This window comes from Gemmata algarum, assembly GCF_034097035.1.
Taxonomy (GTDB): domain Bacteria; phylum Planctomycetota; class Planctomycetia; order Gemmatales; family Gemmataceae; genus Gemmata; species Gemmata algarum.
On sequence record NZ_JAXBLV010000175.1, the window covers coordinates 1 to 57464 of the forward strand.

At 68.7% G+C, this 57464-nt stretch carries 51 protein-coding genes and 2 pseudogenes (1 of these 53 running past the window's edge); 30 read left to right on the forward strand and 23 right to left on the reverse strand.

What is annotated here, in order from left to right; all coding sequences use genetic code 11:
- Positions 1 to 134: 134 nt before the first annotated feature.
- The 5 genes from R5W23_RS13400 (at position 135) to R5W23_RS13420 (ending at position 5198) form a co-directional block, all read left to right on the forward strand.
- On the forward strand, positions 135 to 2357 hold the full coding sequence (locus tag R5W23_RS13400) for an alpha/beta hydrolase family protein (protein ID WP_320686744.1): 2223 nt from the start codon (positions 135 to 137) through the stop codon (positions 2355 to 2357).
- A gap of 145 nt (positions 2358 to 2502) precedes the next feature.
- Entirely contained in the window at positions 2503 to 3810 is a 1308-nt protein-coding gene (locus R5W23_RS13405) for a 3-isopropylmalate dehydratase large subunit (RefSeq protein WP_320686745.1), read from the forward strand.
- Positions 3811 to 3841: 31 nt separating this feature from the next.
- Positions 3842 to 4093, forward strand: coding sequence for a hypothetical protein (locus tag R5W23_RS13410; RefSeq protein ID WP_261185327.1), 252 nt, complete (start codon positions 3842 to 3844; stop codon positions 4091 to 4093).
- On the forward strand, positions 4090 to 4347 hold the full coding sequence (locus R5W23_RS13415; RefSeq protein ID WP_261185328.1) for a hypothetical protein: 258 nt from the start codon (positions 4090 to 4092) through the stop codon (positions 4345 to 4347). Before R5W23_RS13410 ends, R5W23_RS13415 begins: the two co-directional genes overlap by 4 nt.
- Positions 4348 to 4364: 17 nt before the next feature.
- Positions 4365 to 5198, forward strand: coding sequence for an N-formylglutamate amidohydrolase (locus R5W23_RS13420; protein ID WP_320686746.1), 834 nt, complete (start codon positions 4365 to 4367; stop codon positions 5196 to 5198).
- A gap of 30 nt (positions 5199 to 5228) precedes the next feature.
- On the opposite strand, the gene R5W23_RS13425 is transcribed toward R5W23_RS13420, so the two are convergent.
- The 3 genes from R5W23_RS13425 to R5W23_RS13435 form a co-directional block, all read right to left on the reverse strand.
- The gene (locus tag R5W23_RS13425) at positions 5229 to 6491 is read right to left on the reverse strand and encodes a tetratricopeptide repeat protein (protein WP_320686747.1); all 1263 of its coding nucleotides are present in this window, start codon (positions 6489 to 6491) and stop codon (positions 5229 to 5231) included.
- A 71-nt stretch (positions 6492 to 6562) separates the two neighbouring features.
- Entirely contained in the window at positions 6563 to 7576 is a 1014-nt protein-coding gene (locus R5W23_RS13430; RefSeq protein WP_320686748.1) for a DUF1559 domain-containing protein, read from the reverse strand.
- A 119-nt stretch (positions 7577 to 7695) separates the two neighbouring features.
- Positions 7696 to 8565 carry a helix-turn-helix transcriptional regulator gene (locus tag R5W23_RS13435; RefSeq protein WP_320686749.1) on the reverse strand — a complete coding sequence of 290 codons (870 nt, stop codon included), beginning with the start codon at positions 8563 to 8565 and terminating at the stop codon, positions 7696 to 7698.
- 103 nt (positions 8566 to 8668) lie between these two features.
- Here R5W23_RS13435 and R5W23_RS13440 point away from each other — a divergent pair, with 103 nt between their 5' ends.
- The 10 genes from R5W23_RS13440 (at position 8669) to R5W23_RS13485 (ending at position 17313) form a co-directional block, all read left to right on the forward strand.
- A complete protein-coding gene (locus R5W23_RS13440) occupies positions 8669 to 9889 on the forward strand; it encodes a CaiB/BaiF CoA transferase family protein (RefSeq protein WP_320686750.1) in 1221 nt (406 codons plus the stop codon).
- A 106-nt stretch (positions 9890 to 9995) separates the two neighbouring features.
- Entirely contained in the window at positions 9996 to 10931 is a 936-nt protein-coding gene (locus R5W23_RS13445; RefSeq protein ID WP_320686751.1) for a sugar phosphate isomerase/epimerase family protein, read from the forward strand.
- Positions 10932 to 11020: 89 nt separating this feature from the next.
- Positions 11021 to 11755, forward strand: coding sequence for a Uma2 family endonuclease (locus tag R5W23_RS13450; RefSeq protein WP_320686752.1), 735 nt, complete (start codon positions 11021 to 11023; stop codon positions 11753 to 11755).
- Positions 11745 to 12365, forward strand: coding sequence for a hypothetical protein (locus R5W23_RS13455; protein ID WP_320686753.1), 621 nt, complete (start codon positions 11745 to 11747; stop codon positions 12363 to 12365). Before R5W23_RS13450 ends, R5W23_RS13455 begins: the two co-directional genes overlap by 11 nt.
- A gap of 10 nt (positions 12366 to 12375) precedes the next feature.
- Entirely contained in the window at positions 12376 to 12708 is a 333-nt protein-coding gene (locus R5W23_RS13460) for a hypothetical protein (RefSeq protein ID WP_320686754.1), read from the forward strand.
- Between the two features lie 397 nt (positions 12709 to 13105).
- Positions 13106 to 13330, forward strand: coding sequence for a hypothetical protein (locus R5W23_RS13465; protein ID WP_320686755.1), 225 nt, complete (start codon positions 13106 to 13108; stop codon positions 13328 to 13330).
- A gap of 274 nt (positions 13331 to 13604) precedes the next feature.
- On the forward strand, positions 13605 to 14564 hold the full coding sequence (locus R5W23_RS13470) for a DUF1559 domain-containing protein (RefSeq protein WP_320686756.1): 960 nt from the start codon (positions 13605 to 13607) through the stop codon (positions 14562 to 14564).
- A 30-nt stretch (positions 14565 to 14594) separates the two neighbouring features.
- Positions 14595 to 15029 carry a peptidase associated/transthyretin-like domain-containing protein gene (locus R5W23_RS13475; protein ID WP_320686757.1) on the forward strand — a complete coding sequence of 145 codons (435 nt, stop codon included), beginning with the start codon at positions 14595 to 14597 and terminating at the stop codon, positions 15027 to 15029.
- 268 nt (positions 15030 to 15297) lie between these two features.
- Entirely contained in the window at positions 15298 to 16449 is a 1152-nt protein-coding gene (locus tag R5W23_RS13480) for a Gfo/Idh/MocA family protein (protein ID WP_407936124.1), read from the forward strand.
- Positions 16450 to 16467: 18 nt separating this feature from the next.
- Entirely contained in the window at positions 16468 to 17313 is an 846-nt protein-coding gene (locus R5W23_RS13485; protein WP_320686759.1) for a DUF1559 family PulG-like putative transporter, read from the forward strand.
- A 44-nt stretch (positions 17314 to 17357) separates the two neighbouring features.
- Here the strand turns inward: R5W23_RS13485 and R5W23_RS13490 are convergent, their stop codons facing one another.
- From R5W23_RS13490 to R5W23_RS32640, 7 genes are all read right to left on the reverse strand, one after another.
- Positions 17358 to 17738: a response regulator gene (locus R5W23_RS13490; RefSeq protein ID WP_261185342.1), complete on the reverse strand. Its 381-nt coding sequence runs from the start codon at positions 17736 to 17738 to the stop codon at positions 17358 to 17360.
- A gap of 49 nt (positions 17739 to 17787) precedes the next feature.
- Positions 17788 to 21324: a PAS domain S-box protein gene (locus R5W23_RS13495; protein ID WP_320686760.1), complete on the reverse strand. Its 3537-nt coding sequence runs from the start codon at positions 21322 to 21324 to the stop codon at positions 17788 to 17790.
- Positions 21325 to 21492: 168 nt separating this feature from the next.
- Positions 21493 to 23472 carry a helix-hairpin-helix domain-containing protein gene (locus tag R5W23_RS13500; protein WP_320686761.1) on the reverse strand — a complete coding sequence of 660 codons (1980 nt, stop codon included), beginning with the start codon at positions 23470 to 23472 and terminating at the stop codon, positions 21493 to 21495.
- On the reverse strand, positions 23469 to 24221 hold the full coding sequence (locus tag R5W23_RS13505) for a PP2C family serine/threonine-protein phosphatase (protein ID WP_320686762.1): 753 nt from the start codon (positions 24219 to 24221) through the stop codon (positions 23469 to 23471). The genes R5W23_RS13500 and R5W23_RS13505 overlap by 4 nt, the downstream gene beginning before the upstream one ends.
- On the reverse strand, positions 24218 to 24967 hold the full coding sequence (locus R5W23_RS13510; RefSeq protein WP_320686763.1) for a vWA domain-containing protein: 750 nt from the start codon (positions 24965 to 24967) through the stop codon (positions 24218 to 24220). Before R5W23_RS13510 ends, R5W23_RS13505 begins: the two co-directional genes overlap by 4 nt.
- A 112-nt stretch (positions 24968 to 25079) precedes the next feature.
- Complete coding sequence (locus tag R5W23_RS13515) at positions 25080 to 25568, reverse strand: hypothetical protein (RefSeq protein WP_320686764.1); 489 nt, start codon at positions 25566 to 25568, stop codon at positions 25080 to 25082.
- A 343-nt stretch (positions 25569 to 25911) separates the two neighbouring features.
- The gene (locus R5W23_RS32640) at positions 25912 to 26097 is read right to left on the reverse strand and encodes a hypothetical protein (protein WP_407936125.1); all 186 of its coding nucleotides are present in this window, start codon (positions 26095 to 26097) and stop codon (positions 25912 to 25914) included.
- Positions 26098 to 27140: 1043 nt separating this feature from the next.
- On the opposite strand from R5W23_RS32640, the gene R5W23_RS13520 reads away from it, so the two are divergent.
- Together R5W23_RS13520 and R5W23_RS13525 are read left to right on the forward strand one after the other, a co-directional pair.
- The gene (locus tag R5W23_RS13520; RefSeq protein ID WP_320686765.1) at positions 27141 to 27620 is read left to right on the forward strand and encodes a PDDEXK family nuclease; all 480 of its coding nucleotides are present in this window, start codon (positions 27141 to 27143) and stop codon (positions 27618 to 27620) included.
- A gap of 144 nt (positions 27621 to 27764) precedes the next feature.
- Positions 27765 to 28217: a hypothetical protein gene (locus R5W23_RS13525; RefSeq protein WP_320686766.1), complete on the forward strand. Its 453-nt coding sequence runs from the start codon at positions 27765 to 27767 to the stop codon at positions 28215 to 28217.
- Positions 28218 to 28232: 15 nt separating this feature from the next.
- Here R5W23_RS13525 and R5W23_RS13530 read toward each other — a convergent pair whose 3' ends face one another.
- The 3 genes from R5W23_RS13530 to R5W23_RS13540 all read right to left on the reverse strand — a co-directional run bounded on the left by R5W23_RS13530 (position 28233) and on the right by R5W23_RS13540 (position 30986).
- A complete protein-coding gene (locus R5W23_RS13530; RefSeq protein WP_320686767.1) occupies positions 28233 to 28358 on the reverse strand; it encodes a hypothetical protein in 126 nt (41 codons plus the stop codon).
- A 235-nt stretch (positions 28359 to 28593) separates the two neighbouring features.
- Positions 28594 to 29796 (reverse strand): outer membrane protein assembly factor BamB family protein, encoded by a 1203-nt coding sequence (locus R5W23_RS13535; RefSeq protein WP_320686768.1) that lies wholly within the window; start codon positions 29794 to 29796, stop codon positions 28594 to 28596.
- A complete protein-coding gene (locus R5W23_RS13540; protein WP_320686769.1) occupies positions 29793 to 30986 on the reverse strand; it encodes a hypothetical protein in 1194 nt (397 codons plus the stop codon). Before R5W23_RS13540 ends, R5W23_RS13535 begins: the two co-directional genes overlap by 4 nt.
- Before the next feature lie 331 nt (positions 30987 to 31317).
- Here R5W23_RS13540 and R5W23_RS13545 point away from each other — a divergent pair, with 331 nt between their 5' ends.
- Complete coding sequence (locus tag R5W23_RS13545) at positions 31318 to 31608, forward strand: hypothetical protein (protein WP_320686770.1); 291 nt, start codon at positions 31318 to 31320, stop codon at positions 31606 to 31608.
- 438 nt (positions 31609 to 32046) lie between these two features.
- On the opposite strand, the gene R5W23_RS13550 is transcribed toward R5W23_RS13545, so the two are convergent.
- Positions 32047 to 33279, reverse strand: a complete 1233-nt coding sequence (locus R5W23_RS13550; RefSeq protein ID WP_320686771.1) for a PQQ-binding-like beta-propeller repeat protein — start codon at positions 33277 to 33279, stop codon at positions 32047 to 32049.
- A 135-nt stretch (positions 33280 to 33414) separates the two neighbouring features.
- On the opposite strand from R5W23_RS13550, the gene R5W23_RS13555 reads away from it, so the two are divergent.
- Positions 33415 to 34380: a GNAT family N-acetyltransferase gene (locus tag R5W23_RS13555; RefSeq protein ID WP_320686772.1), complete on the forward strand. Its 966-nt coding sequence runs from the start codon at positions 33415 to 33417 to the stop codon at positions 34378 to 34380.
- A 26-nt stretch (positions 34381 to 34406) separates the two neighbouring features.
- A complete protein-coding gene (locus tag R5W23_RS13560; protein ID WP_320686773.1) occupies positions 34407 to 35036 on the forward strand; it encodes a redoxin family protein in 630 nt (209 codons plus the stop codon).
- A 31-nt stretch (positions 35037 to 35067) separates the two neighbouring features.
- Here the strand turns inward: R5W23_RS13560 and R5W23_RS13565 are convergent, their stop codons facing one another.
- Positions 35068 to 35382, reverse strand: coding sequence for a hypothetical protein (locus R5W23_RS13565; RefSeq protein WP_320686774.1), 315 nt, complete (start codon positions 35380 to 35382; stop codon positions 35068 to 35070).
- 116 nt (positions 35383 to 35498) lie between these two features.
- On the reverse strand, positions 35499 to 36017 hold the full coding sequence (locus tag R5W23_RS13570; RefSeq protein WP_407936126.1) for a tRNA (cytidine(34)-2'-O)-methyltransferase: 519 nt from the start codon (positions 36015 to 36017) through the stop codon (positions 35499 to 35501).
- A gap of 201 nt (positions 36018 to 36218) precedes the next feature.
- Here R5W23_RS13570 and R5W23_RS13575 point away from each other — a divergent pair, with 201 nt between their 5' ends.
- Together R5W23_RS13575 and R5W23_RS13580 are read left to right on the forward strand one after the other, a co-directional pair.
- Entirely contained in the window at positions 36219 to 38651 is a 2433-nt protein-coding gene (locus R5W23_RS13575; RefSeq protein ID WP_320686775.1) for a DNA translocase FtsK, read from the forward strand.
- A gap of 195 nt (positions 38652 to 38846) precedes the next feature.
- Positions 38847 to 39314, forward strand: coding sequence for a VOC family protein (locus tag R5W23_RS13580; protein WP_320686776.1), 468 nt, complete (start codon positions 38847 to 38849; stop codon positions 39312 to 39314).
- A gap of 184 nt (positions 39315 to 39498) precedes the next feature.
- On the opposite strand, the gene R5W23_RS13585 is transcribed toward R5W23_RS13580, so the two are convergent.
- From R5W23_RS13585 to R5W23_RS13610, 6 genes are all read right to left on the reverse strand, one after another.
- Entirely contained in the window at positions 39499 to 39966 is a 468-nt protein-coding gene (locus R5W23_RS13585; protein ID WP_261185358.1) for a VanZ family protein, read from the reverse strand.
- Positions 39963 to 41030 carry a protein arginine kinase gene (locus R5W23_RS13590; RefSeq protein WP_261185359.1) on the reverse strand — a complete coding sequence of 356 codons (1068 nt, stop codon included), beginning with the start codon at positions 41028 to 41030 and terminating at the stop codon, positions 39963 to 39965. The genes R5W23_RS13585 and R5W23_RS13590 overlap by 4 nt, the downstream gene beginning before the upstream one ends.
- Before the next feature lie 95 nt (positions 41031 to 41125).
- The gene (locus tag R5W23_RS13595) at positions 41126 to 41602 is read right to left on the reverse strand and encodes a UvrB/UvrC motif-containing protein (RefSeq protein ID WP_261185360.1); all 477 of its coding nucleotides are present in this window, start codon (positions 41600 to 41602) and stop codon (positions 41126 to 41128) included.
- A gap of 55 nt (positions 41603 to 41657) precedes the next feature.
- Positions 41658 to 42131, reverse strand: a complete 474-nt coding sequence (locus R5W23_RS13600) for a UvrB/UvrC motif-containing protein (RefSeq protein ID WP_261185361.1) — start codon at positions 42129 to 42131, stop codon at positions 41658 to 41660.
- A gap of 428 nt (positions 42132 to 42559) precedes the next feature.
- Positions 42560 to 43792, reverse strand: a complete 1233-nt coding sequence (locus tag R5W23_RS13605) for an LptF/LptG family permease (protein ID WP_261185362.1) — start codon at positions 43790 to 43792, stop codon at positions 42560 to 42562.
- A 93-nt stretch (positions 43793 to 43885) separates the two neighbouring features.
- Positions 43886 to 47275, reverse strand: a complete 3390-nt coding sequence (locus R5W23_RS13610) for an AsmA family protein (RefSeq protein ID WP_320686777.1) — start codon at positions 47273 to 47275, stop codon at positions 43886 to 43888.
- 649 nt (positions 47276 to 47924) lie between these two features.
- Here R5W23_RS13610 and R5W23_RS13615 point away from each other — a divergent pair.
- From R5W23_RS13615 to R5W23_RS13630, 4 genes and pseudogenes are all read left to right on the forward strand, one after another.
- Complete coding sequence (locus R5W23_RS13615) at positions 47925 to 51512, forward strand: VPS10 domain-containing protein (RefSeq protein WP_320686778.1); 3588 nt, start codon at positions 47925 to 47927, stop codon at positions 51510 to 51512.
- 336 nt (positions 51513 to 51848) lie between these two features.
- Entirely contained in the window at positions 51849 to 52049 is a 201-nt protein-coding gene (locus R5W23_RS13620) for a hypothetical protein (RefSeq protein WP_320686779.1), read from the forward strand.
- A 558-nt stretch (positions 52050 to 52607) separates the two neighbouring features.
- Positions 52608 to 53816: pseudogene (locus tag R5W23_RS13625) on the forward strand (cation:proton antiporter domain-containing protein); the annotation flags it as partial.
- A 29-nt stretch (positions 53817 to 53845) separates the two neighbouring features.
- Complete coding sequence (locus tag R5W23_RS13630) at positions 53846 to 54334, forward strand: gluconokinase (RefSeq protein ID WP_320686781.1); 489 nt, start codon at positions 53846 to 53848, stop codon at positions 54332 to 54334.
- Between the two features lie 4 nt (positions 54335 to 54338).
- Here the strand turns inward: R5W23_RS13630 and R5W23_RS32645 are convergent.
- Positions 54339 to 54485, reverse strand: a pseudogene (locus R5W23_RS32645) (glycoside hydrolase family 15 protein); the annotation flags it as partial.
- 108 nt (positions 54486 to 54593) lie between these two features.
- Here R5W23_RS32645 and R5W23_RS13635 point away from each other — a divergent pair.
- The 4 genes from R5W23_RS13635 to R5W23_RS13650 all read left to right on the forward strand — a co-directional run.
- Entirely contained in the window at positions 54594 to 55046 is a 453-nt protein-coding gene (locus R5W23_RS13635; RefSeq protein WP_261185369.1) for a DUF6428 family protein, read from the forward strand.
- Between the two features lie 576 nt (positions 55047 to 55622).
- On the forward strand, positions 55623 to 56069 hold the full coding sequence (locus tag R5W23_RS13640) for a DUF1810 domain-containing protein (protein WP_320686782.1): 447 nt from the start codon (positions 55623 to 55625) through the stop codon (positions 56067 to 56069).
- 120 nt (positions 56070 to 56189) lie between these two features.
- Positions 56190 to 56765, forward strand: coding sequence for a fused DSP-PTPase phosphatase/NAD kinase-like protein (locus tag R5W23_RS13645; RefSeq protein ID WP_261185371.1), 576 nt, complete (start codon positions 56190 to 56192; stop codon positions 56763 to 56765).
- A gap of 197 nt (positions 56766 to 56962) precedes the next feature.
- Positions 56963 to 57464, forward strand: partial view of an RNA polymerase sigma factor gene (locus tag R5W23_RS13650; protein ID WP_320686783.1) — the start only. 1091 nt of this gene lie beyond the right edge of the window; the window shows 502 of its 1593 coding nt (coding positions 1-502); it begins with the start codon at positions 56963 to 56965; its stop codon lies off the right edge, out of view.

The window sequence follows — 57464 nt, forward strand, 5'->3', positions numbered from 1 at the left end:
CATGGGCGGGAGCCCTGTGCGCCGAGCACCAGCGGCCAACCGCGTCGCTCCTCTCTGGCACACAAAAGCAGGACGTAGCTGTGTTTAAGAAACGCCCTCTTCGTGTGCCTCTGTGTCTCCTTTGTGCCTTTGTGGTGAACGCTTCGTCTCGCGGCGCGGAACCGCTACCAAACACGAAGCCCCTCACCGAAGCCGGCAACCTCGCAGAGAAGCAGGTTGCCGGGATGCACAAGTACCTCGACCGTGCCCTCGCCGCGGTGCGGAAGGAGCGCGACGCGGTATGGAAGGACGCGCTCGCGTCGGAAAAGGCGCTTGCGAAGGCGCTGCCCGCCAAGCGGGAACGCCTCAAGAAACTGCTCGGCGTTGTTGATCCGCGTTCCGAGCCGAACCTCGAATACGTGAGCGGCCCGGGGCGGCCGTCACTGCTCGCCGAAATCGGCGGGTGCAAGGTTCATGCGGTGCGGTGGGCGGTGCTACCGGGAATCGACGCCGAAGGGCTGCTCATTGAGCCGAAGGGCGCCCCGAAAGCGTGTGCCATCGCCGTTTCGCACTCCGACCAGACGCCCGAGCAAATCGCAGGGTTCGCGAAAGGCGATGCGTTCGCGCTCCAACTCGCACAACATGGCTGTCGCGTGTTGGTTCCCGTCCTCATCGACCGCAAAGACGATCTGTCGGGCAACCCGAAGCTGAACCGACAGACGAACCTCCCGCACCGCGAGTTCGTGTACCGAATGGCCTACGAGATGGGGCGCACGCTCACCGGGTACGAAGTGCAGAAGGTGTTCGCGGCGGTCGACTGGTTCAAATCGCAGGACGCTAAACTTCCGGTCGGCGTCATCGGCTATGGCGACGGCGGGATGATCGCGCTGTACGCCGGCGCGATCGACGAGCGTCTCGCGTCCGTTCAACTCGCCGGCTACTTCAACGAGCGCGAGAAGCTACACCAAGAGCCGATCGACCGCAACGTGTGGGGGCTGCTCACCGAGTTCGGCGATGCGGAACTTGGTGCGATGATTCACCCGCGATGGTTCAATCCCGGGCTCCATGACGAGCCCCCCAAGTGGACCGGTCCTGTTTCGTCGAAACCCGGACGCGCGGGCGCTGCCCCCGGAACGCTGGGCGAGATGAGGAAAGATTTCGTCGAGGGGCACCGCTACCGCAGCTTCTTCGATCCGAAGCTCAGGAATGATGTGATCATTGAAGGCGGCGGGTTAATCGAGCACGGGGTTGGCACGGAGAGCTTCCTGAGCGGGTTGGGGATCAAACAACCGGACCGAGCGCCGTTTCGAACTCCCGAGGTGAAACTCCCGGCTCCCGAACACCGCCACAAGCGCCAGTTCGACCAACTCGTTTCGTACACGCAAAAGCTCTGGCGCGACTCCGACGCCACACGCAAAGCGTACTGGGCGAAGGCCGACGCCCGTTCGCCCGCGGCGTGGGAGAAGTCCTGCGACACGTACCGCGACTACTTCCACACGGAGGTGATCGGAAAGCTGCCCGAACCGACGATGCCGCTGAACCCGCGCACGCGACAGGTGTACGACGAGAAAACCTGGACCGGTTACGAGGTTGTGCTTGATTGCTACGAGGATGTGTTCGCGACCGGCGTTCTCTTGTTGCCGAAGGATCTGAAGCCCGGCGAGAAGCGGCCGGTGGTGGTGTGCCAGCACGGGCTGGAGGGCACGCCGCGCGACACGATCGAGGTGGAGAAGCGGCTCGTCTACAACCACTTCTCGCGGCGGCTCGTGGAACTGGGCTACATCGTGTACGCCCCGCAGAACCCGTATTACGGCAAGAACACCTTCCGACAGCTCCAGCGCAAAGCGAACCCGCTAAAGCTCTCGCTCTTCAGCTTCATCATTCGGCAGCACCAGCGATCGCTCGACTGGCTCGAAACGCTGCCCAACGTGGACCCGAAACGCATCGCCCTTTACGGGCTGAGCTACGGCGGCAAGACCGCCATGCGCGTCCCGGCGGTCGAGAAGCGGTACTGCCTCTCGATCTGCTCCGGCGACTTCAACGAATGGATCGGGAAGACCGTGTCCGTCGACCTGGACCGCAGCTACATGTGGACCGGCGAGTACGAGATGTACGAGTTCGACCTCGGGAACACGTTCAACTACGCCGAGATGACGTACCTCATCGCTCCGCGGCCGTTCATGGTGGAGCGCGGGCACGACGACGGCGTGGGCACCGACGAGATGGTGGCCTATGAGTACGCAAAGGTGCGCCACCTCTATGCCAACCGGCTCAAGATTCCCGATCGCACCGCCATCGAGTTCTTCCCGGGCGGGCACCAGATCAACGCGAAGGACACGTTCGCGTTCCTGACGAAGCACCTCGATTACCCGAAGTAGTCTCCGGCGTTAAACTTACGGGCACGGCGAGTGGGGAGCGTGTCTGAACGGGCTTTCCGTGACGGGGCGGGCGAACGGGCCGCCCCGTTTTGTGCCCATCCGTTACAATGGAAAGAAGACCTCTTCCGATTCGGAGCCTGCCGCGATGTCCGCGATGACGATGACCGAGAAGATCCTGGCCCGCGCCAGCGGGAAAGCCCACGCCGCCCCCGGCGAGAACGTGTGGGCCAACGTCGATGTGCTGATGACGCACGACGTGTGCGGCCCCGGCACGTTCGGCGTGTTCAAGAAGGAGTTCGGGGCGGACGCGAAGGTGTGGGACAAGGAGAAGCTGGTCCTCATCCCGGACCACTACATCTTCACCAAGGACGCGATGGCGAACCGCAACGTTGACGTGTTGCGCCAGTTCGCGAAAGAGCAGGACATCAAGTACTTCTACGACGTCGGCACCAAGAACTACAAGGGCGTGTGCCACATCGCGCTGCCCGAAGAGGGGCACACCCGCCCCGGCGAGGTGCTGCTCGGCACCGACAGCCACACCTGCACCGCCGGCGCGTTCGGCGAGTTCGCCACCGGCATCGGCAACACCGACGCCGGGTTCGTCCTCGGCACCGGCAAGCTGTGGCTCAAGGTGCCGCCCACCATGCGGTTCGTGTTCCACGGCAACCTGCCGCCGTACCTCATGGCGAAGGACCTGATCCTCGCCGTGATCGGCGACATCGGCGTGGACGGCGCCACCTACCGCGCGATGGAGTTCGACGGCGACGGCGTGTACGCCCTCAACATCGAGGAGCGGATGACGCTGTGCAACATGGCGATCGAGGCCGGCGGCAAGAACGGCATCATCGCCGCGGATCAGGTGACGCTCGACTACGTCAACAAGCGGAACGCCGGGAACCGGCCGTACACCGTGGTGAAGAGCGACCCGGGCGCGCAGTTCGTGTTCGAGAAGGTGTACGACGTGTCGAAACTGGAGCCGGTGATCGCCAAGCCGCACTCCCCGGACAACAAGGCGTTCGTGAGCCAGGTGAAGGGGACCAAGCTCGACCGCGCGTACATCGGCAGCTGCACCGGCGGCAAGCTCACCGACTTCAAGGCCGCGGCCCAGTTGCTCAACGGCAAGACGGTGAAGATCGACACGTTCGTGGTGCCCGCCACGACCGAGGTGGCCCGCGGCCTGGACACGGAGACGATCGGCGGCAGGTCGCTGCGCGACATCTTCCTCTCCGCCGGCGCCAAGATCGGCGACGCGAGCTGCGCGGCGTGCCTGGGCGGGCCGTCGGACACGTTCGGCCGGCTCAACGCGCCGATCAGTTGCATCAGCACCACCAACCGGAACTTCCCCGGCCGGATGGGGCACAAGGAGGCGCAGGTGTTCCTGGCCAGCCCGCTGACGGTGGCCGCCAGCGCGCTGACCGGCACCATCGCGGACTGCCGCGAGCTCCTGGTATAATCGCGGCACGCCCCGGGCAGGAGAACGAGCCGTGACCACGACGATCATCACCATCACCGACCCCGAGTTGCTCGCGAAACTGGCCGCCGCGGAGGGCCGGATCGTCTTCCGCGGGCCGGCCGGAGAAGCGATCAAAACCGCAGACACGGTCACCCGGGGCGGGCTGCCGCCTGGGGTGAGGTCGCCGATCTCCGACGAGGAAATCGAGGAGGCGCGGAAGCAACCGGACGGTTCACCGCTCGCGGACGTGTGGAAGCGGATTCACGAGAGGCACAAGCCGTGAATTACGCGGTCACCTGGACGCCCCATGCCGAGCAGGAACTGGCAGACGTTTGGGTCGCGGCGGCAGACCGGCAGGCGGTCGCCGCGGCGTCGTACCGACTCGACGGGGAAATCGCGACCGCTCCGTATGGTCGCGGACTGCCGCGCGGTTCGCCGGCGGTTTACACAGCCGTCGAACTGCCGCTCGGCATTGAGTACGAAGTGATCGAAGACGACAAGAAGGTGCGCGTCCTGCGCGTCTGGTCTTTGGTTTGAGTCGCGAGGTTCACCGCATGGGCCGTTCGTTCGGCGCCGCGAGCGCCGCCCTTCTGTTCCCGGTGCTCGCGGCCCTGGCCCCGGCCGCCCCGGACGCGCCCAAGCCCGGCGATTTCGTTACCGTTCAGAAGGGTACGCTCCCGATCATCATTTCCGCCCCGCACGGCGGGCGCAAGCCGGTGCCCGACTTGCCCCTGCGGGTCGGGGCCGGGCTGAACAACTTCCAGACCGTGCGCGACGAAAACACCGCCGAGTTGACCGAGAAGCTCGTTGCGGAGTTGGAAGAAATCCTCGACGGCAAGCCGTGGGTGGTGATCGCCCGGTTCGAGCGCAAGTACCTGGACGCGAACCGGGCGCCCGAGCAGAGCTACGAGAGCGATAAGGCCAAGCCGTACTACGACGCCTACCACGCCCCGCTCGCGGCCGCGTGCAAGGCGGTGCGCGAGAAGCACGGGCGCGGGCTGCTGCTCGACATCCACGGTCAGTCCCTGCACCCGGGCGCGATCTGCCGCGGCACGCAGAATCTGAAAACCGTGAAGCTCCTCCGCGACCGCGACGGGATGGCTGCGCTCCGCGGCAAGTACAGCGTGTTGGGACGGATGGAGAAGCACGGGTACAAGGTGCTGCCGGCCGCCGACGCCGAAGAGGGCACGAAAGAAGAGCCGCAGTTCAACGGGGGGTACATCGTCAACCACTACGGCAGCCACACCGCGTTCGCCATCGACGCGATCCAGCTCGAACTCGGCACCCACCTTCGTGCGAAAGACCGGTCCGCGGACACCGCGAAAGACCTCGCGGACGCGGTCCGCGTGTTTTACGACGCCTACCTGAAAGACGCGACGAAGAAGTGAGTGCAGAGCGAACCGGTGCGGCCCCCGGCGTCACTCGTCGTCGCGGAACGGCTTCTTCGCCTTGAACAGCTCCAGCCGCGCCTCCAGCTTCTTGCGATCGTCCGCGGGGATCGCCTTCGCCTCCAGGGCTTTCTGAAGCTCGGTCACCGCCGCCCCGAAGTCACCCGCTGCGGCGTGCGCCGCGGCGAGCGTGTCGCGGAAGCCCCAGGCTCCGTCCAGCGCGACCGCTTTCGTTGCCAGTTCTACCGCCCGTTTGCCGTCGCGGTGCTTCTCGTCCGGGCAGGTCGCCAAATGCCAGGCGAGCGAGTTGAGCCGCGCCGCCGACGGGTCGAGTTTGACGGCCGCCTCGAACCCGGTGGTGGCCGCGTCGTACTTCTTCAGCTTCGCCAGCGCCCGCGCTCGGTACCCCACCGCCGCCGCGAACTGCGGGTCCAGCTCGATCGCCTTATCACAATCGGCCACGGCCCGCTCGTAGTCCTTTTTGTTCAGCAGCGCGTGCCCCCGGTTGCTGTAAGCGACTGCGTATTTCGGGTCGGTCTTCAGCACCGTGGTGAAGTCCTCGATGGCCTTGTCGTACTCCTTCTTGTTGATCCACACGGTGCCGCGGTTGTTGAGCGCGGCGAGGCTGTTGGGGGCCAGTTTCAGGTACTCGGTGTAGTCCGCGACGGCGTCGTCGTGCTTGCCGTTCTCGTTGTTGCTCGCGGCCCGCATGAACAGCGCCCAACTGTTTTGCGGCTCGGCCTTCAGCAGCGCGTCGAAGTGGGCGACCGCCGCCTCTTTGGGGAGCAAGTCGTCCTTGGCGACCCACCCCTCGCGGTACCGGTCGCGGACCCGCACCCAGCCGTCGCCGTTGTCCCGCACCACAACAAACGAGATGCCGGCGAGCGTGAAGAACGTGGACCGCCCCTTCTCGTCGCGGTCCCCGAACTGCACCTGGTTGGCGCTCTTCTTCGCCAGCACCTTCCCTCCGGCGGCCCACAGTTTCGCGGGATCGACCTTGGGGACCGGGGCGCCCTTGCGGGGCATCTCGCGGCCGGCGAACAACTCCACCTCGTATTTGAACAGGACGCCGGCCTCGTCGGCGAACTCGAGGTACACGCCGTCGTCCGACTTGACGGTGAGCGTTTGGCCCAGCGTCACCTCGGCGCCGTCGCGGAGGATGCCGCCGGCCTGCTTGGTGCCGAGCCGGGTGGTCGCACGCAGCCGGACGGTTTTATCGGTCCAGTTCTGGTCCTGGCCGACCGCCGCAGCGGTCAACATTGCGACGGTCGTGAGAGCGAAAATGCGAGTCATGGGCGCCTCCGAGGTGACCGCACCAGTGTACCGGTACGTCCGCCGACGGTCAAAGCCCTTATCGCGGGCGGTCAGTCGGCCCCGGAGATCACCTCGCCGTCGTTGCGCACCGCGAACCGGCGCAGGTTCGCGGTGTCGATGCTGTTCCGCACGGCGCGGACGCTGCCGTCGCAGAACACGAAGTTGCACACGCCCGTGTGCCAGCTCCCGAACCGGCGGGCGTAGAAGGCGTCCCCGCGGGTGCTCGGGGTCACGTCGGTCGGCCCCTTCGCCAGCGGGTCGTCCGGCCCGGCCACGCGCCCGGAGTACGTGGTCCACACGCCGTTGTAGATCGACCCGTCGCCCACCTTCGCGCGCCCGAACATCCCCTGCGGGATGTGCTTCTCGCCCGCCAGGAACGTGTTGCTCAACCCGTCGCTGATGCTGCCGAAGTGGGTCAGCCCTTTGAAACTGGTCCCGACCGGGGCCTGCCCCTGGATCAGCGCGCCGTTGGCCCGGACGCTGGCCCACGCGATGTCGGCCGTGTTCCCCGGGTAGTTGTCCACGGTGCCCACGCTGCCCGCGTAGTCGCCCAGCGCCCCGGGCGGGTTGTTGGTCCCGGCGAACCGGGCGTCGGTGCCCGGTCCCGGGAAGTTCGGGGGCGGCGACGAGTCGGCCGGAATCACGTCCTCCTGCGTGCTCAGCGTGCCCGGGCTGCGGCGGCTCGGGCAGTAGAAGCTCTTGACGTGGAACTGGCGCCCGTTCGCGTTGGTCGTGGAGGAGTAGTTCGCGGTCGGCGTCCACAGGTTCCGCAGGTTGTCCTGTTCCATGTACGGCATGATGAGCACGAACCACGTGACCGTGTTGTTGGTCACCCGCAGCGGCGGCAGCGTCCCCACAGAGTCGTGGTAGTTGTGAGCGGCCAGCCCGAGCTGCTTGAGGTTGTTCTGGCAGCTCATGCGCGCCGCCGCCTCACGGACCTTCTGCACGGCCGGCAACAGCAGCCCGATCAGGATCGCAATAATCGCGATCACCACCAGCAATTCAATGAGCGTGAACGCACGGGCGCGCGTGCGGCGCCCGAGGCGAAGACCCGGGAGAGACATCAGAGCCTCCGAAATAAGAGCGGACCGAGGTGTTTGCAGATCCGAACGAGATGACACTGCTCTGGGAGCAGTAGCAGTACGTTAATCGATCTCTAACGAATCGGTCTTGGCGGATCGGGTCAATCCGGTTGGCGGATCGGGCCAACTTCGCGCAGCCGCGGCACGGCCGCCCCGGACCCGCGCCACCGGCCCGGGGACTGCCCGGTGTGCCGCTTGAACGCGCGGTAGAACGCGGACAGGTCCTCGTACCCGCACTCGAACGCGATCGAGGTGATGCCGCGGGCGGTGTCCCGGAGCAGCCGGCACGCGTACTCGACGCGGACCCGCTCGACGTACTCGGCGAACGGGCACCCCGCCGCGGCGCGGAACAGGCGGGTGAACGAGCGCCGGCTCAGTCCCAGTTCGGCGGCGGCCCGGTCGAGCCGCGGCGGCTCGTAGAACCGGCGGTCGAGGTCGGCCCGGAACCGCTCGACCGCCTCGCGCCCGGTCTCGGGGCGTGTGGCGCCCGCGGCCGGCCGGGGCGCGGACCGGGCGACCAGCGCCACCAGTTGCAGTGCCAGCCCGACCATCTTCGCGCGCCCGCCGGGCCGCGCGTCGGTCTGCTCGTGGAACATCTGGCGCAGCCCGGCGCGGACCCGGGCGGCCAGCACCCGCGAGCCCGGGACGACGCCGGCCCGCTCGTCCAGTTGCAGCTCGGGGTCGCACGCCAGCAGCTCGGCGGAAACGCCGATGCCGTACAGGGTGAGCGGCGCGTCGCGGTCCGCGATCTGGTGGACCACGCCCGGCGGCACGACGACCACGTCCCCGGGGCCGCACGCGTGCCCGCGCCCGGCGAGGACGAACGTCCCGCGGCCGTCGAGGGCGTAGAACAGTTCGGCGAACGGGTGGCTCTCGGGCTCCATCACGAACCCGTGGTCGTGCTGCGTCTCCCACACGTAGACCCCGTGTGCGGGAAGCACGACCGCGACCGGCTCGCGGCGCGCGTTCATCGAGCGGCCCCCCGGGAGAGTTGAAGGGTGCGTGCAGTCTAACGCGCCGCGCCGGGCGTGTCACGCCGCGACGCGGCATAGAATTTCGGGCACGGAGGTTCTCATGCTGCCATTCCCGACGGACCCGGTGCCGCCGCTGCACGAGGTGCGCGTCCTCGACGCGGCCCGCGTGCTGGCCGGGCCGTTCTGCGGCCAACTGCTCGCCGACCTCGGCGCCGAGGTCATCAAGCTCGAGCGCCCCGGCCAGGGCGACGACACCCGCGGGTGGGGGCCGCCCGACGTGCCCGGGTTCGGCGACCTGTCCGCGTACTTCCTGTCGTGCAACCGCGGGAAGCGGTCGCTCACGCTCGACATCGCGAGCGCCGAGGGCGGCGAACTGTTCCACCGGCTGCTCGCGAAGTGCGACGTGCTGCTGGAGAACTTCCGCACCGACAGCGCGGACAAGCTCGGGCTGGCGCCGGGCGCGCTGCTCGCGAAGCACCCGCGGCTGATCGCGTGCTCGATCTCGGGCTTCGGCCGCACCGGGCCGCTCAAAGACGCCCCGGGGTACGACTTCGCGGTTCAGGCGCGGTCGGGCCTGATGAGCATCACCGGCCCCGCCGAGGGGCCGCCGTACAAGGTCGGGGTCGCGGTCGTGGACGTTCTGACCGGCCTCTACGCCGCGAACGCGGTGCTCGCGGCGCTGCACGCGCGGTCCCGGAGCGGCCACGGGTACGCGATCGACCTCGCGCTCGCCGACTGCGCGCTGGCGGCGCAGGTGAACGTCGCGCAGGCGTACCTGACCGGCGGCGCCGTGCCGTCGCGGCAGGGGAACGCGCACCTTCAGATCGTCCCGTACCAACTGTTCGCCACCGCCGACGGCTGGCTGGTGCTCAACGTCGGCAACGACGCGCAGTGGCGCGCGTTCTGCGCCACCGCGGGCGCGCCGGAACTCGGCGCCGCGCCCGAGTACGCGACCAACCGGCAGCGGGTGGAGCGGCGCGCCGAGGTGGTGCCGAAGGTGGACGCCCTGATGAAGCGGCTGGGCACCGCCGAGTGGGAAACGCGCCTGACGAACGCGAACGTCCCGCACGCGGTGGTGCGCACCTACGCCGACGTGTTCGCCGACCCGCAAACGCTGGCCCGGGGGATGAAGCTGACAGTGCGCGACCCGGCGGGCAACCCGGTGGACCTGATCGGCTCGCCGCTGCACCTCCACGGCGCCGCGGCGCCCGAACCGACGATGCCGCCGCGCCTCGGCGCCCAAACGGACGCGGTACTCGGCGAGCTGCTGGGCCTCGGCGCCGACGCCGTTCGCGCGCTGCGCGACAAGGGCGTGGTGTGATCCCGCCGGCGCCGCGCTGTCGTGCGCGGCCGGATCGCTAATTCAGAGAGCACCTCCGGAGTTCCGACCGCCCGTGCCCCTCACCCCTTTTCACTGGGAGCGAGTGATGCTCACCGACCGCCGTCAGTTCTTCGCCGCGTCCGCCGCGTCCGCCGCCCTTGCCGTGTCCGCGGGGGCTTCGGCCCGCGGGGCGGACGCCCCCAAACCGCGGCCGATCCGGATCGGGGTTTCGACGTACTCGTTCTGGCAGTTCAAGAACAACAAGCTCCGCGACGTCGAGGCGTGCATCGACCTGGCCGGCGAGACGGGGTTCGACGCGGTCGAGGTGCTGCACCGCCAGATGACCGACGAGAGCCCCGCGGCGATGCAGAAGATCAAGCGCCGCGCGTTCCTCAACGGCATGGGCCTGTGCGGGTTCTCCATCCACCAGGGGTTCGTGTTCAAGGACAAGGAGGAGCGGCAGAAGAACGTGGAGCACACCATCAAGTGCCTGGAGATGTGCTACGCGATGGGCATCCCGACCATGCGGGTGAACACCGGCCGCTGGGGCACCATCAAGAGCTTCGACGACCTCATGAAGAACCGGGGCGTCGAGCCGAACTTGCCCGGGGTCGGCGACGACGAGGGGTTCAAGTGGGTGACCGACGCCCTGACCGCGTGCCTGAAGACCGCGGAGAAGTGCGGGGTGGTGATGGGGCTCGAGAACCACTGGGGGCTGGGGCGCACGCCCGAGGGGGTGCTCAAGATCGTGGACGCCGTCGGCTCGCCGTGGCTGCGCGTGACGCTGGACACCGGGAACTTCCTCGAGGACCCGTACGACAAGCTCGAGAAGATGGCCCCGAAGGCGGTGCTGGTGCAGGCCAAGACGTACTTCGGCGGCGGGCTGTGGTACACACTGGAACTGGACAACGACCGGATCGCGCGGATGCTCCGCAAGCACAAGTACACGGGCTTCGTCTCGCTCGAGTTTGAGGGGAAGGAGGACCCGCTCACCGGCGTGCCCAAGAGCCTCGAGGTGCTGCGCAAAGCCTTCGCGGTGTGACGCGCCGTGCGCCCCGGCGGGCGCGGCCGTTCGACCTTCCGCGCCCGAACGCCCGCGGGTACGTTGTCGCCCACCCACAGGAGCAACCCGTGCCTGCTGACGCCACGCAACTCGAACTCGCGTACCGGTACGCCGCCGCCGCGTACCGGTTCGCGGAGCGCCGGTGCCACGACGATGTCGCACCCGCCCGCGTCGCGCAACGCGACATCACCCGCTGGTCGCTGGAAATCGTGCGCGGGGCACGGAGCGCCGTGCAGACCTTCACGAACCTGCTGATTCAGTACCCGCAAAACGGAACGAACGAGCCGGGCCAGATCCGGCCGGATAACACGGTGTTCGTTCACCCGCACCCGCTCGCTCCGGGCGAAAGCTACAACACCCCGCTGCAACCGGTGGGGCTGTTCCTGGTCCTGGAATACGTCTCGAAGGCGAGCGCCCGCAAGGACGAAGAGATGAGCTATGCGAAGTACGAACGGGAGCTGAAGGTCCCGTACTACCTGCTGTTCTACCCGGACGCGGACGAATTCACACTGTTCCGGCAGGGTGAGAAGGGCTACACGTCCGTGGTGCCGAACGCACTCGGCCGGTGCCCGATCCCGGAACTGGAACTCGAAGTCGGGCAACTCGGGCGGTGGGTGCGGTACTGGTTCCGCGGCGAGCTGCTGCCGCTTCCGGGGGATCTGCTAAAGGAGCGCGACGACGCCCGGCGACAACTCGACGCCGAGCGACAGGCGCGGCAGGCGGCCGAGGCGGAACTGGCCAAACTGCGCGAGGAGTGGGCAAAGGTCAAAAGGCAGCAACCGGAGTCAGACGATGCCGTATAACATGTGGTTCGTGACAACGGCTGAGCAATCGCTGCCGGCTAAGGAGTGGATCAAGTACGTGGCCGAGCTCCGTGACGACCTCCGGGCTGAACTGACGGCAGGAGCGCCCGAGAGTTGGGAAGAGATAACCGTCAAAGGTCCGGACGGCTGGTGGTGGTTTAATTTTATGCGCTACTCCGCGGGGGGCGATGGGGGCCGATGGAGCGACGATCTGGAGTTCTTTCAATCGTGGCTCGCTGTTGGTAAGCCCGAGGTGAACGCGCGCTGGGCCGAGGAGTACCTCACGCGAGTGCGGACGGTTTACAAGTTCAAGTGCTCAACCAGTGCGCCTGAAGCAAACATGGATGTGGTCAACGACATCGTTCGGAGGCTCCGGGACGACGATTCAAGTGGACTGCTGTACGCCGAATTGGAGGGGTGGATAAATGACCGCGGCGCGCATATCACCTGGGGATTCTCGGACCAAGTTGCCGGCGGGTGCCTGATGGCGATTCGTCGACCGGGTGAATGGGTCTACTTCCGGATGGAACTCGGTGTCCCCGAACACCGCGAAGCATTTCAAACGGGAGTGGCCCCCATCGGCCTCGAAGCGCTCACAATTCCCGATTGAACCGGAAAATATGCGTCCCTGTCGTCAGTGCCGAGCGCCCATCGAGAACCGCATCGCGGTCTGCCCGCAGTGCGGAACCGCGCAAGGCGGCGCGCCGAAACCGAACACCGACCCGTCCCCGCCGCAAACGCAACGTGCGCTCACGCGGCAGATTTTGGAAGGCGTCTCCGATACCGGCTGGCTGGGGTTAGCCGTCATTCCGTTCGTGTTCGTGTTTCCGTTCGTGCTTGCCTGCGGCGCCGTCGGGTACCTGATTGCCGGACAGACCGGCGCGGCCGTCGGAGCTGTTGGCGCCATCGCTCTGACGCTGGGCGCCGTCATCTGGGCCGAATCGGGGGTCTGACGGCGCCCACGCCGCCCTTGCCATCTCTGGCACGCTACTCCCATCTTCTTAATCCCGGAGTTCCGCATGGAACTCATGATCAATCCGATGCAGGGGGAGCAAACGCTTCGCGCTCTCAACCGAGATGACAAAGTACACTTTCGCAATCCGTTTAGTGACTTATTAGGATTGATTCGCGCCACCTCGCGTTCATAATAACCACACGACAGGCGTCGGAAGACGAGCCCGTCGTACCAGTGAGACGCGACCGGGCGAACACTCACACCGAAGGAGAAGCGGTGTGGGCACGCGCCCGGGCCGGCAACCCACCGGATGACACCCGGGAGCGCCAGTCCGGGAGGCGGGCGCCCCGGGTGGCTATTTTCTTCGCCCGCTGCGGCTGAAAGGGGCGCCTGAGATGTTCCACGTGTACGAAGAGCCCGCCGCCCCGGCCGACCGGTTGGCGGTTCTGTCCGACCGCGATTGGGAGCTGTTGACCGCCCCACAACGTGCCGCCTACCGGCTGCGCGCGGGCGGGTTCGGTACCGGTCTGGAGGCCGTCTCTCGTATGCAACTCGCCGTTATTGCGATCCTGTGTTCAGCAGCCTCATGGTGTCGCAATTTTTCGTTTGAACACAGGTGAAGTGGTGCAACGAAAGCGGGCAGATTAGCCTGACATAAAAGCAGACAGAGACACAAACGGCTCCGGCACTCACAGACATCATGCTATAAGGACTTAACCAGCAATATGTTAAGCACGCCATTATCGCTGCTGGCAGGGCCTTGGCACAACTTGTGCATGAGAAGTTTGTGAATTTGCTACTCGCACTAGTTTTGGACTCGTTGATTCGGCGGACGGTTGGCTTCTCTAGTTTTATCTCATTACCCCTACCGCCTCACGACTCGTGGAGGTCTGCATGTTATTGTTTGCTCGCTCTCGTCGGTTGGCGTTTACGCTCATCGAGTTGCTCGTCGTCATTGCGATTATTGCGATCCTGATTGGGCTGCTGCTGCCGGCCGTGCAGAAGGTGCGGGAGGCGGCCGCGCGCATGAAGTGCCAGAACAACCTCAAGCAGCTCGGGCTGGCGGTGCACGGGTACCACGACTCGAACCAGGTGTTCCCCTCGGGGCGTCCGAAGCACCCGACGTTGAACAACTGGGGCAGCTACACCGTGTACTCGTGGAACATCCTGCCGGCGACCACCGAGAGCACCGGCGGGTGGCTCATGCGGGTGCTGCCGTACATCGAGCAGCAGAACTTGCCCAGTTCGCTGACCGGGCTCACGTCCACGGGCAACATCGCCTCACAGGTGAACACGATCGGGGGCAACCGGGTGTCGATCTTCGAGTGCCCGAGCGATCCGTTGGTGAGCCAACTCGCCACCCAGTACACCCCGGCCCGCGCGCTAACCAGTTACGTGGGCGTGAGCGGGAACGACGAGTGGTCCGAGTCCGGCTACTACGGGAGCAACGCCCGTAACGGCATCTTCGCCGTGTACAGTTGGTCGTCCCAGACTCAAGCGCCGCCCAAAATCGCTTCGGTCACGGACGGCTTGAGCAACACTACTATGGTCGGCGAGCGGCCGCCGATGAGCACCCTGGCCTGGGGTTCGTGGCGCGGGTCCGATTTCAACACCGTGCTGGCGAACCCGAACCGGGAGACGTCTATCGTCTCGGGGTGTCCCGCCCCGGCGTACTTCTCCCCTGATGTGATCACCAACAAGTGCGCCGTGATGCACTTCTGGAGCCTGCACACGGGCGGCGGGAACTGGCTGCTGGGCGACGGGTCGGTGCGGTACTTCGCGTACGCGGCCGGCACCACGGTCCTCCCGCAAATGGCCAGCCGGGACGGCGGCGAGGTCGTCTCCGGGGACTGACCCGACACACGCCACAGCCAGGAGCCACACATGAGCGCACGTTGTTTTTGGGGAGCGGCCTCGCTCGTCGCCTTCTCGCTCGTGCTGAGCGGGTGCTCGCCGGCCAAGGGGGTGGTGAGCGGGAGGGTAACGCACAAAGGGAAGCCCGTCACGTCGGGGAGCGTGACCCTGATCGCGAGCGACGACCTGCCCTACGCGGCCCAGATCGCTTCGGACGGCTCGTACTCGATCCCGGGGGTTCCGGGCGGGTCCGTCAAGATCGGGGTCACCAGCCCCAACCCGTCCGGGGCCGGGCGCGGCGGGCGCGGCGCCGCCGCCGCCCTGAGTGAGGCCCCGCGGGAGGGGCCAGGGACGGCCGGCGCGGGCAGTTGGGTTGAGCTACCGGACAAGTACACGGACCCGCTCAAGTCTGGCCTGTCGGGGGCGGTGAGCGGCGACACGCGCCTCGACATCGATTTGCCCTGACGGGCGCCGTTCAACAGCGCCATCAGAACGGCCGCGGGAGCACTCCCGCGGCCGTTCTGCTACACAGCCGGGGGCGCCGGCGGGGTGTCGCCGATGCGGCCCGCCGGTTCCGCGCGCCAACGGTCCCGCGCGTTCTCCCGCCGTCCGGGCCGAATCGGGGGGCTGACGGCGCGCACGCCGTCCTTACAATCTCCGGCACGCTACTCCCTCCTTCCTCTTCCGGGGTTCACACGTGCCGACCAACGGATCACTCAACCGCAAGCTCCGCATGGGCCTCATCGGCGGCGGGCAGGGCTCCTTCATCGGCCGCGTCCACGCCACCGCGGCCGTGCTCGACAACCGCGCGGCCCTCGTCGCCGGCGCGCTGTCCAGCGACCCGGCCCGCGCGAAGGCGTCCGCGAGCGATTACGACATCCCGGCCGAACGCGCCTACACCTCCTACAAGGAGATGGCCGAGGCCGAGGCCAAGCGGGCCGACAAGGTCGATTTCGTTTCCGTCGCGACGCCGAACCACACGCACTTCGAGATCGCCAAGACGTTCGTCGAGGCCGGGTTCAACGTCGTCTGCGACAAGCCCCTCACCTTCGACCTGGCCCAGGCGGAAGAGCTGCTGAAGGTGGTCGAGAAGTCCGGCGCGGTGTTCGCGGTGACGCACAACTACACCGGCTACCCGCTGGTGCGGCAGGCCCGCGAGATGGTGCTCGGCGGCGAGCTCGGCGAGATCAACGCGATCCGCTCGAACTACATCCAGGGCTGGCTCCGCGACCGGCTGGAGACGGGCGGGCAGAAGCAGGCGGCGTGGCGCACCGACCCCAGCAAGAGCGGGATCGCCGGGTGCTTCGGCGACATCGGCACCCACGCCTACAACCTCGGCCGGTTCATCACCGGGCTGCTGCCGACCGAGATCTCGTGCAGCCTCAAGATCTTCGCCGACGGCCGCGCCCTCGACGACTACGGCGTCGCGCTGGTCCGGTTCGAGAACGGCGCGCTGGCGACCGTCACCGCCAGCCAGATCTCGCACGGCCGCGAGAACGACCTCTTCATCGAGGTGGACGGCACGAAGGGCGCGCTCGAGTGGCACCAGGAGGAGCCGAACAAGCTGCTGGTGCGCAAGAACGGCGAGCCGCACAAGCTGTACACCCGCAACGGCGGCCCGTACCTCGGCGCCGCGCACGGCGCGAGCGTGCGCCTGCCGAGCGGCCACCCCGAGGCGTTCTTCGAGGCGTTCGCGAACGTCTACGGCACCGCCTACGACGCGATGGTGAAGCGTGCCGCGGGCGAGTCGTTCGAGACCGTCAACACGGTTTACCCGAACGTCTACGACGGCGTGGAGGGTATGCTGTTCATCACGAAGTGCGTGGAGAGCAGCAAGCAGAACGGCGGGTGGATCGCGTTCCGCCACCCGAAGAGCCGCAAGTAACCCCGCGAGGGCCGCGACGTGTCACGCCGTCGGGTGTTAGTGGCTGTCGCGGCCCTGTGCGTACTGGCGTGCGCCGGGTTGCTGTTCCCGGCCGTTCAGAAGGTGCGGGAAGCAGCGGCGCGGATGACCTGCCAGAGCCATTTCAAGCAGTTGGCGCTCGCGCTCCACATGTGCGCCGATTCGGCCGGCGGGTCGTTTCCGCAAGGCACGCGTACTGACGCCAGCCTTCCACCCGAACGGCGGTGGAGTTGGTACCTCGCGGTGCTGGCGCAGTGGAGCGACCTCGACGAACCCGGCGTCGTTAGACGAAGCGATCCGACTTGTGGGCCGGGCGATCCGCGAAACGGAGCTGCCGTCAGCGCCCGGTTCCGCCACCTCATTTGCCCATCATCTGGTGAGTACGTGCGTGATGAAAACGGCGAGCACTGGAAGTCGCCGACCCCGCTCACGCACTACGTCGGCGTTGCGGGTGTTGGCGCCGATGCGGCCGAACTGCCTCCGGAGCACCCACGAGCGGGCGTGTTCGGCTACGACCGGCGCACCTCGCTGAAGGACGGTTTCCCCGACGGCACCTCCAACACGCTGCTCCTCATCGAGACCGCGAACGAGCCCGGGCACTGGGCCTTCGGCGGGCGGGCGACCGTGCGCGCGTTCGAGCCCAGAGCGGCGCCATACATCGGCCCCGGGCGGCCGTTCGGCGGGCTGCACAACGGCGGCCCGGTGTTGACCGGCGAGCGGCTGCACACCTGCACCGCGGCGCTGGCCGACGGGTCGGTGCGGTCGCTCACCCGCGCGACGGCGCCCGAGGTGCTGGAGGCGCTCGCCACCGCTGGCGGGAAGGAAGAGCTGCCCGCCGCGTGGTGACGGCGAACGGCCCCGCGTCCCCCACGGACGCACCGTCGTGCGTGTCAGCGTCCGGCGGGGCTGGCGAGCAGCTCCCCGACGAGGCTCAGGAGCGCGGCCGGCTCGAACGGCTTGGACAGCACCGCCGCCGCCCCGGCCGCCCGCGCCGCCGCGGGGAACGCGCTCCCCCCGCGCAGCGACTCGCCTGTCATGGCGACCACCACCGCCGCGGGATCCAGGGCGCGCAACTGCCGGATCGTCTCCAGGCCGTCGAGCACGGGCATGAACTGGTCGCAGATGACCACATCGGTCGCGCCCCGCGTGTACGCCTGGACCCCGGCCCGCCCGTTCGGCGCCTCCGCCACCTGGTGCCCGCTCTCTTCGAGCACCCAGCGCAACAGGAACAGCACCTGCGGGTCGTCGTCGATCAAAAGAACGTGAGCCACCGTCGCGCCTTTCCAAATTGAACGAGCTTGGTCTCCCACCGGCCGTGCGTCACCCGTCGAGCACCGCGCGGACCTTGCGGGCCAGCGCCGCGGCCGTGAACGGCTTCTGGAGGAACGCCACCTCGGCCGACCGCACCCCGTGCCGCACGACCGCGTCGTCGGTGTACCCCGACACGTACAGCACCCGGAGCCCGGGCCGCGACCACTGGAGCGCCTCGGCCAGTTGCCGCCCGCCCATCCCCGGCATCACCACGTCGGTGACCAGCAGCGGGAGCGGCCCGCGGTGGGCCGCGGCCGTCTGGAGGGCTTCGCCCGCGCCGGGCGCTTCGAGCACCGTGTACCCGCGCTCGCGCAGCACCTCGCGGGCCAGCGCCCGCACCTCCGCGTCGTCTTCGACCAGCAGAACCGTTTCCGTGCCGTCCGGGACCGCCGGCAGCGGCGCCGCGACGCCCGAAGACCCCGGGCCGCCGCCGGCGGCCGGGAAGTACACCCGGAACGTGGTTCCGCGGCCGACGGCGGAGTCCACTTCGATGCGCCCGCCCGCCTGCTCGACCACGCCGTGAACCACGGCGAGCCCCAGCCCGGTGCCCCGGCCCGCCCCCTTGGTGGTGAAGAACGGCTCGAACAGCCGCGACTTCACCTCGTCGGACATCCCGCACCCCGTGTCGGTCACGGACAGCAGCACGTGTCGCGCCCCGTCCCGCTCGACGTTGCGGGTCTCGACGGTGAGCCGGCCGCCGGTGGGCATCGCGTCGCGGGCGTTCACCACCAGGTTCATCAGCACCTGTTCCGCCTGCCCGGGGTCGGCCACCACCTGCGCCAGGTCCGGGGCCGCCACCGTCGCCAGCTCGATGTCCTCGCCGATCAGCCGGCGCAGCAGCCGCTCGGCCTCGGCCACCACCACGTTGAGCGACAGCGGGCGCGGCTGGATCACCTCCTGGCGGCTGAACGCGAGCAGCTGCCGGGTGAGCCCGGCGGCCCGCTCGCCGGCCTTAACGATCTCGTTGATCAGGGTCCGGTCCCGCCCGGCCAGCCGGTCGCCGAGCATCCCGCCGAACCCCAGGATCACGGTGAGCAGGTTGTTGAAGTCGTGCGCCACCCCGCCCGCCAGCTGCCCCACCGCCTCCATCTTCTGGGACTGGAGGAGCTGGGCCTCCAACTGCTTGAGCGGGCTCACGTCGGTCTGGATCGCGACGAAGTGGGTCAGGGCGCCCGCCTCGTCGCGGACCGGGGCCACCGTCAGCGCGTTCCAGAACGGCTTGCCGTCCTTGCGGTAGTTGAGCAACTCGACCAGCGCGGGCCGCCCGTCCCGCAGCGCCGCGCGGACGGCCGCCACCGCGCTCGGGTCGGTGCCCTTGCCCTGAAGGAACCGGCAGTTGCGGCCCAGCGCCTCGGCGGCGGGGTAGCCGGTGATCCGCTCGAACCCGGGGTTCACGTACACCAGGGGGTGGTCCGGCCGGGTGGCGTCGGCGATCGCGACGCCCTGGGGGAACGCCGCCAGGGCCCGGTCGCGGAGCCGCATCCCCTCCTCGGCGCGGCGCCGCTCGACGAACTGGGCGATCAGGTCCGCGGCGCCCCCCAGGGCGTCGCGCGCCGGGGCGCCGAGCGGGGCGCGGGTGAACATGGCGAGCACCCCGATCAGCCGCCCCTCGACCAGCAGCGGGTGCCCGGCGAACCCGACCAGCCCGGCGCCCCGCACCCGCTCCGGCTCGCCCGTGAGCGGGTCGTCGGCGACCGCGTTGGTCCAGTACGGCTTCCGCTCCTCCGCGATGCGCCCGACCAGCAACCGGCCGACCGCGATCCGGGAGTACGGGCCGTCGGTGGACGCGGTCAGCCCGGCGCTGGCCCGCAGCTCCAGCACCGCGCCGTCTTCGGGCAGGACCCACACGCGCACCAGCGCCGCGCCGAGCTCGTCGGCCACGGCCGCGCAGCACGCCCGCAGCACCTCCGGCTTGTCGCCCCCGCGGGCCACCGCCGCGGCCACCCCGGCCCGCATCGCCGCGGCCCGCTCGCGCTCGGCCCGGCGGGCCTCGGCCCGGTTCCGCTCGGTCACGTCCCGGTTCACGCTCAGCACGGCCGGGCGGCCGTCGAACTCCACCACCGACGCGTTCACCTCCAGCTCCAGGCGCGCCCCGTCGCGGCGGAACTGGACCGTCTCGAACTGGTACACCTCGCGCCCGTCGGTCGCCGCCGCGACGTGCGCGAGCCCCCCCGCGGGGTCCGCCGACAGGTCGGCCAGCGACCGCCCGACGAACTCCTCGCGGGACAGGCCGTACACCCGGCACGCGGCGGGGTTCACGTCGAGCACCCGCTCGCCGTCCGGGTCGAACACCAGGACCGGGTCGTGCGCGTGCTCGAACAGGGTGCGGTAGTACCGCTCGGACCGGGCCACCGCCTCGGCCGCCCGGCGCGACGCGGTCACGTCCCGGACGATGCTGGTGAAGAACGTCTCCCCGCCCGCCTCCCACGCGGTGACCGTCAGCTCGGCCGGAAACTCGGTCCCGTCCCGGCGGAGCGCGTCCACCGCCACCACCCGCCCGACCACCGACGACGGCTGCCCGGACCGGTACTCGGCGAGCCGCCCGGCGTGCGCCGCCCGGTACCGGGCCGGGATGATCCGGGTGATGTCCGAGCCCGCGGCGGCGTCGGCCGGGCACCCGAACACGCGCTCGGCGCCGCGGTTCCACCCGACCACGAGCCCGTGCCGGTCGGTGGTGATGATCGCGTCCGTCGCGGACTCCACCACCGACCGCAGCCGCTCCTCGCTCGCCCGCAGCTCCAGCTCGGCCTGCTTCCGCGCGGTGATGTCGCGGGACGTGATGACGATCCCGTCCCCGAGCGGCACCACCTGGTGCTGGAGCCACACCGCCGCGCCCTCCGGCGTCTGAAACGGGAACTCCTCTTCGAGCGGCTCCCGGGTGACCACCACCCGGGCGTACCGGTCACAGAACCCGCCGGTGCGGTTGACGGGGAGCATCTCGCACAGCCGCTGCCCGACGGTTTCGGCGCGGGTCCGCGCCACCAGGTGTTCGCCGGCCGGGTTCAGGTCGTCGAACGTGAAGTCCGTAATCAGCCCGTCGGGCCGGCGGACGGCGGTCAGGAAGAACACGGCGTCGAGGCTGCCGTTCATCGCCGCCCGGAACCGCTCCTCGCTGGCCCGCAGCTCGGCCTCGACCCGGCGCCGCTCGGCCACCTCGCGCTCCAGCTCCTCCGGGGAGCGCATCGCGAACGCCTTCGGGATCACCGGCAGCAGCGACAGTACGGTGGTCCACGACACCACGGCGGTGGCGAGCTTGACGAGCCCGGCCAGCCGGTACGCGGGCCACCAGAAGATGATGGCCTCGATCAGGTGCGTGGTGCCGCACAGGAGGATGAACGCGCTGAACAGCCAGAACAGGTTGCGGAACGGGACGTCCTTGCGGCGCCGCGCGAACAGCACCAGGGCGATCGGGATGGCCAGGTACGCGGACCACACGCCCAGGTCGGACAGGATGTGCAGCCAGCCCAGCGGCGCGTCCCAGTTCCCGCACCGCCACCGGGCCGGGAAGTCGGACGTGTCGAACAGGGAGAGCCAAAAGTGTTGCATGCCGTGCGGGTCCCGGTCAGACACAGTTCTGGGTTCCAACTCTATAACATGGCTGCGACAGGCCAAGCCGGTTGGCCGGTTTCCGGGCGCGGCACCTCCGCTGTGGTTGAAATGTTGTTGCGGGGCGACAACGCCCCGGCGCGCGGGGCGCTATTTTGAGGCGGGCCGTCAGCGGGCGCCGACGGCCCGGAAGTTGGCTCGCGCCTGATCGAACGCCGCGACCGCCCGGGCCAGGCCGGGCGCCAACTTCTCGACCGCCTGCCGGCAGGCCGGGGCGAGCGCCCCGAGTTCGCCGAGCCGCCGCTCCAGCTCGGCCAGGGCCTGCTGCTGCCGCGCGCGGTACTTCACGACCAGGGCTTGCTGCTCGGCCGGGGACGTGGCGCCCCGCGGGTCGAACCGGAACGCCCGCAGCACCTCGTTCTTCCAGGCCATAACGTTGTTCGTCAGGGCGTCGCCGAACCCTTTGATCCCGCGCACCCGGTCCCACTCCACGTCGGCCGCCGTCACGATCCCGGCGGCGGCCAGGGTTTGCTTGCGCCCCGCCCCGATCTTCGGGATTTCCGCGTCCGCGAGCGGGTGGAGCTGGAGGTGCCGGCGGAGCGCCGCCGCTTCCGCGTGCGCGGCCAGTTGCCGCACCTCCTCTTGGTACTGCGACGCCAGGGCGCGGCACTCGTCGACGAGGCGCCGGACGCGGCGGTCACTGTCCGCGTGGTCGCGCTGGTACGCGCGGACCCGCCGGCGCCACTTGTCTTCGAGGTCGGCGAGGTCGTCGCTCGCGTGCCGGTACGCCGCGCGGCGGCGGCGGTACTCCTGCCGCCACGGCGACCGCGCGACCAGCACCGCCAGCCACCCGCCGAACGCCAGCGCCCCCAGAAGGGCGATAACGCAGATGAACCCGCGGACCAGCCCCAGCGGCATCGCCAGGGCGCACAGTGCCGCCGCGCCGCCGACGATCCACGTCACGTTCCGGTGCTCGTCGAGCCCCTCCGGTAGCGGGTCCGGCTCGGGCGCGGCCGGCGGGGCGAACCGGGCGCGGTCGCAGCGGAACTCGGCCGGCCGGGTGCGGCCCAGCCGCTCCAGCACGTCCCGCAACTTCTCCTCATCGACCTCGAAGGTGCCCGAAGTGCCGCCGGCGCCGAAGAAGTACTCCGGGCCGCCCCGGGCCGCCAGCCGGCACCACACGCACCCGCCAGCGGCCCCGCGCCAGTACCGGTGCCCCGGGTCGGCCGCGCAGAAGACGGATTCCTGTTCGAGGGCCTGGAGTGCGGGCACCCACTCGGCGGCGCGGGGGCGCCCCCCGGCCTCGCTCCCGCGCTCGAACGCCCGGCAGAACAGGGTCCCGAGGTCGGGCGGGATGTCGGCGAAGGTCGGCGTGTGCGGCGGCGGCGCCATTCCCCAGGTCTGCGCGCGCGGCCCCTGGGCGAACTTGAACCCGGCGATCAGCTCCTCGAACGACGGGTCGCCCGGCCCGGTGTACACCCCGGCGTAGGGGTGCCGGCCGACGAACAGGAGCTGGTAGATCAGCACCGCCAGCCCGAACCGGTCGTGGTTCTCGGTCCGCACCAGCCCGCGCAGGTGCTGCCCCTGCAACTCCGGCGGGGTGTAGTGCGGGGTGCCCACGTCGCACAGGTACGACTTGCCGCCGGCCCGCACCTGGAACGAATCGCAGTCGATCAGCCCGACGCGGGCGTCCGGCAGCACCAGCGCGTTGCTCTGGTTCACGTCGCACACCAGGCACCCGGCCTTGTGCACCTCGTCGAACGCGGCGGCCAGGTTCCGCGCGGCGGCGACCTGAAAGGTCCAGCCGGCGCGCGGGAACGCCTTGAGCCGCATGACCGGGTTGTAGAGCTGCTGGACCGGGTGGCCGTTCGACACGCGCGGCATGACGAACCCGGCCGCGGCGCGGGTCCGGGCGTCGAACAGCACCGCGGTCGGCCACGCGGTCATCTGCTTGAGCGCCGGGCTGACGAGCGCGACCATTGCGGCCAGCTTCTCGCCCCGCTGCGGGTCGCCCGGTTTGAGGTACACTTTCGCGACCTGGGCGGGGTCGTTGGGGAGAGCGAACACGGCCCCCTCGCCGCCCGACGCGAGGTGCGCGGCGAGCGGGAACGGGCGCCCCTGGGCGTCGATCAGTGCGGGTGGGGTCATGGGCGGCGGGCGGCTAGTACGAGCGTCTTGTCGTCGTCGGTACGCTCGTTCACACGGGGGGAGTTGAGGAACTGACGCAACGGCTCGAACAGGGCTTCGGTGTCGGGCTCGGTCCGGAGCCGCCGGAACAGCGGTGTGAAGAATCCGGCGTGCGGGGCGCGGGCGGCGAAATCCAGTGCCAGGCGCTGGAGCCCGTCCGTCAGTGCGGCGAGTTCGGTCACCCGGTCCGCGACCACCTCGGTCCGGATCGCGCCGGCGAACCCGTCGTCGGTCAGGAAGTCGGTGGCGTTGGCGTACTCCGCCGGTTCGGGCCAGAACACGACGCGGTACCCGTCGCCCGCCCCGCACACGATCGCCCCGTCGCCGAGCTGCGCGAACGCCGCGGTCTCCGGGCCGACCAGTGCCAGGAGGGCCGTCGAGGCCAGTTCCCGCGGCGGCACCCCCAGGGCGTCGGCCCGGGCCAGTACGGTTGAGCGGACGGCAGCAAACAGATCGACGAGCGCCGCCGGCGCGCACAGGTCGGCGGGCGCCGCCCGCGTCACGAGGCGCACGAACTCGTCGCACACCAGTTCGGCCCCCACGTCGGACCGGGATGCGCTGCCCGCGCCGTCGGCCACGGCCGCGAGCAGCCAGTCGCCGCCCGGACCGTAGGAGCAGACCCGGAACGCATCCTGACAGGGAACGCTCCGGGCCGTGTGGGAGGTGCCGGGGACGCTTTCGCCGAGGGTCCGCCAAATCGGGTCGGTCACAGGCTGGCCCACCCAGCCGGCGGCGCCAGTTTGACCTGCTCCTCCTGGCCCGGGTTGGAGTGGGACACGCTCCGCTGCGACTGCGACAGCCAGAGGAACATCTCTTTGAAGCTGTACCCCTTGAGGTGCAACGGGTGGCGAACGGAGATCTGCTTCAGCCGGTCCATGTTCGCCCCCTCCACGCCCACGGCGAAGAACGCGAACTGCTTCTTTTCTTCCCCCTCGCGCACGCGGGCCGCCGCGGCCTCCCACGCGTCGGTGGGCTCGCCGTCGGTGATCAAGAAGATCCACGGGCGGTAGAAGTGGAGCCCGTTCTGCCGGTACTCGCGCTTCCGCTCGGTGACCGCGTCGATCGCTTTCAGGATCGCCGCGCCCATCGGCGTTTCGCCGTTCGCGGTCAGAACGGGCGGGGTGAACTGCGATGTCGTTACGAACGGGGTGACGGTCCGGACCGTGTCGCCGAACGTGACGACGGACACCTCGACGCGCTGGGCCGCGAGCGGGTCGTTGGTCACGTCCGTCTGGTACGCGCGCAGGCCCTCGTTGACCAAATCGATGCGGGTCGTGCCGCCGGAAACGACCCGGTACGTCTTCCCGTCAACCTGGGCGGTGCGTCCCAGGTCGCGGCCGGTGCCGCTCACCACTTCCGCCATCGACCCGGAGGTGTCGATGAGCAGCACGCACGGGCACCGTGGCTCCGGGTTGGTCGCCAGGGCGACATCACTGAACGGGATTTGTTCGGCCACGAGCGACCCCCGAACGGCTCTTGAGCGGTGTTTGCCTCGGACGAGTATATTCACACGTCGCCGCGGCGGGCAGTCGCGGGCGGTCGGCGGTCCGTCACGGTTCTGCCGGCCGTCAGGGCCGGACCACCTTGGCCGCGTTCGCCCGGGCGAACGCGGCCGCGAAGTCGGTGTTGGCGAACCAGAACGTGTGTACGCTCCCGTGCCACCCCTCGTACACGACCGCGATGGGCAACCCGCAGCACCGCGCCGAGGCCAGCGCCCGCGCCCGTTTGGTGGCCCGCCGCTGCCGCTGAACCGCGGCCGCGTGAAGGTTCTGGTACCACCGCACCCCGCCGATGAGTAACCCGAGCCCGATGACTAGCATCCCGACGGTCATGACGGCTACGGTCGCGCGGTTGCGGAGCTCGCCCGGTGCGAACACCCCAGGCAAGCCGCACATCATTCCCGAGAGGGTGAGCAGCACCCCGCTACCGACGCCGAGCCCCAACACAAGGTTGGCCGGCCCGGCGTTGACCGCCCGGGCCCGTTCGTGCGCTTCGGCGTGACCGAGGCAGGCGTCGCAGTACGGTACGTCCCACCAGCGCTCGTTGGCCCGGACCACGCGTTGCCCTGTAAAGCGAGTGAAAACGGCTCGGTAGTTTTGGTCCGGGGGGCCGAGGCAGCACGCACACTGCTGGGGCCAGGTTAGAAGCCGCGCCGACACGCTCACCCGCACGCCCATCATCCGCTCCGTATCGCCTCGTGCAACGGTGCGAATTAGACCTCACCAGCCGGGCCGCGCCAAGCGAAATGACGCCCGGCCGGGTGCCAGACCTGGACGGGCCGACGCCGCGCGTTCGATCAGACTCAAAGGGTTTTGACGCCGAGAGGCGGTTGATCGAGTGCGATGGCCCGGCCGACGGGGTGCGATCTCGTCCGAAGGTCCGAACCGGGTCGGCCGCCGGTCACTCTTTCAGTTTCCAGACTTTCGCGGTCTTGTCGGCCGAGCCGGTGACGAGCCGCCGACCGTCCGGGCCGAACGCCAGCGCCCGTTTGGTGGCCCGCCGCCGCTGCTGAATCGCGGCTGCGTGATGGCGACGGAACGAGTGTGTCGCCCCACTCGCCGTCGTTGCCCGATGGTGGCTAGCGATTCAAACGGGAGTTGCAGCCCCAGTCGTCAAACGGGTTCAACAGTCGGCGTATTCCGGCCCGTCCTTGTCCCCGGCGTAGATGCCGCCGTCGTTGAGGTAGACGTACATCCTTCTCCGGTCATCGGTCGATACGAACACGTCACCGCCGGGAATCAGTCGGTAGACGCGACCTTGCGCGCTTCCGAAATACTGGTTCGGCGGCCGACAAGCCGCCTTTTTTCGCGGCCCGCAATGATGAGATATTGACGAGCCGTCTGGGCGCACGGTGGCCGCGCACAATCGCTGTTAGCGTATTCGTTTGCGCGCCGTGCAAACGAATACGGGCGCGCTCGCGAGCTCGGGAGACGTGAAAGTGACGTGCGGGTATTGAGTTCGGCCGGAGGCGCGGGTACAGTGCGACTGGTGTTAGTTTGCGCGGGGCGCAATGAGCAGGTTCTCATCAGCGCAAACCAATCCTCGGTTCGGCAAGGGAAGGTTGAGCCCGGGCGTGGAAGGGCTACGTTCCTCGCACGGACCCGTTACCCTTATTGCGCATCTTGTGAAGGCGGCGGGCGGGCGGTAACGGCATCCCGGCGAACGAGTTCGGTCCCGGCGTGCGTGGCGCGGGGGCGTTTCAGGTCCCGTGTTGGTGTGCGGAGCCTCGCACACTAAACACTGTTCGGCAACCAGAGGGCTTGCGGGTGGCGACTAACGAACCTCCTAACCTGACACAGAGGCCACTCGCAGAGCACGTGAACACAGAATCGCTCCGCGCCTCGGCGCTCAAGGCGGCAACGCTTCTGGCTCATTTGCCCGATCTTCGTGTTTGGATAGTTCACTGCAAAGAGCCTTCGTACAAAGACAACTCTTGGTTCATAGGGTTCGCCGCGAAGACCGAGGATGAGCCACTCATCCTGAACATACGGATTAGACCCTCAAACCTCGTTATCGAATTCCGGTATCCCCAGTACTTGCCCCTTGGTGTTCTGGACACGCTCAAGTGGACAAGTGCAAGCTGAGCATACACGGACTACAATAAACGTGGGGAAGTAGGCGTCGTTGAGATGATTCGGGCTTACTTGGTAGGTCTTCTGCCGGATTATCGGCATGGTAAAGTTAAGGCGGGAGGAAAGTCGGTCGCCGAGAAGCTTGTTCGCCGTCATTTGCAACTGATCTTCCCTGACATCACAATCACGTCCAACCATCGACCGGCACAACTGCGGTCCCGAAAGGGACGGCCGCTGGAATTCGATTTGTGGTTGCCAGACTTCAAACTGGCCATTGAGGTACAAGGGCCACAGCACTTCCGGGAAGTGTACGGCGACAATACCGCGCTGGTGGCCAATGACCAACACAAGCGCGAGTGGTGCGCCGCCAACGAGGTTAAGCTGGTTTGGCTGAATTGGGAGGGTGCCACCGCGAGCCTGTTCCGGCTGCCGGAGGCGCAGCAACGTCAACATTTGGCCGAGTTGCTGGGTGTATTCCTTGCTAGCGGCCATACGTTTTTGAGTTGGGAGAGCGTCAGTTCTCATGAGTTAGCGTGAGGATCAAGAACGGCCCGCCGAACCCGGCGCTGCACCGGACCCGGCCACGTAGTTCGATTCCCGGCGCTCACCGCGCGTCTCTTTCGGTTGCGGGTGTCACGGCCGGGCCGGTGAGCTTGTTGTTCGGCAAGAGAGGCGCAAGCGGTGCGAGACCTCACGGGCCGGAAGTGCGCCGGCCTAGTGGCCCGCGAGTTCTGGCTCGGTGAGCGTTGCGTCAGTCGCGCTTGCTACGTCTTCCTGTCGCTCAGCGATGGCACGTCGGTGGGGTGGTGGTTCAACGACGGCCCCGAGGTGTGGGAGTCGGAGCTCATCGACGTGGTTCCATTGCCGGGCACCGACGAAGAGTTCACCGTCGAGGGCACGCGGTGGCGTTACCCGCACATCGATCTGGCCTCGCAGCTTGGCGTTCGCGGGCGGCCACTGTCGCAGTGGGTCGCCCGGTCCGCGGGGCCGGTGCCGGAGGCCCGGTTGGAGTTCGCCGACGGGTCTGCGGTCGTGTTCGGCTACGACTGTCGCTCGGACTCGGACTGGGTGCAGGTCACGGCGCGGCAAACACCCGAGGCCGAACCCGGCGCTGCACCGGACACCGCCGGCTGATTCGGGACGCATCGCTCATCCGGTGATGGCGGTGCAGGCGAGCTGATTGTTGGTTGGGTCGGTAACGGATGAACCCCGGTGGCTTTCCGCTTCTGGGTCGCGGCGAACCAGCTCGGCGACGGCCTCGTCGAAGGTGAGCACGGCTTCCGCTCCGGAACGCCTCAAGCGATCACACCACCGTCGATTCCGCTGGAGAAGTCGATTTCGGGGAAGTTGATGCGGCCCCGTTCGGACTCCCCTTTGCTGGCTCCGCACTCGTTCCGTGCCTCTCCGAGCCGATCTTCGTCTCGAAAGCCCTGTGTCATGAGGCCGGGCGCGGGTGACCCGCCGGTTGAAACAGGTGTAGCAACCGGCGGGTCACACGCGCTCGCTCACCCTACTTCCCGATGGCGTAGAGCGCCTTGTCGGTGCGGATGAAGATCCGCCCGCCCGCGATCGCCGGCGTGCCCAGCGTCTCGCCCGGCAGGTCGTTGGTCGCCAGCACCTCGAACCCGTCCGCCTTGGCGTCGAGCACCGCGCACGAGCCGGTCTCGTTCAGGACGTACACCTTCCCGTCGGCCGCAACCGGGGACGCCGAGAACGCGCCCTTCAGCCGCTCCTTGTACAGCGTCTTCCCGGTCTTCGTTTCGGCGCACGACACCAGCCCCTGACCGGTCACCGCGTACACCCGCCCCATGTACACCAGCGGCGACGGCATCCCGGACTGAACGTCCTTCGAGGTCCAGGCCGGCTTCTCCGCCACGCCCTGCGCGCCGAGCTTGAACGCGCTCACCCCGCCGGTCGGCAGGTACAGCGTGTCGCCGTCGAGGGTGCCGGTCGGGATCGACCCCTTCGACGCCTTCGACGACCAGCGCTTGTCGCCGCTCGCCGCGTCGTAGGCGGTCAGGCCGCTCGGGCCGTCGAACAGCACCTCGGTGGTGGTCCCGACGGCGCGCGTGATGGGGGTCGTCCAGTTGCTGTCCCGCGGGCGCTCGGCCTTCCAGACGTTCTTGCCGTACTTCGTGTCCACCGCCGCGAGGAACGATTCGCCCGCGTTGTCCATCGGCACGATCAGCTTGTCCCCCACCAGGATCGGCGAGGCCGCCATGCCGATCTGGTTCGTGATCGTCGGGTAGTCGCCGACCAGCGAGCGGTACCAGCGCAGGGTGCCGTCGGCGTCGAACGCGGCCAGGTCGCCGGTGGCGAACAGCGCGTACACGCCGTCCGCGTCGGCCACCGGGGTGTTGGCGGCCATGCACGACTTCGGGTGCGCCGCCGTCCCGCCGGTCGCTTGCAACTGGCGGTGCCAGAGCTGCTTGCCGGTGCCCGCGTCGAAGCACAGGACGTGGAGCCGGTCGTCCCGGACCCCGGAGCTACAGGTGACGTACACCCGCCCCGCAACCACCACGGGCGACGACACCCCGCGGGCCGGGAGCTTCGCCTGCCACGCGACGCCCTTGTCCTTGCCCCACTCCGCCGGGAGCCCCTTCTCGGTCGAAACGCCGGTCGCGTTCGGCCCCTTGAACTGGGACCAGTCGGCCGCCGCCAGCGCGGGCGCGAGGGCGGACGCGAGCGCAAAAGTTAGAAGGTAACGGGTCACTTCTTCTCCTCCTTCTTTTCGCCGCCTTCGGGGACGAAGCCGAGCTTGATCGTCCGCTCCCGGCCGTCGGTGGTCACCTTCTGCTCCAGCGGGAGCGGTCCGCCGGTCGGGTCGCACACGCGCACCTGGAACGCCCAGGTTTGTGCCCACTGCTCCGTCTGGTTGTTCTGGCACACCTTCAGGGTGAGCACGTTCTCGCCCTTCCGCAGCGTCCCCTTGCCGACGTGCGAGTCGAACGGGGCGCCGTGGTGGTACTCCTCGTGCGCGCACAAGAGCTTCCCGTTCAGGAAGATCTGGGTCGCGGTGGCGCAGGTCGCCCGGATCTCGCACGGGGTCTCGGCGCCGGCCACGACGACGGCCTGCGCGTAAGCGACCGCGTCCTTGTGCTTCCCGAGCAGGGTGTTCAGGTCGAACGTGCCGTACTTGTCCCGCGTGTCGGCGGGCTGCCACTTGACCTCCGCGCCGCCCTTGCCGGGGAACTTACCGCTCGCGTCCCGGGCGCCCTCCGGCGGGTACGCGACCGCGAACCCTTTTCCGCCGGTGCTGTCGAACGGGCCGACCAGCGCCACGTGCGTCACGAACCCGAAGTGCTCGGTGACGCTCACCTTGCCGCCCGCGTCCGCGATCTTCTTGGCCAGCAGGTCCACCTGATCCTTGTCGCGCGCGTGGGCGAACAACTTTTCCAGATTGGCCTTGAGGGACGGCTTCGCGGCCTTTTCCAGAATGGCGAGTTCGTTGGCGACGGCGTCGCGCCGGAGGTCGGGCGACTTGTCGTTGAGGAAGCCGGGCAGCAGCCGGGCCTTCACAGTCTCGTCTTGCGCCGCGAGCAACTCGTAGGCCGCGCGCCGGGCGGTCGCGGCGTTCTTGGTGTCCGTGACGAACGCTTCGAGCTTGTCCGCCGGGAGCTTGCGGCCGGCGGCGTGCTCGCCTTCCGCGATGGCGTCCACGGCGGTGCGGAGCCAGTTGGTGACCGCGACGTTGTCGTCGTCGAAGGCGCCGAGTGCGAGGAAGAGCGCCGGGCCGCCCTGGCTCACGAGGGTCTTCCACGCCGGGCCGGCGTCCTCATTCCCTTTCCCTTCCTTCCCGACGGCCCGGAGCGACTTGAGCGCCCGCGCCGTGTCCTCGTCGGCGCGGGCCGCCGCCGGGGCGAGGCCCAGCGCGACGGCCGCGATACAGATCCAGAGTCGCATGAATTCGTCTCCCGAACGGGAACGCAGAACGAGACTACTGTCGCGGGTCCGAAGGGCCGGGTCAAGGCGCTGGGTGCGGACGCGCCCCCGTCAGCAGATCGCGTGCCCCGGCCGGTGTCGCTCCCGGCTCATCGCAGCCCGGGCGCCGTGCCATCAGATAGATGGGGGCGCTGTTGCTGCCGGCCCCTGCCGACCGTTCCGCCGCTCCCGGTCGTCCTCAGTTCGCACCTCGGAACGGTGCGCTGGTTCTGAGTGTGGTCCGCTCACTCCGTGAGCGGTCGCTCGGCGTCTCGGATGCGCGTGGCGCACAACGACGGAGCGGATACGCGCGATGGGGATCGCGAAGGCCGTTTTTGACAGGATCGACAGGATGAACAGGATGAAGACCGACCGATTTCAAATCCTGTTGATCCTGTCGATCCTGTCAAAAACGGCCTTCACACGCGTGCGCCCCCGCCCGGGCCGCAAAAAGCCACCCGCTCTCGTTCACGTGACCGGCGGTCGTGTCGCTGTTCTTGACGAGCCGCAACCGCCAGGGAGCGGGGTACGAACGCGCGAGGGGGCGAAGGCCGTTTTTGACAGGATCAACAGGATGAACAGGATGAAGACAGACCGATTTTAAATCCTGTTGATCCTGTCGATCCTGTCAAAAATGGTCTTGCGAAGCGTGCGGCCCCGCGCGGGCCGCAAAAAGCCGCCCGGTCACGTGGACGAGGGGCCGCGACGGGTGGGGCGCCAACTGGACGCTCGCTGGCGGTTGACTGGTCACGAGGTGGCGATTCGCTGGCGGGTCGCTACCCACGAATCCCGCCCCGGCGCCCGGGTTCGCGGCGGCCGGGCGAACCGCAGGCGACCCCAGCCCGGTCCCACCGACGCGACGCAAGGCCTTGACATGGAGACGATTACGATGAATTCGCCTTTCGCTCGTAACCGCCCCGATCCGGCCGGCGCACCGGTGCCGGCGCGGCCGCAGGGCCGGATTCGGACTTCCGGAAGCGCGGCGCGTGAGAAAAGCGGCGGAGCGATGCCGAATGTGCGGGCGGCCCGGCCGGCGGGGCGCTCACTTCTTCAGGCTCACGCACACGAGCTGCTTGCTGTCGCGGGCGTAGAGCCGGCCGTTCGCCAGGGCCGGGGCTGGGCGGGTTCCCTTCGCGAGCAGTGTTGCGCGGGCGCGCTCCTTGTACCCGTCGGGCGTGGCGTCGAACCGGACCAGTTCGCCGCCCTCGTTCAGCGCGAGCAGCCCGCCGTCCACGGCGATCAGCGACGCGCCGCCGAACTTCGGCTCGCTCCACTTCACCTCACCGGTCTTCCACGCGACGCAGCGCAGGAGCGCCGCGCCCGCGTCCGAGCGGCCGTGCGTACCGTACAAGTAGTTACCGACACGGACCGGCGTGTTGTACTGGCTCGACAGCGTCTTATCGTTCGACCAGACCTCTTCCACCTGGCCGCCCTTCAGTTGGGCCAGCACGCCGCCGGTGTCGTAGGACACGGTCAGGAACACCTCGTCCTTCCACACGACCGGGCTCGCGGCCTGCACGCTGCTGCTGATGCGGGGGCGCCACGGGAAGTCGTACATCGACTTCCCGTTCGCCGGGTCGAGCACCCGCAACCCGGTGCGGGTCAGGAACACCACCGCGGGCTTGCCGTCGAACTCGCCGAGCACCGGGGACGAGTAGCTCGCGCCGTCGTCGGTCGATTTCCACACCTCTTTACCGGTCGTCGCGTCGAAGCACACGACGCCCGCGCCCTTCGCGCCGACGTTCACGTACAGCTTTTTGTCCCGCACCAGCGGCGAGCACGCGACCCCGAAAAACCCCTTCGCCGGCCGGTACTCCGCCATCAGGTTGCGCGCCCAGAGCTTCTTACCGGTGGCGAGTTCGGTCGCGGTGAAGTCGGCGTCGGCCCCGAGCGTGTACACCACCCCGTCGGCGACCGTGGGCGTGGCCCGCGGGCCGTCGTCGAAGCCGAAATCGTCCTTGTACTTCGTCGGGTACTTGGAGGCCCACTTCTCTTTGCCGGTCGCGGCGTCGAGGCACGCGACGACCTCGTCGTCGCCGACGCGGTGGAACAGGATCAGGCTGTCGCCGCTGACCGCGGGGCCGGCCCAGCCGCGGCCGGCGTCGAACGTCCATACCGGTTTCGGCCCGCCCGGCGCCCAGTCCCAGTTGAGCCCGGTTTCCGCGGACCGGCCGTCGCGCGCCGGGCCGTGCAGTTGCGGCCAGTCCGCGCCCCGGGCGGCCGCCGCGAGCGCGAGCACGAGTGCGAACGCGGGGCCGCAGATCGAGCGAAACATGGGGCGCTCCGTTGGCTTCGGGAGGGGCGGCGAAAGGCCCGGTCGCTGGCTTGCGGGGGCGCGACTCCCCCTATAGTATGCCGTAATCTGTTTACCGCCGCCGTTCCTCCCCCTGGCGGCCCGCGAGAGTCGTCTGTGATCGTCTTCCGCCGCTTTCGCAACACCGACCCGCCGGCCCTCGCCGACGTGTGGAACGAGTCGCACACGGCCCGCGGCAGCTTCCCGCTGCGCACGCCGGCGCTGCTCGAGCGGTGGATCTTCTCCAAGCCCCACTTCGACCACGACGGCCTGATCGTGGCCGTCGACGACGAGGCCGACAACAAGATCGTCGGGTACGCCCTGGCGGGGTTCGGCCCGAACGAGGCCCTCACCGCCCTGGACCGCACGCACGGCGTGATCTGCTCGGTCGCGGTCCGGCCCGCGGTGATGCGCAGGGGGATCGGCGCGGCCCTGGTCAAGAAGTGCGAGGAGTACCTCACGGCGCGGGGCGCGACGACGCTCCGGGCCGGCCCGGTGTGGCCGCACTGCCCGTTCGGGTTCGGGCTGTACGGCGGGACCAACTGCCCCGGGTTCCTCGCCTCCGACCCCGCCGCCGACCCGTTCTTCAAGAAGATGGGCTACGAGCCCGGCGAACAAACCCTGGTGTTCCAGAAGAAGCTGGACGCCCCGCTGTCGATCCCGGACGCGCGGTTCAGCATGTTGCGGAAGCGGTACGAGACGCAGGTGATGCGGGCGGCCGGGGTGCCGAGCTGGTGGCACGAGTGCGTGTGGGGCACGCTGGACCCGGTCGAGTTCCGGATGGTGGACAAGCTGGCGAGCGGGTTCATTGCGGCCCGGGCGCTGGTGTGGGAGCTGGAGGGGTACGGCTGGCGCTGGGGGTTCCCGTCGGCCGGCGTGCTCGACATCCAGGTGCGACCGGATCTGCGGCGGCTGGGGCTGGCAAAGCTCCTGCTGTCGCAGATCCTTCGCTTTCTCCAGGACCAGTTCTTCGGCATCTGCGAGGTCCACGCACCGGCCGCCGACCCGGCACTCGTCGGGCTGTGCCGCTCGGTCACGCTCGATCACGTGGACACCGGCACCACGTACCTCAAAAAGGTCTGAGCCGGAACGGCCCGAGAGGGACACCGATGAAGCTCCTTCCCGCCTTGGTCCTCGCCTTCGTTGCCGGCCTGCTGGCACCGGCGCCGGCCGGCGCCGGCAAGTTCAACAAGAAGCTCAACGTCGGCGACGCCGCGCCGACCTGGAAGGACCTCGAAGGGACCGACGGCAAAAAGCACTCCTTCGCCGACTGGAAAGACAAGGACGTGCTGGTGGTGGTGTTCACCTGCAACAGTTGCATCATCGCGGAGGGCTACGAGGAGCGGCTCGTGGAGTTCGCGGCCCGGTGCAACAAGCCCGACAGCAAGGTCGGGTTCGTCGCGATCAACGTGAACACGGGGAAGGTCGATGCGCTGCCCGCGATGAAGGAGCGGGCGGCCAAGAAGAAGTTCGGGTTCACCTACCTCTACGACCCGTCGCAGGCGTCCGCGCAGGCCTACGGCGCGATGTACACGCCCGAGTGCTTCGTTCTGACGAAGGACCGCAAGGTGGCGTACATGGGCGCGTTCGACGACAACTCCGGCGGCGCGCCCAAGGTGAAGTACGTCGAGGAGGCGGTGAAACTGGCGCTCGCGGGCAAGCCCGCAGCGGTCGCGGAGTCGAGCGCCGCCGGCGGGTGCCGGATCGTGTTCAACAAGAAGAAAGACGACGACGACTGAACCGGGCGCGCCGTGCGACGGGTTGCCCGCATCAGCCGCCCCCCGGCCCCTGCGGGCCGGGCTCACTCAAGGCCGGGCTTTCGCTCAGCGTCACGTCCTGAAAGCGCACACCGGACGAATCGTAAAAGATGATGCGCGCGTCGTCGGCGGACCAAACGGCGCTGGTGCGCAAGAGGCGGGGGCCTTCGACGTGGAACACCAGCCCGCACACCCGCGCGCCGCGCTTGAGGGGTGTGCGCACCAGCGGCGACTGGTTGGGGTCCAGCGCGTCCCGGTCGCAGAGCACCGTGTGAACGTACCGGGCCAGTTCTTCCGCGCCCGAAAATGCAACAACCGCACGAGACATCAACACCTCGAACCGTTCGCCCCGACTCGACGAGTATTTATCCAACTGCGTTGCGGCCCGTGTGTCGCGGTCGGTGGCCGCGCAGCGGAGGGCAATTCGGCGAGCCGGGGCTGATTTTACCACCCGTGCAGGCGACGCAGCGCATCGTACAGCACAATACCGACGGCCGTCGCGAGGTTGAGGCTGCGCACCGCCCCGCCCGGCATCGGGATGCCGACCAGCCGGTCCGCATAGCGTTCCCGCACCGACGGGGGAAGCCCGCTCGACTCGCTCCCGAACAGCAGGCAATCCCCGTCGGCGAATGCGGCTTGCGTGTACGGCCGCTCGGCCGGCGTCTCCACGCACCACACGCGCGGAAGGGCGCCCACGGTTCTACCCGCGTCGGTGAGAGTGCCGGGGGAGAGGTCACCGTTCACGTCCCCGGTCAGCGCCCGCTCGAAGTCCGCAAACGTCACATGCCGCACCACATCGACCGCGTGCCAGTAATCGAGCCCGGCGCGTTTCAGGGCACGGTCGTCGAGGCGAAAGCCGAGTTTGCCGATCAGGTGCAGCCGCGTGTTGGTCGCCGCGCACAGGCGCGCGATGTTCCCGGTGTTAGGGGGAATCTCCGGCTCCCACAGCGCGACGTGCAGCATCAACAGTTGCCCCCCGCGGCCTGCCGCAGCGACACGCTGCTTCACAGCCGCTCCAGTTGTTCCGGCCGTTCGTGTTGTACCGACCGCGCGACGGGGTGAACACGAAAACCCGGGCTGTGGCGCGCGATGTCGGGTTCAGCGGTTGCGTCCTACGCGTGACAATGTGGGTTGTGCAACTCGCGCGGATCAAGGGCCGAGCCGATGGCCGAAAAGGACGAACAAACGCTTCAGCCGCCCCGGTCCCCCTGGCGGGTCGATGCCCTGGTGCTCACCCTGCTCGCGGTGGGCGGTTTGCTGGCGACGGCGGTCGGAACGGCCCGCCCACTGAAGGCCGGGCCGAACGCCTTCGGGACCTGGGGCGATGATGCCGCGGCTCTGCTGCTCGAACCGCTCGGGTGGGCGGCGTTCGTGCTGCTCGCCGGCTGGTTCGCGGTGACGGCACTCCTGGTCGCCAACCGCACACCGGTGCGGCTCGTGGTGCGCGTGTTCGGCTGGTGCGCGGTGACGACAGTGGCCGCGATGGGTGTTGATTGGTTCGGGCAGGGGCTCGCTCCGCCCTCGGTCGCGGGGCGGGGCGGGGCGGTCGGCGCGTACCTACGGTTCGGCCTCGAAGACGCCACCGAGCCCGTATGGGCACTCGTCATTTTCAGTTTGTCGGCCGTCGCGAGCGTGCTCCTCGTCGCGGACTGGCTCATGTTGCTCCTCGCGCGGTGGGCGCGGGCCGCCCTGGGCGCCGTGTGGGGCGGCGCGGTGTGGGTCAACGATCGTGTGGCCGACGGGATGGAGATCGTACTCGTCCGCATCGGCGCCGGGCTGAAGGTGGTCGCGCGGGCGGGCGCGAGACTGGCAAAGGCCGCGTACACGGCCATCCCGGCGCGTAAGCCGTCCGCTGCGCCAACTCCTCTCGCGACACCGCCGATCCCGATTACGAAGGGCGGACCGATCCCGAACCTGACGACGACACCGCCCCCGGTGCGGTCGCTCGTTCCGCCCGAACCCGCGCCGGCGGCACAAGGGGAGCCCGTCTCCGAACCGGCCCGCCCCGAGAACATCCCGATTCACGTTCACGCCGACTCGCAGCCGGTGTCGATGTCATTCGCGGTCCCGTCGCTGGAGGAGCAGCCCTCGTGCGTCGATTACGAACTGCCCCCGCTGTCGCTTCTGAACGACCCCGAGCCGTTCCCGGTCGATGACCACGAGCAGAAGCTGCGCGAGATGGCGGTGCTGCTGGAGAAGACGTTCCAGGACTTCGGATTGACGGTGAAGGTGGTCGGCATTCACACCGGGCCGGTCATCACGCAGTACGAGATCAGCCTCGAAACCGGCACCCGGCTGAACAAGATCACCACACTGGCCGACGACCTCGCGCTGAACTTGCGGGTGGCGAGCGTGCGGGTGGTCGCGCCGCTGCCCGGGCGCAACACCGTCGGCATTGAGGTGCCCAACGAGATCCGCCAAACGGTCCAACTGAAAGAGTTGGTCGGGGCGCTCGCCCCGACGCCGAAGGTGAGCAAATTCAAGCTCCCGCTTTTCATCGGCAAGGACGTGGAGGGGTGCCCCCTCGCCTACGACCTCGCGACCATGCCGCACCTGCTGATCGCCGGTAGCACCGGCACCGGTAAGTCCGTGTGCCTGAACACCATCATCGTGTCCCTCTTGCTCACGCGCCGGCCCGACGAGTGCCGGATGATCCTCATCGACCCGAAGAAGGTCGAGTTGAGCGACTACGCGCAGATCCCGCACCTCATGACGCCGGTGGTCAAGGAGGACAAGAAGGCCGACGCGATTCTGGCGTGGGCGGTGGACAAGATGGAAGAGCGGTACGAGTGGCTGCACCGCGCGCGGGTCCGCAACATCGCGAGCTACAACGAGCTGCCGTTCGAGGAGATCGCGCGCCGGGTGAACCCGGACAGCGAGGAGGAGCTGCGCGCGATCCCGCGGAAGATGCCGTACATCGTCATCGTGATCGACGAGGTCGGCGACCTGATGATGAAGATGAAGAAGGAGATCGAAGGGAACATCATCCTGCTGGCGCAGAAATCTCGGGCCGCGGGCATTCACCTGATCCTCGCCACCCAGAAGCCCACGGTCGATGTGGTCACCGGGCTCATCAAATCGAACCTGCCGGCGCGCATCTGCTTCCGCGTGACGAACCGGTCCGACAGCGCGGTGGTGCTCGACGAGAAGGGCGGCGAGCGCCTCCTGGGCAAGGGCGACATGCTGTTCCTGCAAACCGGCGTCCTGACGCGCGCGCAGGGGGCGTACGTCGAAGACTCCGAAATCGAGCGGGTCGTGAGCGCGATCGCCACCGACACCCCGAACTACGACAGCGAGCTTCAGAACCTCAAGACCCGCGACCAGACCGAGTCCGGCGGCGGGGGGGGGGAGATGGGGGAGAAGCTGCGCGAGCGCGACCCGGTGTACGAGCAGGCGGTGGAGATCGTCATCCGCGAGCAGCGCGGCAGCACGTCGCTGCTCCAGCGCGCGCTGGGCATCGGGTACGGAAAGGCGTCGCGCCTCATCGATTACATGGCCGAGGACGGCATCGTCGGCGGGTTCAACGGCAGCAACGCGCGACAGGTGCTCATTTCAACCGACGAGTGGGAGGCGCGGAAACGCGGGGCGGCGGTCTGATCGATCAGCCCGAATCGGCCAACGTTCCGTGGAAAGTATGAGCCATCATCTTCACCGCTCGTCGGGAACTTCACACCTGCGGCGGACGTGTAATTGTCCGCCGCAGGTGGGGACGAATTGCTCGTACTGACCTTGCGTACACATTGGCGTGTGATTACCTTCGCGGCGGCTACTCACCCGAAGGAGGTTCGCGCGATGCCCACCAGTTACAGGCCAGCCGGGTACCACACCGTCACCCCGTCGATTACGGTTCGCCACGGGGCGAACGCGCTCGCCTTCTACAAGAACGCGCTCGGCGCCACGGAAGTGATGCGGTTCGAACTGCCCGGCGGGGTGATCGCACACGCCGAGATCGAAATCGGCGGGGCGCGGGTCATGCTCGCCGACGAGATGCCGGAGTGGGGGAACCGCGGCCCCGAGTCGCTGGGCGGAACGAGCGGCGGACTGTGCGTGTTCGTGCCGGACGTGGACGCCGCCTTCGCGACCGCCGTGGCCGCCGGCGCAACGGTTGTGCGTCCGGTACAGGACCAGTTCTACGGCGACCGCTCAGGCACCCTCCTCGACCCGTTCGGGCACCAGTGGACGCTGGCCACACACGTTGAGGATGTCACACCGGAAGAGATGCAGCGCCGGTTCGCAGCGATGATGGGACAGAGCGCCTGAGCGAAAAAGGGACCGCTCGCATGTTCGTAAGGAGGTCCCGCGGCTCATGCACGAACCGGCCGTGGGTGGCCGTTTTGTTTTTTGTCTTTGTGGCACAGACACTACTGTCTGTGTGGCGCGATAAGGCCGCACAGACAGGAATGCCTGTGCCACAAGAAACAGACACTACCGCCGGTCCCGTGGCTCAGGCGAGCGGCTTACGCCCCGCGCTCACCAGCCGACGCGCCCAGTAGCAAATCAGCACACCGAATGCCACGCCGATCCAGTCGATGATCACGTCGCGCAGGGTGCCCGTTCGGTTCGGCACGAACGTTTGGCCGATTTCGGTCGCGACGCCGTGGAGCGCGAGCAGCCCCACCAGAAACCAGTGCCAGTACCGCGTCACCGGGAGCGCGAACACCAGAACCGTGAGGAAGGCGTACGCGCCCCCGTGCAGCGATTTCGCGAGGAAGAACCGCCAGTCGCCGTCGAGTTCGGCGGCCAAAGCTTCTGGCACCGGGCTGGGCTCGAGCAGCTTCCACGTCCAGAGGGCCAGGAACCCGCCCAAGACTACGAACCGGAACAGCTCGAACCGGCCGGCCGGTAGCCCCTCGGGCGCGGCCGCGCCCGGCGGCGGGTCGTTCGGTGTTGGTGGCGTGTGTGCGCTCATCATTTGTGCGAATCGAGGTCGCGGAGCCGCGTCTTGAGGTACTTCGCACGCGCCGTGTTCCGCTCCTCGCCGCCGAGCGCGTGCCCGGCGAGCTTCTGGAGGTGCGCGGACTGCGTGTGGATGAACAGCTGGTTCACCGCGGTCACCGGGATGCCGTCGAGCAGGTGCAGGTGGATCCCCAGCCGCACCGCGGAGAGCAGTTCCATCGTCTCCTCGGCGGTGATCATGGTGGCGCTGCCGAGCGTGCCGATGGCCCGCGCGACGCGGTCGTGCTCGGCCTGCCGGCGCTCCTTCATCAGCGCGGTCCGGGCCTGGCGCTCGTACTGCATGATCGTCACGATCACCTCGCGGATCTCGTCGAGGATCTTGGCCTCGCTCTTCCCGAGGGTGACGTGGTTCGAGATCTGGTACAGGTCGCCGAACGCGCGCGACCCCTCGCCGTGCAGCCCGCGCACCGCCAGGTTGATCTTCTGGAGGGCGCGGAACACTTTGTCGATCTGCTTGGTGAGCCCCAGCGCCGGCAGGTGCAGCATCACGCTGGCCCGCATCCCGGTGCCGACGTTCGTGGGGCACGCGGTCAGGTACCCGAACTGCGTGTGGAACGCGTAGGTGAGGCGCTGCTCCAGGGCGTCGTCGAGGCGGTCGATGTCCCGCCACGCCTCGTCGAGCGCGAACCCGCTGCGGAGCACCTGGAGCCGCAGGTGGTCCTCCTCGTTCACCATCACGCTGACGGTCTCGGTCGGGTCGAACGCGACCCCGCGGGGTCCCTCCAGCCCGCTCGCGAGTTCGCGGCTGATGAGCTGGCGCTCGACTAGGAACTGCCGGTCGAGCGGCGACATCGTCTGGACGTCCACGTACTCGAGCGGGTGCGCGGCGCTCGACCGGGTGACGGCCTCCTTCGCCAGGCGGATGACGTCCGCCTTGTGGGTCGCGGTCGCGCGGGTCGCGAACGGCAGGTCGGCGAGGTTCCGGGCCAGCCGGATGCGAGTGGACACCACCACGTCCGACTCCGGGCCGGTGCCGCGGAGCCATTCGCCGAGGTTCGGGAGCAGGCTGTCAAGGTTCATCGGTAAGTTCCAAGCTCCAAGCTCCGGGCTCCAGGTGTGAGGCACGAAGACAGGGGCCTGGCTTCAGCGCGGCACGTGGAACGTGAGCCGTGGAACTACTCGTGGGCGCGAATCAGGTCGCGGAGCCGGGCGGCCTCTTCGTAATTCTCCGCGGCGACCGCGTCGCTCAGCCGCTGCTTCCATTCGCCCACCCGGACGGCCCGGGGGGCCTTGCCCGCGTGGGCCAGCGCGCGGTGGATCCGCTCCAGCAGCGGCTCGAGGGCGGGGCGCAGCGCCTCGTAGTCGTGCGGGCACCCGAGGCGGCCGGTGGCCTTGAACTCGGGCACCGCCATCCCGCACCGCGCACACACGGGCGGCGCGGCCTCGGGCTCCGGCGCGAGCGCGGGGGGCGCGTGGAACGGGTTCGTGAGCAGCCCCATCAGCGCCTTCAGATCGATCTGCGGGCCGGGCGGCTCGGGGATCAGGTTGCGTTCGCGCGCGCACCGCTCGCACAGGTGCAGCTCGCGCCGCTTCTTGTTCACCACGTCCGTCAGGTGGAACGTGGCCGGGGCGTCACAGATCTGGCACTTCACCCCACCCCTCCCCTCGGGAAGCCCGAACCCGGCCGCGGGCGGCGCGGCTCCCGGCTTAACCGTTTTCGAGCTCCCGGATGCGGTCGCGCACGCGGGCCGCTTCTTCGTAATTCTCTTCGGTCACCAGTTGCTGAAGGCGGCGCCGCAGCGCGGTCAGTTCCACCTGGTCGCTCTGGGTGCGAGGTAAGCGGTGCGGGGTCTTGCCGACGTGCCGCACCTCGCCGTGGATGCTCTCCAGCAGCGGAAGGAGTTCGCCCTTGAACGCGTCGTAGTCGTGCGCGCAGCCGAACCGCCCGTGGTTGCGGAACTCGAGGTAGGACAGCCCGCACGTGCCACAGACCGGCCCGGCGAGCACCTCCTCGGCGGGCTCGCGCACGTCGACGGGCTTGGCGGGCGGGGCCTTCTTGTGCGGCTGCGCCAGGTACTTCTTGGCACAGTCCTCGCAGAGGTGGACCTCCTCGAACCGCTCCTCGGGCAGCACTTCGGTAATGTGGTAGGTGGCTTGTTTCGCGCACCGCATGCACTTCATTCGCCCGCCCCCCGCCTCGTGTAGTGCATTCTACCACCGCGGCCACGCGTTGTCAGTGGCGCCGCCGGTGCCGAGGGGACGGATGGCGGCGTCCGGTGTCGGTGCGGCGAGCGTTCGGAGCCGCAGCCGGCTTCCGCGGAGGGGGCGAGTGGTGGACGGCTGTGGACTTTCGGAGCCGAACGCCCGCGGCTTCGGTGGTGCGCCCGGCGTGGGTGCGTCACTCAACGGGTCGTCAGGTTCGAGGCCCCCGTTGACTGAACTCACGGTGGCGGATCGAAACGTGCCAAGCGGCTCGGGCGCAACCGCTCGCCGCGGCACGGACTCACTGAAGCGCGATGAGAGGCACTTCGGGCCGGCGTGGCCGACGCCCGGCGTAACGCCGCGGTCGCGCCTCGGCCCGAGCCGGCGCCGTGGGGCCGCGCCCGCGGTCAGCGCCGCAGCAGCCGCCACGTCAGCAGCATACCGACGGCGCCCATGACGATGTCCGCGGCCCAGCACCCGAGGACCATCGGGAGCCGGCCGCTTTTTCCCATGTCGGTGCCGGCCAGCAGCAGCGGGTAGTACACCAGCAGCGTCGGCAGGAAGCACATCATGAACGTGCTCAGGTAGTCGGACCGGTTCAGGTACACCCCGACCGGGCACCCGACCAGCGCGAACACCAGGCAGCTCACGGCCAGCGCGGGGCGGGCGTGCACCTCCGCTTGCAGGTTCCGCAGCTGCTTCGTCGTGCCGGCGATCTCGAAGTTGTACCCCTCGATCGTGGCCTGGGCGTTGGCCCGCAGGTTCGGATCCATCTGGTTGATTTCGGCCTGGCGCGCGGCCCTCTCGGCCGTGATCCGGTCCAGCTTAGCCGCCACGCCCGCGGCCTTCTCCGGCAGCTCGTCCCAGGTCAGCGTGCTGGTCTTGAGGCGGGCCTCTTTGCCGGTCACCGAGTCCGGCAGGTCCATCACGAACGCCCCGCTACTGGCCGCCGACCCGGACGCGTTCTTCCCGTCGATCACCAGCCGGTCCGGCTCGATCGACAGGGTGCCGGCGGCCACGTCCACCCGCAACTGGGCCTCGTGCATCCGGGCCACCAGGTCGTACCCCATGACGACCTCGGCCCCGGTCCGGGGGTCCTTCTCCTTGATCCGGCGCTTGATGACCACGTCGATGAGCCGCTTGCCCTCCACGTCGCGCACGTACAGAACGTTGGGCAGGCTGGGGTGCCGCAGGCACCGGTCCCGGCGGATCATGTTGTACAGCACCTCCTCCGGGTCCGACAGGATCTCGTCCCAGAACATCTGCTGCGTGCGCGGGATCGTGCTGTGCGCCAGGGCCGCGGTGGTGCCGGTGGTCAGCACCCCCAGCAGCAGGGTCGGCTTCACGATCCCGAACAGGTGCACCCCGGCCGCCTTCAGCGCGATCACCTCGTTGTCGTGGGCCAGCCGGCCGTACACGACGCACGCGGCGAACAGCGTGGTGGCCGGGATCGCGATCGGCAGGATGCTCGGGACCAGCAGCGGGACCGCGCGCACGAGCTGCGCCAGCGACAGCCCGAGCTGCGACGCCTGCTGCACGGACATCACCACCAGCACTAGGCCGGTGAGCGCGCCGAGCGAGAGCAGGAACACCCGCACCAGCTCCCAGAAAATCATCCGGTTCAGGGTCGTTCCGAACACGCCTTCTCCTCGCGACGCGCGCGACGACACAGGGGACAACCGGGCCGCCCGGGGTCGGGCGCGCGGCCCGATCCCATCTCCGTCCCTCGCTCTTCACTTTCCGGTGAACCGCGCGGTCCCGCGCTTGAGCCGCTCCAGCACCGCCCGGGCCGGGTCGGTGATCGCCGGGACCGGCTGCTGGCGGTACTTCAGCTCCCCGTTTTCCCGGGTCAGCTTGATGGTGTACAGGTTGCGGCTCAGGAACGCGGTCAGGTCGCCGACCAGCGTGTCCGACATTTTGAGCACCTGCGACAGCACCGTGTAGAACTCGAACTTCACGTACTCGCCGCTCGTGTCCAGCTCGCCCGACCCGCCCAGGCAGATCGCCTTGCCGAGCAGGTCGAGCTGCTCCACCTTGATCCGGTCGCCGAGCAGCCGGAACACCACGTGCGCCTGCTCGAACGCGGTCTTGTCCGGGGCGTTGAGCTTGAGCACCTTCACCAGCTCCAGCAGCACCGGCAGGTTGTACATGCGGCCGGTCGGCACGTCGATCTTGCCGGTCCCCTCGATCGTGAGCCGGCCGGTCTTCGGGTCCGGGCGGTTGAAGACGAGCAGTTGCGCCTGCGCGACGCCCTTCAGGTCCGAGTCGGACCCCGGCTTGGTGAGGTTGTAGTGCCGCGCGAGCTCCTCGAGCTGCACGTTGGCGGCGGTGAGCCACACCTCGTACCGGGTGCCCTCGGCGAGCACGACCCAGGCCTGACCGCCGAGCTCGCCGTGGAACAGGTCCCCGGCGACGTGGGTGAGCTGGAGCAGGGGCGGCAGGAACCGGCCCGGGCGGGCCGGGTCGGGCTGCTGGGGGTCGGCCCGGAGCTGGCACCGGGCCACCGTGACCGGCACCCGCGACACCACCGCGCGGTCGAGCCACACGGTGCCGCGGACCGGCCCGAGGTGCGTCCCCTCGTACCGCCCGCGGCACGCGACCGACCCGTGCGCGTCTTCCCACGCGATGCCCGTGTCCAGCGCCGCGCCGAACAGCTTCAGCTCCGCGTCCCAGTACACGACGGGGTCCGGCTCCGGGCGGACGGAGGGCGTGAGCCCCCCGAGCGCCCCGGGGGCCGCGCCGGACGCGCCGGCGGCGACGACCAAATTCGGCTCCGCCCTCGCGCCCGGCGGCGCGCTGATCACCAGGTGCTTCACCAGGAGCTCGGCGCCGCCCCGCAGCTGCAACTCGTCCAGGGCGGCCCCGAGCTTGCCGGGCAGCGCCTTCTTGAACTCGGCGTCGGCGACGCACGGCTTCACCTCGATCCCGCCCAGGTTGGCCCACACCGCGCCGTCCGAGTAGAACCGCACCTCGCCGGCGGCGAGCTTCACCCGGCTCGGCCCGTGCCGCGCGGAGAGGTGCGCGACGTCGAGCCGGTCCTGCTTGTACTCCAGCCAGCCCGAGAACTCGGTCAGCTCGTAGGCGAAGAACCGCGGGGTGACGGTCGGGCCGGAGAACCCGAACGTCACCTTCACGTCGGTCGCCGGGTTCAGCGGCGGGTCGAGGTCCGGGCGGTCCGGGGGCGGTGCGCGGTCGATCACCTCCACGTCCGCCGTAAAGGTGAGCGCCCCCCGGGGCTGGAACTCCGCCCACAGGTTCTCGGCCTTCACCGCCCCCAGGGCCGTTTTCAGGGCCGCGTTCAGGGGGACCGATGTCCCGCCCACGTGAACGACCAGCTTGCGGTCGCGGCTGTCGGGGATCGGGCGCTTCGAGCCGTTCATCCACACCGCGGCCCCCGCGTGGACCGCGGTGAACCCGTCGAAGATGATCTCGTCCCGGTCCGGCAGGGGGCCGCGCGCCCCCCCCGGCCCCGGCCGCACCGGCCGATCGGGGTCGGTCGAGTTGGTGCGGAGCACCAGCCGCCCCTTCACCTTCTCCAGCGGGTACGGGAAGGCGGTGTAGTTCAGCTTCCCGTCCTTCACGTCGATGCGGAACTCGTTGTCGGTCAGGTTCACCCCGGCCTGCTGGGTGACCTCGACCACGAAGTCGCCGCGCCCGCTGGCGCGGAACTCGCGCACCAGCGCCGCGGACTTCGGCGGCAGCGCCTTGCACAGGGTCTCGTCGAGCGGGACGTTCGTCCCGGTGACGCGGAGGCTGATCGCCGGGTCCTCGCCCTCGCCGTCCAGCCGCCCCTTGATGGTAATCAGTTGCCCCGCGGCGTCGCCGAGCAGGTCGATCGTGGTGCTCGCCCCGCCGGCGTGGGTGACCGTGTGCCGGACCAGCCCGCGCACGTCCGCGACCGGGTACCGGAACTTCTCGTACGTCAGCCCGCCGTTGCGGGGCCGGGCCTCCAGCTCGCGGCGCCACCCGCCCGCCTCGCGCGTCAGCTTGTACCCCACGTCGACGAGCCCGGTGGGCGCGAACATCCGCCGCGCCTTCTTCATCTTGTCGGGCAGCCGGTCGAACAGCGTGTCGTCCAGCGGCACCCCCGTGACCGCCAGATCGAGCCGCAGGAGCCGGTCCTCGAACCGCTTGAGCGGGTCGTCGCCGGGGGCGGCCGGCGGCGCCTCCGGCCGCGTCTCGAGCGTCACCTTGAGCTTCGCGTCGCCGAGCGTGGCGGTCGCCTCGTCGACCTTCACCCGGCCGTCGGTGCTGCGCACGGTCGCGGTGATGTTCTCGAGCGCCTTCGGCAGGTCCGGGTGCTCGAACTTGGCCCCTTTCACGTCGAACCGCACGTCGTGGCGCCAGTGGGGGGCGGCCTCCGGCGCGTAGGTGACCTCGGCCTTCACGTTCGCCACGGCGGTGAGCTTGGCGAGGTGCGGGGCCAGCTCCGGGGCGAACCGCCGGGCGGCCGAGACGGACGCCGGTCCCACCGGGAACTCGGCCAGCTCGAGCGACAGCGCCAGGTGGCTGTTGATCCGGTTGAACCGCCCCCGGACGCTCACCGGGCCGAACGGGCGGGCGGTCCCGCTGCCCTGGACCGTCAGGGCCGGGAGCGGGTCGTTGAGCAGCGTCCCCTCCACGCCGGTGAACGTCGTGGCCGGCAGCCCGTCCGGCGCGTGGTCGGTCACGACGACGGTGGCGCCCTTCACCTCGAACGTGGGCACCGGCTTGTCGGCCGGGCCGGACCGGATCACCTCCGCGATGTTCCAGCTCCCGTCCGCCGCGCGCTCGATGCGGATGGTCGGGTTCTCGAGCCGCACCTTCTTGATGACCAGCCGGCCGCGGTTGAGCTGCTCCTTGTCGTGGAACAGAACCGCACTGGGGACCGCGAGGAACGGCTGGTCCGGCGGGTCGCCCCGGCGGCTCAGGCGCAGGTCGCTGACCGCGATGCCGCCCAGGATGCGGAGCCGCGCGGACCCGACCTGAACGTCCACGTTGTCGAGCTGGTCGGCCAGCGTGGCGATCACCTTCTCGCGCACGCGGTCCGGACTGATCCATGAGTTCGCGACCCAGCCGAGCGCGACAAGGGCCGCGACTCCGGCAAGGATGAGCCCGCGGATTAGCCAACTGCGAACGCGCATCCGTGCCCGCCCTGGTGTTCTTCACGGTGCGCCGCCGGGGGGCCGGGGCGCGAAGCGGCGAGACAATACGCCGAGCCCGCGGTCCGGTCAATTGCGAGTGCCCGGCCCCAAAACGCCGCCCCTCATGTTCCGGATGGCACGCCGCATGCTTGGGAAAACTGTGGGCCGGCAATCGCGATCCCAACACGCCAACTTCCCGTAGCCCGCACAGCCGGGGTTCCGACAACAGAACCGACGCAGGTCGTCCACGACCGTTCCCAACACGCGGGCCAGAAAAGCACTACCGAACGGCGCAACCACTTGCCACGCATCAGTCGCCACAGGCAAGACAAATAGGACCGGGCGCCACCCGGTTCGGCACGCCGGCTACCTCCGTGCACGTCTGCCAGCTACGGCAAACCGGCACATGCGTGCGGCCGCAAGAGCTTCCTCAGTTCGCCTGCCGCTGCGTGTTGCGCCCGGTCACGTGGGTGACGCCGGGAACGGCTGAGCTACCGGGCAACCGCTTTCACCCGCGTCACGGGTACAGATTTCGCCTATTCGCAACTGCCCCCAGCTTGCCCAACTAGCGACGGCGCCGCGAGCGCGGGTAGAATTACGTACTTTAGATAAGCTCTCCCGCGTTCAATCCTACCGAGAGTGAAGCACCGTGAAGCCGTCACAGCTCACCGGGCGCCGGGCCGCGTTCGCGCTGCTCGCCGCGCTCGTGTTCAGTTTTCCGGGCGTCGCGAAATCCGAAGACGACGACGCCAAGAAAGAGATCGCAGAGGTTCAGAAGCAAATCGAGCTGCTGGAAAAGAAACTCAACGAGCTGCGCAAGGGCACGCCGCCCGCCCCGGCGCCCAACGCGATCCCCGAAACCGCCATCGCGAAGATGACGTGGCGCAACATCGGCCCCGCGAACATGGGCGGGCGCATCACCGCGCTGGCGGTCGTGGAGAGCGACCCGAGCACCTACTACGTTGCCACCGCGAGCGGCGGGCTGCTCAAAACCGTCAACAACGGCACCACCTTCAGCTTCGTGTTCGAGAAGGAGGCGACGGTCTCCATCGGTGACGTGGCGGTCGCGCCGAGCGACCCGAACGTCGTGTACGTCGGCACCGGCGAGCACAACCCGCGCAACTCCGTGTCCTACGGCGACGGGGTTTACAAGAGCACCGACGCCGGGAAGACCTGGCAGAACGTCGGGCTGAAGAAGTCGTTCTCGGTCGGGCGGATCGTCGTTCACCCCAAAGACCCCAACACGGTGTACGTCGCCGCGATGGGCCGCGTGTGGGGGCCGAGCGAGGAGCGCGGTGTCTTCAAGACCGCCGACGGCGGGAAGACGTGGCAGAAGGTGCTGTACGTCGACGACCGGACCGGGGCCATCGAGCTGCGCATGGACCCGACCGACCCGAACGTGCTGCTCGCCGGGCTGTGGGAGCGGAAGCGGGACGAGTTCGACGGGTTCTTCGGCCAGGGGCCGTGGCCCGGCCCGGACCAGTACGGGCCGATCGTCGCACACGGCCCCGGGGGCGGGCTGTTCAAAACCGCGGACGCCGGGAAGACCTGGAAGAAGCTGACCGGCGAGAAGGCCGCCCCCGGGTTGCCCACCGCGAAGACCGGCCGCATCGGGCTGGACTACTCGCGCAAGACGAAGGGGCTGGTGTACGCGATCATCGACACCGAGAACATCGGCAAGGGGCGCCCGGTGCTCACGGTGTACATGGGCGTTTCCGGTGAGGGCGAGAAGGACGGAGCGAAGGTCACCGCGGTCGTCGAGGACGGCCCCGCCGCGAAGGCCGGGCTGAAAGAGGGCGACCGCATCACCGCGATCGACGGGAAAAAGGTCGCCAGTTACGACGAGGTGCTCGACTTCCTGACGGGCAAGAAGCCCGACGACGTGGTGAAGCTCACGGTTGTCCGCGCGAAGGGCAAAACGGGTGACAAGAAAGACGCGAAGGCGGAAACCGAAACGCTCACCATTGAGCTGAAGCTCGCGGCCCGGCCCAGTACCCCCGAGCCGAAGAAGGGCGGGTTCCAGCCGAAGGGCGGTCAGCAGACGCTCTCGCCCGGCGGCCTAACGGTCGAGGTCACGGGCCTCGACGCGCCGGTGAAGGTCGCGGACGTGCCGAAGGACGGCGCGGCGGCCAAGGCCGGGGTGAAGGTCGGCATGACCATCGCGGCCGTTGAAGGAACGGACACGCCGGACTTCCGCGCGTACCGCACCGAGCTGCGCGTCGGGGGGAAGGTCGAGAACCCGCGGCAGGCCGGCGACAAGGTGAAGGTGTCGTTCCAGGAGGGCGACAAGAAGCCCTTCGAGGTGACGCTCGCGCTCGCGGCGGCCGAAACGCGGTTCCAGGGGGGCGGCGGGGGCGGCGGGCGCCCGACGGCCCCATCGGCCCGGCCGTTCATCATGCAGGCCCAGGTGGGCGGGCAGCAGGCGAACGTCCAGAACAACCAGGGCAAGGACGGCTACCAGACCGGCGGCGTGTTCGTGTCGAAGGACAACGGCGACACCTGGACCCGCGTCAACAGCCTCAACCCGCGCCCGTTCTACTTCTCGAACGTCCGCGTCGACCCGACCGACGACAAAACCGTGTACGTGCTCGGCGACACGGTGCTGTGGCGCAGCACCGACGGCGGGAACCGGTTCGCCAGCGCGCAGGCGAGCACCGTCCACCCGGACCACCACGCCCTCTGGATCGACCCGCGCGACAGCCGGCACATGATCCTGGGCTGCGACGGCGGGTTCTACTCCACTTACGACCGCGGCGCCACCTGGGACCACCTGAACGTGATGGCGCTGGGGCAGTTCTACCACGTCGCGGTGGACAGCCGGAAGCCGTACCGGGTGTACGGCGGGTTGCAGGACAACGGGAGCTGGGGCGGGCCGTCGCGCACGCTCCGCGGCACCGGGCCGGCGAACGAGGACTGGCAGTACCTCCGCGGCGGCGACGGGTTCGTGTGCCGCGTGGACCCGAACGACCCCGACGTGGTTTACTCGGAGAGCCAGAACGGCGGCATCGGGTGGATCAACCTGAAGACCGGCGAGCAGAAGGGCACCCGCCCGCGCCCGGTCAAGCCCGGCGAGGAGCTGCGGTTCAACTGGAACACGCCGTTCATCCTGTCGGCCCACAACTCCGGCATCTTCTACTGCGGCGCGCAGTACGTGTTCCGTTCGGTGAACCGCGGGGAGAACCTGAAGGCCGTGAGCCCCGATCTGACGCGCACCAAACAGGGTTCGATGACGGCACTGGCCGAGAGCCCCAAGAGCCCCGACGTGCTGTGGGCCGGCACCGACGACGGCAACCTGTGGGTGACGCGGGACGGCGGCGGGAACTGGACCAACACGCTGGACGCCCTCAAGAAGGCCGGGCTGCCGGGGCCGCGGTGCGTCAGCGCGATCGAGCCCGGGCGCACGAAAGAAGGGCGGTGCTACGTGGCCCTCGACGGGCACCGCTCCGACGACGACAAGCCCTACCTCTTCGTGACCGAGGACTACGGCGCGACGTGGAAGAGTGTCACGGGGGACCTGCCGGCGTTCGGCTCGACGCGGGTGATCCGCGAGGACATCACGACCCCCGAGATCCTGTACTGCGGCACCGAGTTCGGCATCTGGGTGTCGGTCAACCGCGGCGCGAGCTGGGCGAAGCTGAACAGTAACCTGCCCACCGTGGCGGTCCACGAGGTCGCGCAGCCGACGACCGCGAGCGAGATCGTGGTCGCGACGCACGGCCGGAGCGTGTGGGTGCTGGACGTGGCGAGCCTGCGCCAGATGAAGCCCGAGGCGCTCGCGGCCCCGGCCACCTTGTTCGCGCCGGCACCGATAACGCGGTGGCAGTTCGGCCCGGGCAGCTTCCCGTACTCGCGCGACGTGCGCAAGTTCTACGGCACCAACCCGGCCGCCGGCGGCAGCATCGAATACCTGCTCACCAAGCCCGCGAAGGACGTGAGCCTGAAGGTGCTCGACGTGAACAACAAGGTGGTGCGCGAGTTCCGCGGCCCGCCCGCGGCGGCCGGGTTCCACAAGTTCCCGTGGGCGCCGCCGCGGGCGGGCGCGTACCGCGTTGTTCTGACCGCGGACGGCAAAGAGTACACGCAGATGGCGGTGGTCGAGAACGACCCGAACGCGGACCCGAAGGCGGTCATCACGGACGCCCCGCAGCCGGTTCCCGGCGGGGACGCCGACGGTGACGAGGAAGAGGAGGAGTTGATGAAGGAGGTGGCCCCGTTCATCCCGAAGGCACGGGACTGATACCGAATCCAGTCGTTTCCAGTTGGTCGATTTCGGAGTAGCGGGCCGCATGGGTTTGCCGGTCGATGGTGGTTACCACGCCTCCATTGCCGGAGCCCCATGCGGCCCAAGTTTCCTACACGAACCGGCTGTTGCCGCCCGTTTTGGTTTCTGTCTTTGTGGCCCAGGCATTCCTGCCTGGGCCGCGCGATAAGGTCGCCCAGACAGGAACGTCTGGGCGACAAGAAGCAGACACAACCGGCCGGACCGTGAATCAGTCGATCCGAGCAACACCAGGGTCACGCCACCCGTCACTTGCGCCCGGTCCTCACCGACTGGCTCGGTCGAGCCGTCCAATTGCCCAAGCGGCGCCGCCCCCTCGAACGATGGCTCAAGCCGGCACTTCACGCCCCACTCGGGAACCGCACGCGGGCCGCTCGGGTGGCCATCGACGACCACCGGATCGGGCACCTCGGGAAACTGAACCAGGACACCACCCGGCCCAAAGACGCGGGCGGTACCCACAACGTCCACACCGATCGCCTGCTGCACGTTTGAAACGACTGAAATTCGGTTGATTCGTATCCATGCCGTGTTCTGGAGCCGGCTCCAAGAAGCAGTTACTTTTCAATTGGATTCCAGTGGGCCCGCAGGTCCGATTCGCTACCCAGGCTTGCAGCCCCGGTCGTTGTGCGCCATGCCCATCCGATACCCGGAGCGACCGCTCACGGAGTGAGCGGACCACACTCAAAGACCGTGCGGGGCACGCCACACCAACTGGAAACGATTGGACTCGGTAATGAGACGGGCGCGGTGTCCAACTTCCGCACGCGCTGCCAGAAATTGAACAGCCCAGTTTGGCCCGAAGCACCGATTCCCTCGTGTCACGACCTGGCCGGGTCGGAAGAACCTGACGGGCATGGCATGTGCTTCCTACCCGATCCCGCACCGGTGCCTCCCGGCGGGTATGGTCGTGCCGTTGCCGGATCCTTTCGAGCCGCTGTCCCGAACGTCTTCACTTCGCGGACGTTCGATGTGGTGCATGTCCGGTGACGGCGCCGCCGAACAGTCGCACGGCCTCCGCTCCAACACGATGTACACGCTCCCAGGACCGTTATGCACCACGAGACTTCTCTGATCGCACTCATCGCCGTCGGACTCACCCTGGCACTCGCCCTCGGGTTCGTTGCCGCCCGCTTGCGGCTCCCGGCGCTCGTCGGGTACCTGCTCGCCGGCGTCGCCGTCGGCCCGTTCACCCCCGGGTTCGTGGGCGACTCGAAGGTCGCCCACCAGCTCTCCGAAATCGGGGTGATCCTGCTCATGTTCGGCGTCGGGATGCACTTCTCGATCCACGACTTGTGGGCGGTCCGCCGGCTCGCGCTGCCCGGGGCGATGGTGCAGATCGCCGCCGCCACCGCGATGGGCGTGGGGGTCTCCTACTTCTGGGGGTGGCCGCTTGGGGCGGGGCTGGTGTTCGGCCTCGCGCTGTCGGTCGCCAGCACCGTCGTGCTGCTCAAGGCACTCGAGGCCCGGAACCGGCTCGACACCGACGACGGGCGTGTGGCGGTCGGGTGGCTGATCGTCGAGGATCTGGTCATCGTCCTGGCCCTCGTCCTGCTGCCCGCCCTGGCCGGGCCGCTCGGCGGGAAAGCGGCGGCGGACGGATCGAACCTGTGGGCCACGCTGGGCCTCGCGCTGGGCAAGGTGGCGGCGTTCGTCGCCCTCATGCTCGTCGTCGGCACCCGCCTGTTCCCGTGGCTGCTGAGGAACGTCGAAGCGACCGGGTCGCGGGAGCTGTTCACCCTGGCGGTGGTCGCCCAGTCGGTCGGCATCGCTTACGCCGCGACGGAAGTGTTCGGGGTGTCGTTCGCCCTCGGCGCGTTCTTCGCCGGGATGGTGCTGAACGCGTCGGACGTCGGGCACAAGGCGGTGGACAAGTTGCAGCCGCTGGAGGACGTGTTTGCGGTGCTGTTCTTCGTGTCCGTCGGGATGCTGTTCGACCCGCGGGTGCTGATCGAGCAGCCGTTCCGGGTGATGGCCGTGCTCGGCGTCATCGTGGCCGGCAAGTCGCTGGCCGCGGTCGGCATCGTGCTGGCGCTGGGCGGGTCGCGGCGGACCGCCCTGAGCGTCTCGGCGGCGCTGGCCCAGATCGGTGAGTTCTCGTTCATCCTCGCCGGCTTGGGGATCGCCCTGGAACTGCTGCCGCCCGAAGGGCAGAGCCTGATCGTGGCCGGGGCGCTGCTGTCCATCACCCTCAACCCGCTCGTGTTCCACCTGGCCGACCGGTGGTCCGAGGAGCGGCAGCCGGCGGAGCAAGAACTGGCGGTCACAGCGGCGCACTAACGGAGGCTCACATGGTGATCGTACTGATGGGCGTGTCCGGGTCCGGCAAGACGACGGTCGGGAAACAGTTGGCCGCCGACCTGGGGTGGCAGTTCGTCGAGGGGGATGACTACCACCCGCCGGAGAACGTCGCGAAGATGGCGGGCGGCACCCCGCTCACCGACGCCGACCGGAGGCCGTGGCTGAAGGCCCTCCGGCAGCGGATCGACGCGGCGTGCGCGGCCGACGAGAACATCGTCGTGGCGTGCTCGGCGCTGAAGCACGAGTACCGAGATTACCTCGAGCGCGACGACCCGGCGTGCGTTCGGTACGTGTACCTGCGCGGGTCGGAGGACCTCTTCCGCGCCCGGCTGGAGGCCCGGAAGGGGCACTTCATGGGTGCCAACATGCTGCGGAGCCAGCTCGAGGCGATGGAGCCGCCGGTCGGGGAGGTGACGGTGGACGCCGCCCCGCCCCCGGCCCGGATCGCGGCCGACATCCGGGCCAAGCTGGGCGCGTGAGCGACGCCGTCCGCACCTCGGCCGGCTTCTCCCGCTGGGTCAGGTTGCGGGCCGTGTTGACCAGCCCCAGGTGCGAGAACGCCTGCGGGAAGTTGCCGAGCTGGCGGCGGGCGACCGGGTCGTACTCCTCGACCAAGTGCCCCACGTCGTTGCGCACCGCCGGTTCGTGTATGCGAGCACCACGCGGCCCGTCTCGGCTTGGCTCCCGGAGTACCGCCGGTATTGTGACCGTGGGTCCCACACCGCCGGAGAACCGCGAATGACCGTTGCCGAGTTCCGCGCCGCGCTGCTCGCCAGCCCGGACCAACCGCTCCACCTGATGCTGCCCGACGGCGACTTCGTTCCGGCGCACTTCCACGTCACCGAAGTCGGCCGTGTGCAAAAGGACTTCATCGACTGCGGCGGCACCACCCGTTCGGCGACGACGTGTCTGCTTCAGGTGTGGGTCGCCAGTGACACGGGGCACCGGCTCACCGCAAGGAAGCTCGCCGACATTCTGGCACTCGCGGCCCCGCTGCTGAAATCGGACGACCTGGCGGTGGAGATCGAGTACGAGCGCGACGCGGTGTCACAGTTTCCGGTCGCGGCAGCAGAACAGACCCCGATGGGACCACTGTTCCATCTCGGGCGCAAGCACACGGACTGTCTCGCGCCGGACCGGTGCGGAGTGACCGGGTGCGCGCCGGCGGCGGGCGGTGCCGCGTGCTGTTGAGCCGCCTGCCATCAGTCAATTAGGACTACCAGTCAGAAGTCGTCAGGTCAGCAAGTCATAAAGTCACGAGGCTCTGCCTGTACTGATTTTGTGACGTTACGACTTTCGACGAGCGGACTTTTGACCGGAAGTCAGTGGGAGCATTTGGTTCTCCCTTGGTGCCGTTCGCGGATGTGCGAGCCGTCGTTCTGCGCGTCGGGTAATTGGTTCCGCCCAACGGAAGTTCATGCCCGTTCTCCCGTATTTCGGCGGTCTGACGACGGGTGCCGCGGGACGTGTAACGAGGGTTACAGTGGCAACTGGTGGCAGCGAACGGGGCGCGGACTGGACACCCGCTACCGTTCGACTGGCGACCCGCTGGTCGGTCGCTGGGGTGTTGCTACCACCGAATCAGGCGCTTCAACCGTAACCGCCGATCTCGATTCTCTCCGCCCGGTGCGCTGCAATGTGTTGTAAAATAGACGTTTAAACCCAAGTCACTCCGTGGAAGCCGATTATCCGGCGGGCGGCGACTTCGCGAAAAGGGGTAAAGACCATCCGCTGCTTCAATCGAAGTCACCAACTCAGGAGTGGCACATGGCAAACGCGAGCGACCCGCACGACCTGAACCGATTCGTTACGGCCCAGCAGGGCAGCGGCGGGATGGCGGGCTACGCGACCGCGCTGGCCGAGGTCCGGGCCGGCGCCAAGGTCACGCACTGGATGTGGTACGTCTTCCCCCAGTTCGCCGGGTTGGGGTTCAGCGCGATGTCTCAGCGGTACGCGATCAAGAGCCGCGCCGAGGCCGAAGCGTACCTCGCCCACCCCGTGCTCGGGCCGCGCCTCGTCGAGTGCGCCGGTGCCGCTCTGGGTGTCGAAGGCAAATCGGCGTTCGACATCTTCGGGGATCCCGACGACGCGAAACTCAAATCGTGTGCGACGCTGTTCGCGCACGTCTCGCCGGACGGTTCGGTGTTCCATCAACTCCTCGAGCGATTTTTTGGCGGTAAGCGAGACGAGAAGACGCTCCGGCTGCTCGGTTGACCGTGCCATCAGCCGGCGGTATGGCCGCGTTGGTGCAGCGGAGCGCAAACGCAACAATCGAAACGGCCCGCTGAAAGTCGCCCACCGCCCGCGTCCAGCGCCCTGTGAGGAACCACGGTGATGATTGGTGGATCGAGACTCATCCTGACGGCGTTAGTGGCGGTCGCGGCCCTCCTATCGGGCTCGGGGTGCGACCGGGGGCCGCGCAACTTCGGTGTGGTGGAACCCGGCGTGCTGTACCGCAGCGGGCAACTCACCCCGCCGGCGTTCGAGCAACTCCTGACCGATCACGCCATCAAAACGGTCGTGAGCCTACGGCCGGTGCGCGACGAGGCCGAGAAGTCGGACGCGCACGAAGAAACCATCTGCCAGTCGCGCGGGATCAAGTTCGTGCGGATTCCGCCCCGCGAGGCGGGCGCGGAACCGGGAGGCAGCCCGTTGGAACCGGTCGCGCGGGAGTTCTTGGCCGTGATGGCCGACCCGGCGAACCACCCGGTCTACGTCCACTGCACCGCGGGCCGCGACCGCACCGGAACCGTGTGCGCCGTTTACCGCGTGGATCACGACGGCTGGTCCCCGGAACAAGCGGTTGCGGAAATGCGGACCTTCGGGTTCGACCCGGACAAGGACGCGGCCGCCGGCGCCTACACCCGGTACGTCCTCTCCTACCGCCGGCGGGCCGAACCGAGTCGCTGAACGCGGCCCAAGTTCGTCACCGCAAGCCGCCGCGCCTCACACCGCGAACGCGGCCCAACCCGAGCACGTCCGTTGCTCACCACCCGCAACAAAATTCCGAAATCGTGGATAAGTTGCGGCGCATCTCGGAAAGGTACTTCCAGAAGAGCTGAGGGGCGGAGGGCCGAGCGGTGAGAACGCGAAGCGGTCGCGGCGGAATGCTGGACCCGGTCGTGCGGGCGGCACTTGTGGCCGCGCGGCTGGGCGAACTGTCCGACGGCGAGTTGCTCGCCCGGTTCGTTGCGACGCGGGACGAGGAGGCGTTCGCCGAACTCGTGCGCCGGCTCGGGCCGACCGTGTACGGGGTGTGTCACCGCGTCCTCGGCGCCCGAACCGACGCCGAAGACGCCTTCCAGGTGACATTTCTGGTACTGGCCCGCAAGGCCGACGCGGTCCGCCCGCCCGGACGGGTCGCGGCGTGGCTGCACGGGGTTGCCGTGCTGACGGCTCGCAAGGCGCGAGCGGTGCGGCTCCGGCGGCACGCACGCGAACGCGCGCTCGGCGACACGCCCGAGCCATCAGCCGTGTACACGCCGCCGGAGCCGGACCTCGCCCGGGTGCTGGACGAGGAGATCCAGCGGCTCCCGGACAAGTACCGGGCGGCGGTGGTGCTGTGCGAGGTGCGCGGGCTGACCGTTGCCCAGACGGCGGCCGAACTCG

Coding starts and splice junctions, on each gene's coding strand:
- R5W23_RS13405 (WP_320686745.1), top strand. CDS start 2,503: ATGTCCGCGATGACGATGACCGAGAAGATCCTGGCCCGCGCCAGCGGG.
- R5W23_RS13420 (WP_320686746.1), top strand. CDS start 4,365: ATGGGCCGTTCGTTCGGCGCCGCGAGCGCCGCCCTTCTGTTCCCGGTG.
- R5W23_RS13425 (WP_320686747.1), bottom strand. CDS start 6,491: ATGACTCGCATTTTCGCTCTCACGACCGTCGCAATGTTGACCGCTGCG.
- R5W23_RS13430 (WP_320686748.1), bottom strand. CDS start 7,576: ATGTCTCTCCCGGGTCTTCGCCTCGGGCGCCGCACGCGCGCCCGTGCG.
- R5W23_RS13435 (WP_320686749.1), bottom strand. CDS start 8,565: ATGAACGCGCGCCGCGAGCCGGTCGCGGTCGTGCTTCCCGCACACGGG.
- R5W23_RS13440 (WP_320686750.1), top strand. CDS start 8,669: ATGCTGCCATTCCCGACGGACCCGGTGCCGCCGCTGCACGAGGTGCGC.
- R5W23_RS13445 (WP_320686751.1), top strand. CDS start 9,996: ATGCTCACCGACCGCCGTCAGTTCTTCGCCGCGTCCGCCGCGTCCGCC.
- R5W23_RS13455 (WP_320686753.1), top strand. CDS start 11,745: ATGCCGTATAACATGTGGTTCGTGACAACGGCTGAGCAATCGCTGCCG.
- R5W23_RS13460 (WP_320686754.1), top strand. CDS start 12,376: ATGCGTCCCTGTCGTCAGTGCCGAGCGCCCATCGAGAACCGCATCGCG.
- R5W23_RS13465 (WP_320686755.1), top strand. CDS start 13,106: ATGTTCCACGTGTACGAAGAGCCCGCCGCCCCGGCCGACCGGTTGGCG.
- R5W23_RS13470 (WP_320686756.1), top strand. CDS start 13,605: ATGTTATTGTTTGCTCGCTCTCGTCGGTTGGCGTTTACGCTCATCGAG.
- R5W23_RS13475 (WP_320686757.1), top strand. CDS start 14,595: ATGAGCGCACGTTGTTTTTGGGGAGCGGCCTCGCTCGTCGCCTTCTCG.
- R5W23_RS13480 (WP_407936124.1), top strand. CDS start 15,298: ATGGGCCTCATCGGCGGCGGGCAGGGCTCCTTCATCGGCCGCGTCCAC.
- R5W23_RS13495 (WP_320686760.1), bottom strand. CDS start 21,324: ATGCAACACTTTTGGCTCTCCCTGTTCGACACGTCCGACTTCCCGGCC.
- R5W23_RS13500 (WP_320686761.1), bottom strand. CDS start 23,472: ATGACCCCACCCGCACTGATCGACGCCCAGGGGCGCCCGTTCCCGCTC.
- R5W23_RS13520 (WP_320686765.1), top strand. CDS start 27,141: ATGATTCGGGCTTACTTGGTAGGTCTTCTGCCGGATTATCGGCATGGT.
- R5W23_RS13540 (WP_320686769.1), bottom strand. CDS start 30,986: ATGCGACTCTGGATCTGTATCGCGGCCGTCGCGCTGGGCCTCGCCCCG.
- R5W23_RS13545 (WP_320686770.1), top strand. CDS start 31,318: ATGGGGATCGCGAAGGCCGTTTTTGACAGGATCGACAGGATGAACAGG.
- R5W23_RS13550 (WP_320686771.1), bottom strand. CDS start 33,279: ATGTTTCGCTCGATCTGCGGCCCCGCGTTCGCACTCGTGCTCGCGCTC.
- R5W23_RS13560 (WP_320686773.1), top strand. CDS start 34,407: ATGAAGCTCCTTCCCGCCTTGGTCCTCGCCTTCGTTGCCGGCCTGCTG.
- R5W23_RS13565 (WP_320686774.1), bottom strand. CDS start 35,382: ATGTCTCGTGCGGTTGTTGCATTTTCGGGCGCGGAAGAACTGGCCCGG.
- R5W23_RS13570 (WP_407936126.1), bottom strand. CDS start 36,017: ATGCTGCACGTCGCGCTGTGGGAGCCGGAGATTCCCCCTAACACCGGG.
- R5W23_RS13575 (WP_320686775.1), top strand. CDS start 36,219: ATGGCCGAAAAGGACGAACAAACGCTTCAGCCGCCCCGGTCCCCCTGG.
- R5W23_RS13580 (WP_320686776.1), top strand. CDS start 38,847: ATGCCCACCAGTTACAGGCCAGCCGGGTACCACACCGTCACCCCGTCG.
- R5W23_RS13585 (WP_261185358.1), bottom strand. CDS start 39,966: ATGATGAGCGCACACACGCCACCAACACCGAACGACCCGCCGCCGGGC.
- R5W23_RS13590 (WP_261185359.1), bottom strand. CDS start 41,030: ATGAACCTTGACAGCCTGCTCCCGAACCTCGGCGAATGGCTCCGCGGC.
- R5W23_RS13600 (WP_261185361.1), bottom strand. CDS start 42,131: ATGAAGTGCATGCGGTGCGCGAAACAAGCCACCTACCACATTACCGAA.
- R5W23_RS13610 (WP_320686777.1), bottom strand. CDS start 47,275: ATGCGCGTTCGCAGTTGGCTAATCCGCGGGCTCATCCTTGCCGGAGTC.
- R5W23_RS13630 (WP_320686781.1), top strand. CDS start 53,846: ATGGTGATCGTACTGATGGGCGTGTCCGGGTCCGGCAAGACGACGGTC.
- R5W23_RS13635 (WP_261185369.1), top strand. CDS start 54,594: ATGACCGTTGCCGAGTTCCGCGCCGCGCTGCTCGCCAGCCCGGACCAA.
- R5W23_RS13640 (WP_320686782.1), top strand. CDS start 55,623: ATGGCAAACGCGAGCGACCCGCACGACCTGAACCGATTCGTTACGGCC.
- R5W23_RS13645 (WP_261185371.1), top strand. CDS start 56,190: ATGATTGGTGGATCGAGACTCATCCTGACGGCGTTAGTGGCGGTCGCG.